Origin of the sequence: Antrihabitans spumae (assembly GCF_043944905.1) — a bacterium.
GTDB lineage: Bacteria > Actinomycetota > Actinomycetes > Mycobacteriales > Mycobacteriaceae > Antrihabitans > Antrihabitans spumae.
In genome coordinates this window covers 1-57671 of sequence record NZ_JBIMSN010000154.1, presented here as the reverse complement: position 1 = coordinate 57671, position 57671 = coordinate 1, and the positions used below count along the sequence as shown (strand labels likewise).

54 protein-coding genes and 1 riboswitch (1 of these 55 running past the window's edge) are annotated in these 57671 nt (G+C 64.0%); of the genes, 31 read left to right on the top strand and 23 right to left on the bottom strand.

The window, feature by feature from the left end; all coding sequences use genetic code 11:
* Both ACHIRB_RS29015 and ACHIRB_RS29010 read right to left on the bottom strand, forming a co-directional pair.
* Nucleotides 1–1660, bottom strand: the 5' portion of a protein-coding gene (locus tag ACHIRB_RS29015) for a bifunctional lysylphosphatidylglycerol flippase/synthetase MprF (RefSeq protein ID WP_395124434.1). Its footprint begins 836 nt before the window's first position; the window shows 1660 of its 2496 coding nt (coding positions 1–1660); its start codon is at nt 1658–1660; the stop codon falls past the left edge of the window.
* A gap of 110 nt (nt 1661–1770) precedes the next feature.
* Nucleotides 1771–3072, bottom strand: coding sequence for an alpha/beta hydrolase-fold protein (locus ACHIRB_RS29010; protein ID WP_395115540.1), 1302 nt, complete (start codon nt 3070–3072; stop codon nt 1771–1773).
* Nucleotides 3073–3222: 150 nt separating this feature from the next.
* Between ACHIRB_RS29010 and ACHIRB_RS29005 the strand changes: the two genes are divergently transcribed.
* The 5 genes from ACHIRB_RS29005 to ACHIRB_RS28985 all read left to right on the top strand — a co-directional run bounded on the left by ACHIRB_RS29005 (nt 3223) and on the right by ACHIRB_RS28985 (nt 8589).
* Nucleotides 3223–3639 carry a BlaI/MecI/CopY family transcriptional regulator gene (locus ACHIRB_RS29005; RefSeq protein WP_395115539.1) on the top strand — a complete coding sequence of 139 codons (417 nt, stop codon included), beginning with the start codon at nt 3223–3225 and terminating at the stop codon, nt 3637–3639.
* Between the two features lie 51 nt (nt 3640–3690).
* Complete coding sequence (locus tag ACHIRB_RS29000) at nt 3691–4638, top strand: M56 family metallopeptidase (RefSeq protein ID WP_395115538.1); 948 nt, start codon at nt 3691–3693, stop codon at nt 4636–4638.
* Nucleotides 4639–4940: 302 nt separating this feature from the next.
* Nucleotides 4941–6419 (top strand): DEAD/DEAH box helicase, encoded by a 1479-nt coding sequence (locus tag ACHIRB_RS28995; protein WP_395115619.1) that lies wholly within the window; start codon nt 4941–4943, stop codon nt 6417–6419.
* Nucleotides 6420–6431: 12 nt separating this feature from the next.
* Complete coding sequence (locus ACHIRB_RS28990; RefSeq protein ID WP_395115537.1) at nt 6432–7712, top strand: DEAD/DEAH box helicase; 1281 nt, start codon at nt 6432–6434, stop codon at nt 7710–7712.
* A 4-nt stretch (nt 7713–7716) separates the two neighbouring features.
* On the top strand, nt 7717–8589 hold the full coding sequence (locus ACHIRB_RS28985) for a DMT family transporter (RefSeq protein WP_395115536.1): 873 nt from the start codon (nt 7717–7719) through the stop codon (nt 8587–8589).
* Here the strand turns inward: ACHIRB_RS28985 and ACHIRB_RS28980 are convergent.
* Nucleotides 8586–10010, bottom strand: a complete 1425-nt coding sequence (locus ACHIRB_RS28980; protein WP_395115535.1) for a hypothetical protein — start codon at nt 10008–10010, stop codon at nt 8586–8588. The genes ACHIRB_RS28985 and ACHIRB_RS28980 overlap by 4 nt on opposite strands.
* A gap of 266 nt (nt 10011–10276) precedes the next feature.
* Between ACHIRB_RS28980 and ACHIRB_RS28975 the strand changes: the two genes are divergently transcribed.
* The 8 genes from ACHIRB_RS28975 to ACHIRB_RS28940 all read left to right on the top strand — a co-directional run bounded on the left by ACHIRB_RS28975 (nt 10277) and on the right by ACHIRB_RS28940 (nt 20861).
* Entirely contained in the window at nt 10277–10510 is a 234-nt protein-coding gene (locus tag ACHIRB_RS28975) for a hypothetical protein (protein WP_395115534.1), read from the top strand.
* 95 nt (nt 10511–10605) lie between these two features.
* Nucleotides 10606–11628: an alpha/beta hydrolase gene (locus tag ACHIRB_RS28970; RefSeq protein ID WP_395115533.1), complete on the top strand. Its 1023-nt coding sequence runs from the start codon at nt 10606–10608 to the stop codon at nt 11626–11628.
* Between the two features lie 50 nt (nt 11629–11678).
* Nucleotides 11679–13115: a GuaB1 family IMP dehydrogenase-related protein gene (locus ACHIRB_RS28965; protein ID WP_395115532.1), complete on the top strand. Its 1437-nt coding sequence runs from the start codon at nt 11679–11681 to the stop codon at nt 13113–13115.
* A gap of 246 nt (nt 13116–13361) precedes the next feature.
* Nucleotides 13362–14732 (top strand): hemolysin family protein, encoded by a 1371-nt coding sequence (locus ACHIRB_RS28960; protein WP_395124401.1) that lies wholly within the window; start codon nt 13362–13364, stop codon nt 14730–14732.
* Complete coding sequence (locus tag ACHIRB_RS28955) at nt 14725–15810, top strand: hemolysin family protein (protein ID WP_395115530.1); 1086 nt, start codon at nt 14725–14727, stop codon at nt 15808–15810. Before ACHIRB_RS28960 ends, ACHIRB_RS28955 begins: the two co-directional genes overlap by 8 nt.
* A 3-nt stretch (nt 15811–15813) precedes the next feature.
* A complete protein-coding gene (locus tag ACHIRB_RS28950; RefSeq protein WP_395124400.1) occupies nt 15814–16671 on the top strand; it encodes a 3-methyladenine DNA glycosylase in 858 nt (285 codons plus the stop codon).
* A 181-nt stretch (nt 16672–16852) separates the two neighbouring features.
* Complete coding sequence (locus ACHIRB_RS28945) at nt 16853–19027, top strand: malate synthase G (RefSeq protein WP_395115528.1); 2175 nt, start codon at nt 16853–16855, stop codon at nt 19025–19027.
* Between the two features lie 142 nt (nt 19028–19169).
* Nucleotides 19170–20861: a VWA domain-containing protein gene (locus tag ACHIRB_RS28940; protein WP_395124399.1), complete on the top strand. Its 1692-nt coding sequence runs from the start codon at nt 19170–19172 to the stop codon at nt 20859–20861.
* A 6-nt stretch (nt 20862–20867) separates the two neighbouring features.
* On the opposite strand, the gene gcvP is transcribed toward ACHIRB_RS28940, so the two are convergent.
* The 11 genes from gcvP to ACHIRB_RS28885 form a co-directional block, all read right to left on the bottom strand.
* A complete protein-coding gene (gene gcvP, locus ACHIRB_RS28935) occupies nt 20868–23663 on the bottom strand; it encodes an aminomethyl-transferring glycine dehydrogenase (protein ID WP_395115526.1) in 2796 nt (931 codons plus the stop codon).
* A gap of 134 nt (nt 23664–23797) precedes the next feature.
* Nucleotides 23798–23900, bottom strand: a riboswitch (glycine riboswitch).
* A gap of 13 nt (nt 23901–23913) precedes the next feature.
* Nucleotides 23914–24480, bottom strand: coding sequence for a MerR family transcriptional regulator (locus tag ACHIRB_RS28930; RefSeq protein ID WP_395127817.1), 567 nt, complete (start codon nt 24478–24480; stop codon nt 23914–23916).
* Nucleotides 24481–24620: 140 nt separating this feature from the next.
* Entirely contained in the window at nt 24621–25094 is a 474-nt protein-coding gene (locus ACHIRB_RS28925) for a bifunctional nuclease family protein (RefSeq protein ID WP_395115525.1), read from the bottom strand.
* Nucleotides 25095–25172: 78 nt separating this feature from the next.
* Nucleotides 25173–25907, bottom strand: coding sequence for a transcriptional regulator FtsR (ftsR, locus tag ACHIRB_RS28920; protein WP_395115524.1), 735 nt, complete (start codon nt 25905–25907; stop codon nt 25173–25175).
* On the bottom strand, nt 25904–26368 hold the full coding sequence (garA, locus tag ACHIRB_RS28915; protein WP_199702226.1) for a glycogen accumulation regulator GarA: 465 nt from the start codon (nt 26366–26368) through the stop codon (nt 25904–25906). The genes ftsR and garA overlap by 4 nt, the downstream gene beginning before the upstream one ends.
* Before the next feature lie 114 nt (nt 26369–26482).
* Nucleotides 26483–26887 carry a glycine cleavage system protein GcvH gene (gene gcvH, locus ACHIRB_RS28910; RefSeq protein ID WP_199702229.1) on the bottom strand — a complete coding sequence of 135 codons (405 nt, stop codon included), beginning with the start codon at nt 26885–26887 and terminating at the stop codon, nt 26483–26485.
* Nucleotides 26888–26905: 18 nt separating this feature from the next.
* Nucleotides 26906–27649 (bottom strand): DUF881 domain-containing protein, encoded by a 744-nt coding sequence (locus ACHIRB_RS28905; protein WP_395115618.1) that lies wholly within the window; start codon nt 27647–27649, stop codon nt 26906–26908.
* Between the two features lie 5 nt (nt 27650–27654).
* The gene (locus ACHIRB_RS28900; RefSeq protein WP_395115523.1) at nt 27655–28005 is read right to left on the bottom strand and encodes a small basic family protein; all 351 of its coding nucleotides are present in this window, start codon (nt 28003–28005) and stop codon (nt 27655–27657) included.
* The gene (locus tag ACHIRB_RS28895; protein WP_395115522.1) at nt 28002–28787 is read right to left on the bottom strand and encodes a DUF881 domain-containing protein; all 786 of its coding nucleotides are present in this window, start codon (nt 28785–28787) and stop codon (nt 28002–28004) included. Before ACHIRB_RS28895 ends, ACHIRB_RS28900 begins: the two co-directional genes overlap by 4 nt.
* A gap of 10 nt (nt 28788–28797) precedes the next feature.
* Nucleotides 28798–29391 carry a CDP-alcohol phosphatidyltransferase family protein gene (locus ACHIRB_RS28890; RefSeq protein ID WP_395115521.1) on the bottom strand — a complete coding sequence of 198 codons (594 nt, stop codon included), beginning with the start codon at nt 29389–29391 and terminating at the stop codon, nt 28798–28800.
* Nucleotides 29392–29447: 56 nt separating this feature from the next.
* Complete coding sequence (locus ACHIRB_RS28885; RefSeq protein ID WP_395115520.1) at nt 29448–30101, bottom strand: NUDIX hydrolase; 654 nt, start codon at nt 30099–30101, stop codon at nt 29448–29450.
* Between the two features lie 116 nt (nt 30102–30217).
* Here ACHIRB_RS28885 and ACHIRB_RS28880 point away from each other — a divergent pair, with 116 nt between their 5' ends.
* On the top strand, nt 30218–31603 hold the full coding sequence (locus ACHIRB_RS28880; protein WP_395115617.1) for a DUF2252 domain-containing protein: 1386 nt from the start codon (nt 30218–30220) through the stop codon (nt 31601–31603).
* Here ACHIRB_RS28880 and ACHIRB_RS28875 read toward each other — a convergent pair.
* Nucleotides 31591–32049: an ATP-binding protein gene (locus ACHIRB_RS28875; RefSeq protein WP_395115519.1), complete on the bottom strand. Its 459-nt coding sequence runs from the start codon at nt 32047–32049 to the stop codon at nt 31591–31593. The two genes, ACHIRB_RS28880 and ACHIRB_RS28875, sit on opposite strands and share 13 nt — an antisense overlap.
* Before the next feature lie 77 nt (nt 32050–32126).
* Nucleotides 32127–32504: an STAS domain-containing protein gene (locus tag ACHIRB_RS28870; RefSeq protein WP_395115518.1), complete on the bottom strand. Its 378-nt coding sequence runs from the start codon at nt 32502–32504 to the stop codon at nt 32127–32129.
* A 325-nt stretch (nt 32505–32829) separates the two neighbouring features.
* Between ACHIRB_RS28870 and ACHIRB_RS28865 the strand changes: the two genes are divergently transcribed.
* Entirely contained in the window at nt 32830–33435 is a 606-nt protein-coding gene (locus ACHIRB_RS28865) for a DUF998 domain-containing protein (RefSeq protein WP_395115517.1), read from the top strand.
* On the opposite strand, the gene ACHIRB_RS28860 is transcribed toward ACHIRB_RS28865, so the two are convergent.
* Nucleotides 33422–34042 (bottom strand): nucleotidyltransferase family protein, encoded by a 621-nt coding sequence (locus tag ACHIRB_RS28860; RefSeq protein ID WP_395124398.1) that lies wholly within the window; start codon nt 34040–34042, stop codon nt 33422–33424. The two genes, ACHIRB_RS28865 and ACHIRB_RS28860, sit on opposite strands and share 14 nt — an antisense overlap.
* Nucleotides 34039–35136, bottom strand: coding sequence for an XdhC family protein (locus ACHIRB_RS28855; protein ID WP_395115515.1), 1098 nt, complete (start codon nt 35134–35136; stop codon nt 34039–34041). The genes ACHIRB_RS28860 and ACHIRB_RS28855 overlap by 4 nt, the downstream gene beginning before the upstream one ends.
* A 135-nt stretch (nt 35137–35271) precedes the next feature.
* Here ACHIRB_RS28855 and uraH point away from each other — a divergent pair, with 135 nt between their 5' ends.
* From uraH to ACHIRB_RS28815, 8 genes are all read left to right on the top strand, one after another.
* Nucleotides 35272–35598, top strand: coding sequence for a hydroxyisourate hydrolase (gene uraH / locus ACHIRB_RS28850; RefSeq protein WP_395115514.1), 327 nt, complete (start codon nt 35272–35274; stop codon nt 35596–35598).
* A gap of 16 nt (nt 35599–35614) precedes the next feature.
* Nucleotides 35615–36538: a factor-independent urate hydroxylase gene (gene pucL / locus ACHIRB_RS28845; RefSeq protein WP_395115513.1), complete on the top strand. Its 924-nt coding sequence runs from the start codon at nt 35615–35617 to the stop codon at nt 36536–36538.
* Between the two features lie 19 nt (nt 36539–36557).
* Nucleotides 36558–37382 (top strand): FAD binding domain-containing protein, encoded by an 825-nt coding sequence (locus ACHIRB_RS28840; protein WP_395115512.1) that lies wholly within the window; start codon nt 36558–36560, stop codon nt 37380–37382.
* A complete protein-coding gene (locus ACHIRB_RS28835; protein WP_395127815.1) occupies nt 37379–40114 on the top strand; it encodes a molybdopterin-dependent oxidoreductase in 2736 nt (911 codons plus the stop codon). Before ACHIRB_RS28840 ends, ACHIRB_RS28835 begins: the two co-directional genes overlap by 4 nt.
* Nucleotides 40111–41523 (top strand): amidohydrolase family protein, encoded by a 1413-nt coding sequence (locus tag ACHIRB_RS28830; protein ID WP_395124397.1) that lies wholly within the window; start codon nt 40111–40113, stop codon nt 41521–41523. The genes ACHIRB_RS28835 and ACHIRB_RS28830 overlap by 4 nt, the downstream gene beginning before the upstream one ends.
* 2 nt (nt 41524–41525) lie before the next feature.
* Nucleotides 41526–42491 carry a putative antibiotic biosynthesis monooxygenase gene (locus ACHIRB_RS28825; protein WP_395124396.1) on the top strand — a complete coding sequence of 322 codons (966 nt, stop codon included), beginning with the start codon at nt 41526–41528 and terminating at the stop codon, nt 42489–42491.
* A gap of 114 nt (nt 42492–42605) precedes the next feature.
* Nucleotides 42606–43340 (top strand): L,D-transpeptidase, encoded by a 735-nt coding sequence (locus ACHIRB_RS28820; RefSeq protein WP_395124395.1) that lies wholly within the window; start codon nt 42606–42608, stop codon nt 43338–43340.
* A gap of 65 nt (nt 43341–43405) precedes the next feature.
* Nucleotides 43406–44650, top strand: a complete 1245-nt coding sequence (locus ACHIRB_RS28815) for an MFS transporter (RefSeq protein WP_395124394.1) — start codon at nt 43406–43408, stop codon at nt 44648–44650.
* Nucleotides 44651–44652: 2 nt separating this feature from the next.
* Here ACHIRB_RS28815 and ACHIRB_RS28810 read toward each other — a convergent pair whose 3' ends face one another.
* Both ACHIRB_RS28810 and ACHIRB_RS28805 read right to left on the bottom strand, forming a co-directional pair.
* A complete protein-coding gene (locus tag ACHIRB_RS28810) occupies nt 44653–45480 on the bottom strand; it encodes an adenylate/guanylate cyclase domain-containing protein (protein ID WP_395124393.1) in 828 nt (275 codons plus the stop codon).
* Between the two features lie 17 nt (nt 45481–45497).
* A complete protein-coding gene (locus tag ACHIRB_RS28805) occupies nt 45498–47126 on the bottom strand; it encodes a D-alanyl-D-alanine carboxypeptidase/D-alanyl-D-alanine-endopeptidase (protein WP_395124392.1) in 1629 nt (542 codons plus the stop codon).
* A 165-nt stretch (nt 47127–47291) separates the two neighbouring features.
* Between ACHIRB_RS28805 and ACHIRB_RS28800 the strand changes: the two genes are divergently transcribed.
* The gene (locus ACHIRB_RS28800; protein ID WP_395124391.1) at nt 47292–48137 is read left to right on the top strand and encodes a DMT family transporter; all 846 of its coding nucleotides are present in this window, start codon (nt 47292–47294) and stop codon (nt 48135–48137) included.
* On the opposite strand, the gene ACHIRB_RS28795 is transcribed toward ACHIRB_RS28800, so the two are convergent.
* Both ACHIRB_RS28795 and ACHIRB_RS28790 read right to left on the bottom strand, forming a co-directional pair.
* Nucleotides 48104–49225, bottom strand: coding sequence for a glycosyltransferase (locus tag ACHIRB_RS28795; RefSeq protein WP_395124390.1), 1122 nt, complete (start codon nt 49223–49225; stop codon nt 48104–48106). The two genes, ACHIRB_RS28800 and ACHIRB_RS28795, sit on opposite strands and share 34 nt — an antisense overlap.
* Complete coding sequence (locus ACHIRB_RS28790) at nt 49222–49980, bottom strand: DUF2334 domain-containing protein (RefSeq protein ID WP_395124389.1); 759 nt, start codon at nt 49978–49980, stop codon at nt 49222–49224. Before ACHIRB_RS28790 ends, ACHIRB_RS28795 begins: the two co-directional genes overlap by 4 nt.
* Before the next feature lie 113 nt (nt 49981–50093).
* Between ACHIRB_RS28790 and ACHIRB_RS28785 the strand changes: the two genes are divergently transcribed.
* Together ACHIRB_RS28785 and ACHIRB_RS28780 are read left to right on the top strand one after the other, a co-directional pair.
* Nucleotides 50094–50807 (top strand): hypothetical protein, encoded by a 714-nt coding sequence (locus ACHIRB_RS28785; RefSeq protein ID WP_395124388.1) that lies wholly within the window; start codon nt 50094–50096, stop codon nt 50805–50807.
* Nucleotides 50804–51388, top strand: coding sequence for a 1-acyl-sn-glycerol-3-phosphate acyltransferase (locus ACHIRB_RS28780; protein WP_395115500.1), 585 nt, complete (start codon nt 50804–50806; stop codon nt 51386–51388). The genes ACHIRB_RS28785 and ACHIRB_RS28780 overlap by 4 nt, the downstream gene beginning before the upstream one ends.
* A 9-nt stretch (nt 51389–51397) precedes the next feature.
* Here the strand turns inward: ACHIRB_RS28780 and ACHIRB_RS28775 are convergent, their stop codons facing one another.
* Nucleotides 51398–51601 (bottom strand): hypothetical protein, encoded by a 204-nt coding sequence (locus ACHIRB_RS28775; RefSeq protein ID WP_395124387.1) that lies wholly within the window; start codon nt 51599–51601, stop codon nt 51398–51400.
* A gap of 132 nt (nt 51602–51733) precedes the next feature.
* Between ACHIRB_RS28775 and ACHIRB_RS28770 the strand changes: the two genes are divergently transcribed.
* The 5 genes from ACHIRB_RS28770 (at nt 51734) to ACHIRB_RS28750 (ending at nt 57420) form a co-directional block, all read left to right on the top strand.
* A complete protein-coding gene (locus ACHIRB_RS28770; RefSeq protein WP_395124386.1) occupies nt 51734–52246 on the top strand; it encodes a GtrA family protein in 513 nt (170 codons plus the stop codon).
* Nucleotides 52239–54455, top strand: a complete 2217-nt coding sequence (locus ACHIRB_RS28765; protein WP_395124385.1) for a hypothetical protein — start codon at nt 52239–52241, stop codon at nt 54453–54455. Before ACHIRB_RS28770 ends, ACHIRB_RS28765 begins: the two co-directional genes overlap by 8 nt.
* Nucleotides 54456–54665: 210 nt before the next feature.
* A complete protein-coding gene (locus tag ACHIRB_RS28760) occupies nt 54666–55643 on the top strand; it encodes a glycosyltransferase (RefSeq protein WP_395124433.1) in 978 nt (325 codons plus the stop codon).
* On the top strand, nt 55639–56778 hold the full coding sequence (gene rffA, locus ACHIRB_RS28755) for a dTDP-4-amino-4,6-dideoxygalactose transaminase (RefSeq protein WP_395127818.1): 1140 nt from the start codon (nt 55639–55641) through the stop codon (nt 56776–56778). Before ACHIRB_RS28760 ends, rffA begins: the two co-directional genes overlap by 5 nt.
* Before the next feature lie 138 nt (nt 56779–56916).
* On the top strand, nt 56917–57420 hold the full coding sequence (locus tag ACHIRB_RS28750) for a L,D-transpeptidase (RefSeq protein WP_395124384.1): 504 nt from the start codon (nt 56917–56919) through the stop codon (nt 57418–57420).
* The last annotated feature ends 251 nt before the right edge of the window (nt 57421–57671 follow it).

Sequence of the window (57671 nt, the reverse complement as noted above, 5' to 3'; positions counted from 1 at the left end):
TCGACGACGCGAACTCGGCGAAGGCGACGACATTGTCACGCAAGCGGTCTCGCGGCCCCACCGGATCGCCCGTTGTGATCGCGACCCCACCGACGACGCGGTAGGCCACGAAACTGGCGCCGTCGGCGGCGAACCAGTACCTGTTGCCTCGCCACGTCGTCATCCACGACAGAGCGGTACCACCGCTGCGCCGCAACAACTCTCGGGCGCGTCCGGTCGCGTCCGTCTCGGCGCCGTAGGCGGGGACGAGGAACGTTCCGAGTACGAGCACCGAGGCGACCAGCCAGAAGGCAACGCCGGTCCACTCGTAGAGGAACGTCGCAACAGCACCGTCCGGAAGGAACCGCGGATCGAGCCACTGCAGGTAGACGGGCGGAATCAACCGTTCGGGGAAATCCGCGAGCAGACCGCTCAGCGTCGGTGTGTGATCGAACGCGTTGCGTGCGGCGAGTCCGCCGAGCACGTAGATCGCGGCGAGACCGGCCGTGAGCGCGGCCATGACGGCAGCCAGCCGGGTATACGTACCGCGTGGTGCACGAACGTCGAAGAAGCGGCGCGTTGCGACGAGAACGACGAGGACCGCCAACGGGGTCAGGAACGGCACAATGGTCCGGTAGGCGGTCGCTGATTCGAAATCGTAGAAGACCCAATCGGATTCGTCGGCACCGACGAACCTGTTGACGTAGTTCAGCAGCGACATCGCAAGCAACAGAACCTGACCGGCGACGGCGGCAAACCAGGCGAAGCGCCTCCCCCGACGCAGTCCGTCACTGACGACAAGCAGGAACAACGACGGCATCAGCGACAGAATTGTTGGTCCGACACCGCCGAGTCGCAGCTCGAGTTCCCCGCGCCTGCAGTCGAGCGAGCCGGGTGTGGCGTCGCAGATATCGCGGACTTCTTCGGTGGTGTACGCAATGCCTCTGAACAATTCTCGCAGCACGGCAAAAGGTCCGATTGCGTTGGGCGACAGCGCAGCCAACGCAGGTCCGAGTGCACTCGCGGCGACGATGATCGCAACGAGCACCCGGCCTTCACGGCGAGTTCCTGTCGTCACCTTCCCGCGCGAGGACCTACCGACGATCCATGGACCGAGCACAAGCCCGACGAAGGCAGCCGCCAGCCTGATCACGTCCTGCAGGTGACCGCCGAACAGGAAGAGGGTCAGCAGCAGAGCGATCAGACCTACACGAATACGCCTGCGCCACAGGGTGTCCATCCGCGAACTCGCGACCATCGCGACACCGACGATCCAGGTGGTCGGCCCGAGAGCCGTACCGACGTGCAGGCGGAAGCCCCAGCTCTCGTCGAACAACTTGGCCGCCACCGCCAGCCCGAGTCCGAGCAGTGCGCCGAGAATCTGTGTCGACACCGCGGCGATCGCGAACCGTGTGGACCCGATCTTTCGTTCGATGGGTGCGGCGACGAAGAAGATCAGAACGGTCGCCCCGAGATAGCCGAAAAGTGTTGGTGCCCAGAGACCCGCGCTGAGCGGTGTCCAGATCCGCCAGTGCTCGAATGGAACGATGCCGACAGCGAAATGACGAACGACGTACTCCGACTGCCGCCACACGCTGCCGGTGACGAGTGCAAGCACCCACAGCAGCACGAGTGCACCCATGCTGACGGGGGCACCACGCGCGCCGAAACGCATCGTCATGACGATCGGCTGCCAGTATCGGTTCGCCGATTCCAGTGCCGCGCGCGACATATCGCGCAGGGTGCGTCTGGGATCGGCAGCTTCGGCCGGTTCGGTCGGTGTTGTCGCGCTCATGATGCGGTCAGCCCCAATCGGTGTGCCAGCCAACCCAGCTGAGTCCGAAGTCCCGGCTGCCACACCGCCCAACTGTGCCCGCCGGGCAGTTCGACGTACAGGACGTCCATCCCGGCTGCTTTTGCCTTGTCGTACATCGCCTGCTGTCCTGATCTGAAATCTTTGTCGTCGCTGCCGACCACGAAAACCCCCGCGGAGTTCGGGTACGTGCGCGATGCCATCAGATTTGCCGGGTTGACCTTGTCGTATGCCGATTCGTCGCCACCGAAGGCTGCATCGACGGTGCGCTGTCGATCGCCGAGTGTCGGCTCAGTCTGACCCGACATGTCGATAAATGTCGGATAAACGTCTGGGTAGTTTGTCGCCATTTGCAACGCGCAGGTTCCGCCGTAGGAAAGACCGGCGATTGCCCATGCCCTCGGGTCCGGATTCACCTGCAGGTTCGCCTTCGTCCACGCCGGTACGTCGACCCCGAGGTAGGACCCCGCGTTGCCGAGTTTCGAGTCCATACACAGTGGATTGGCGAGTTCGCTGCCGAGTCCGTCCGCGATCACGACGATCGGTGCGAGTCCACCGTGCTCTTTCGCGAAGTCGTCCATCGTCACGGCGAGCTTGCCTGCGGAAAACCAGTCCCTCGGGTCGCCTGGTTGGCCTGTGAGCAGCACCAGCACGGGCAACAGTGGCCGCGGATCGACAAAGTACGCCGGCGGGAGATAGAGCTGAGCATCGCGGGCGGCAAACCCCGACTTCGCACCCGGGATGGCCGCGGAGGTGACCCTGCCTGCGCTCGGTAGATTCTGCGGCGCCTTCCAGACCGAGTCGAGCGGCGTCCCGTCGACGGTCCGCCCGGTCGGGCCTGGCAAATTTGCGAAGTCGATGCGATTCGAGTCGGGAAGACCGAGCGCGTCGGCAATCGTCGGGTACTGCCCGTACACCCGATTGATCTGGACGCCTGCCGTGACGACGAGAGCCACGGCTGCGAGGACAGTCACGATGCGGCCGATCCAGCGGGTCGATCGCCGCATACGCGGCACGAGGAGAACGAGGCCGGCTACGCCGATCCCGATCCAGGCGTAGACTCCGTCTACGATCGGATCCGGGAACGGATGCCACACCTTTTCGACGACGATGTAGAGGACGACCGTCAACACGAGAGCCGCCGTCGTTCCGATGGGCACTGCGCGCCTCGAGTGCGTTCGTCCGCCGAAGAGCAACCAGCAGGCGCCGAGCGCGCCGAGCGCGGTGAGTACCAACGGCAAGGCTCCCGTAACCAACGACAACTGCTCGAGCCGTTCCAACCCTGCCCCCTCGTAAAAGGTTCTTCGGGCCACCCGCTGGAGCCCGTGATCGACGCCGTGACGCAAGTATGAGGAATACCACATCCAGCGCTTTCTACGTACGACGGTGTGTAGTACGCATTTGTGTCGGAGTCGCCGTACACTTTTCGGATGGCTGTACTCGGTGAGCTCGAACGGGCTGTTATGGATCATCTGTGGTCGACGAGCGAACCGCAGACGGTACGTCAGGTACACGAGGCGCTCGCTGCAAAACGTGAACTCGCGTACACAACGGTGATGACGGTGCTACAGCGTCTCGCGAAGAAGGATCTCGTGACCCAGGAGCGCGACGACCGCGCGCACCGGTACGCACCCGTATCGGGGCGTGACGAATTGGTGGCGAGCCTGATGGTCGACGCACTGCAACAGGCGGAATCGAGTGGCCGAGCGGCAGCGCTCGTACATTTCGTCGGTCAGGTCGGCGCTGACGAGGCCGCTGCATTGCGCGAGGCTCTTGCCGAACTCGAAAAGTCCGAAGCAGCGAAGGCCCCGCCGAACATCGACAAGAGCAGCAGTCATGCGCCGTGAACCTGCTGATTCCTCGAATCCGGGAGACTTCGTAGGGAACACTGTCACCCGATGAACATCGCCGCGCCGGTTTTCGGCCTCCTTGCACTGTTGCTGGCAGGTCCCGCACCGGCGTTGCTCGCTCGCGCAACATGGCCTTACCGGGCGCCGCGGGCAGCGCTCGTGCTCTGGCAGGCGATCGGTCTCGGCGCAGTACTTTCGGCATTCGGGTCCGGCTTGGCAATTGCTAGCGAACTCCTCGTGCCCGGCGCGAACGGCCGTCCGACCACATCACCGACCAAAGAGATCGACGCGCTCGGCCTCCCACTCTGGACGATCTACGTCGTCGTATTCGCCCTCACCCTGCTCGTCGGCGCTCGTCTCATCTACGCGGTTCTGCGGGTCGGGGTGCTCACCCGGCGCCGACGTGCCAGGCATCGCATGCTTGTAGACCTACTCGACCGCAGCGCGAACGACTCGACCCGCGTGCACTCCGCCGACATCCGCGTCCTCGAAGCCACCGAACCCATCGCCTACTGCCTGCCGGGCCTCCGCCGACGAGTTGTGTTGAGCGAAGGCACATTCGCCAGCCTCGACGAGTCCGAGCTCAAGGCTGTGCTCACCCACGAACGGTCGCATCTGCGCGCGCGTCACGATCTGGTTCTCGAAGCCTTCACGGCAGTGCACGAGGCTTTTCCCCGGTTCGTGCGCAGCGGGTCGGCGCTCGGATCGGTGACGTTGCTCGTCGAGCTTCTCGCCGACGACTCCGCCGTGAAGGTCACCGGTCCGACTCCCCTCGCGCGCGCGTTGGTCGCCTGCGCCGGGTCAGCAGCCCCCGACGGTGCGCTTGCAGCAGGCGGACCCCACACACTCATACGCGTGCAGCGGCTCAGCGGCCCAGCCGGTGATGTGCGAATTGCGTTGGCCGCCTACACCGCTTCGGCAGCCATTCTGGTGATCCCGACCATCGCCGTAGCCGTGCCATGGCTGGTCGAGATCAAACGGTTGTTCACCGCCTGACCTGCCGGAGTAGTCCACGTCACGTTCGCGGAATCGTTATCGACGGGTGGAATCGCGTACACTCGATAACGGCCGCCAGAGTGGCCGATTGAATCAAGTGGCGCATCGCCCGATCCTCTGCAAAGCGGAAACCGGTGAGCCGTGCCCTGGCTCGTCCCTTTGTGCGTGCTGCATCGACAGCTACCGCTCCGCGACGTGCCCTATGTCCGGAGAGGTTTTACTGCGTGTCCAACGCTGCCCTGAATGACCCTGCCCAAAATATTGTTGCCGCCGATGACGTCGCTTCGAGCGACGCCGTCGCGCTGACGTTCGCCCAGCTCGGCCTTCCCGAGCCTGTTGTCGCCGCACTTGCGCGCAACTCCATCACCGTTCCTTCGCCGATCCAGGCGAAGGCACTTCCCGACGCGATCGCCGGTATCAACGTCCTCGGCCGCGCACAGACCGGTTCCGGCAAGACCCTCGCGTTCGGTCTGCCGATGCTTGCGCGACTTGCTCGCCACACCGACCGTCCGGCCGCCAAGCGACCGCGTGCACTGGTACTCGTCCCGACCCGCGAGCTCGCGTTCCAGGTCGTAGATTCCTTGTCTCCCTACGCAACTGCGCTCGGCCTTACCGTGCGTGCAGCTGTCGGCGGCACACCGTTCAACAAGCAGGTCGACCAGTTGCGCCGCGGCGTCGACATCCTTGTCGCAACGCCTGGCCGCCTCGGCGACCACATGCGTCAGAACACCTGCGTGCTCGACTCGATCGAAATCACCGCGCTCGACGAAGCCGACCAGATGGCCGACATGGGCTTCCTGCCCGAGGTTCGCGAGATCCTCGGCCAGACCCGCTCCGACGGTCAGCGCCTGCTGTTCTCGGCGACGCTCGACCGTGAGGTCCAGTCGCTCGTTCGCCAGTTCCTGCCCGACCACGTGCAGCATTCGACCGAAGACGGCCGCGCGAGTGTCGACACGATGGACCACTACGTCCTGCTCGTCGATCGTGGCAACAAGGACAAGGTCCTGGCCGAGATCGGCGCCCGCTCGGGCCGCACGATCATGTTCGCCCGCACCAAGCTCGGCTGCGAGGGCATCACGGATCGACTTCGTGCACTTGGCATTCCGGCCGAGGCGCTGCACGGCGGCAAGGCACAGAACCAGCGGACCCGCGTCCTCGAGCGCTTCAAGAACGGCCGCACCCCCGTACTCGTCGCAACCGATGTCGCAGCCCGCGGCATCCACGTCGACGGCATCGACCTCGTCGTCCACGTCGATCCCCCGGCCGACCACAAGGACTACCTGCACCGCGCCGGTCGCACGGCACGCGCAGGCGAGAAGGGCACCGTCGTCGCGATCGTGCTTCCGAACCAGCGAAACATGATGCGCAAGTTGACGTCCATGGCCGGCGTCAAGGCGCAGCTCGTTCCCGTCGCACCGGGTTCGACCGAATTGGCCTCGATCACCGGAGCACAGCAGCCGAGTGGCGAGCCGATTCCGGAGCCAACCGTCCGCGGTGGCCGTCGCGAAGGTGGCTACGACAGCCGCTCCCGCGGACCGCGCCGCGAAAGCACCGGATACCGGGGCGACCGCACGACCGATCGTGGTCCGCGTCGCGAGTACTCGCCGCGCCGCGAGGCCGCTCCCCACGCACCGGCCGCACCGCATGCACCCCATGCACCGCGTCGCGATCCGGCTCGTGCGGATGCACCTCGTACCGGTTCGACGTCGGGCGGCTTCCGTGGTCGTGCCGATTCCGGCTCTTACGGCGGTTTCGAGCGTCGTGATCGGCGCACCGTATAGCGTCTCGACCTGATGGTCACATCAGCTACGTTCTCCGACCTGGGCCTGCCACCTCTTCTGGTGCAGGCCCTGCGTCGTGAGGACCTCCTCGCACCGTTCCCGATTCAGGCTGCGGCCATACCGGATGTGTTGGCAGGCAACGATGTTCTGGGTCGCGCACCCACCGGTTCCGGTAAGACGCTCGCGTTCGGGCTGCCGATGCTCGCCCGCCTTGTCGGCGCGCCGACCAAACCCGGCCGGCCGCGCGGGTTGGTGCTCGTACCGACACGCGAGCTCGCCCAGCAGATCGAACGTGCACTCGACGACGTAGCGATCGCGCTCGGTCTCCGTGTTGCCAGTGTCGTCGGCGGTGTCCCGCTCAAACGCAACGTCGAACGTCTCACGCGTGGTGTCGATCTCCTCGTCGCGACGCCGGGCAGACTCGTCGATCTCGTTGCGCAAGGATCTGCATCGCTCGAGGACGTGGCGATCACCACCATCGACGAGGCCGACCGACTGGCCGACCTCGGCTTTCTGCCCCAGGTAATCGATTTGCTCGATCGCACGCCGAGCGATGGTCAGCGCCTGTTGTTTTCGGCGACGCTCGACAACGACGTCGACGGCCTCGTCCAGCGTTACCTGCGGTCGCCGGTGAGCCATTCGGTCGCGCTCGCGGTCGAGGTTCCGACGATGACCCACCATCTGCTCTACGTCGATCACCACGACAAGCCCGCTGTGATCGCCGAGATCGCTTCGCGCCAAGGCAAAACGATCATGTTCGTGCGGACCAAGTTCGGTGTCGACCGGGTCGTCGACGCGCTGCGAGCGGTCGGCGTCGAGGCCGGTGCCATGCACGGCGGCAAAACTCAGCACCACCGCACTCGGACGCTCGCAGGTTTCGCCGACGGTACGACGCCTGTGCTCGTCACGACCGACGTCGCCGCCCGCGGCATACATGTCGACGGAATCTCGTTGGTCGTGCACGTCGATCCGCCGATCGATCCGAAGGACTACCTGCACCGAGCTGGTCGTACCGCGCGTGCCGGTGAAGCCGGCGTCGTCGTCACGCTCGTCACCGAGGATCAACGCCAGGAAGTCGAGCGGATGACTCGTCAGGCCGATGTGGAGATCGCCGCAATCGATGTCCGCCCCGGCGACCGCGCGATGATCACCATCACCGGTGCGCGCCGACCGAGCGGCAAACGGGTTCCCGTCGCTGCTCCCCCTGCGCCTGCCCCGAAGCCTCGTACGCCCAAACACGAGAACAAGTCGGCACGTCGCGCACATTCACACCGCAGGCGCGGCGCACACTGATCGGGTGTCCGGACTCCCCATAGCGTCGATCGCGTGCGCACTCCTAGCTGCCCTCCTCTTCGCCTGTGCCGCCGTCGCGCAACAAAGTGCCGCAGCAGCTGTGCCCGAAGGCTCCTCGCTCGTCACGGGGATACTGCGCAGCCCACGCTGGTGGGCAGGCCTGATCGGTGACGGCGGTGGTTATGCAATGCAGGTGGCTGCCCTCGCGCTCGGGTCCGTGTTGGTCGTGCAGCCGATCCTGGTCTGCTCGCTTGTGTTCGCGCTGCCGCTTGCCGCGCGCTTCGCCGGCCGGCGAATCAGCGCTCGAACCTGGTTGCTCGCGGGTGCACTTGTCGCAGCGCTCGGGGTGTTTCTCGTTGTCGGCGATCCGACAGAAGGCAACTCGGACGCACCGCTCGGCGATTGGGTGCTGCCGCTGGCGATCCTGATAGGCGTCGTCGTCGCTGCAACTGTCGCGGGCCTGTCGCGCATCGAAGCGCACTGGCGCGCACTACTTCTCGGTGCCGCCAGCGGATTGCTCTACGGTCTTGCGGCAGCCGTGACGAAGTACGTCACCGACCTCTTCTCCGACGGCCTCGGCGCCGTGTTGACCAGCTGGCAGACCTACGCGCTCGTCGCAGCGGGCGCCGCAGGAGTGTTTCTGCAGCAGAAGGCATTTCAGGTTGGTCCGATCTCGGCGTCCCTGCCTGCGGTCACCATCGCCGAACCACTCGGCGCGATCTTCATCGGTATGGCCGTCCTCGACGAACGGCTGCGCACCGGCGATCTCGGGCTCGCGGCGACCATCCTCGCCGTCGTTGTCATGCTGGCGACAGCGCTTGCACTGTCACGGTCGCAGGTGGACGCGGCCGAAGGCGCCGGCTCCGCGAAGAACTAGCCGGGACGCACGGCAACCAGTCCGGTCACCGTGCCCTGCAGGTAATCCCCGGCCGCGCTGATGAGCGCCGACATCTGCAGGGTGTCCCCCGCCAGTGTTCCCGGCAATTCCTCTGTGGCGAGCACAGCACCCGAATTCGGGTCGAGGACGGCGAAGGCGAATCCGTCGAGCGGCGTCGTCACATCGCCTGCACCGGGCAGCGATCGGCGGACGACGGTGTAGAGCAGTCCGTCGGCGATCGACAGGTGCGGCACCGCGGCACTGCGAATCCGGTTGTCCCACAAGACGGAACACTGTCCCGCCGCCGAAACGTCCACGCGCGTCATCCCGCCGGAAAACGGCGCGCTCGACGGCACGGCTGGGCCTGCGCCCTCCGGAACCGTCGGATACGGATAGCCGTACGTACCGGCGACGAATACCGAACCACCTACGCCGACAGGCGAATTTTCGCTACCCGGACCGCCTCGCGCGAGGACGGGCACCGCGCAAACCGGTTCACCCGTACCGGAACGGAACACAAGCAGTTCGACAGCATCCGCGGCGTTGTCGACGATCGTCACGTACTCCGAACCCGTCTGCGGACCGAAATACGTTGGCGTCGAACCGGTTCCCCAACCGAGTTGACCAGGTTTGCGACCGAGGCCGCGGTCGTAGGCTGCTCGCCAGCGAACCTGTGGTCGGCCGGTTTCGTCGGCAACCAGTTCGTAGAGTGCGGCCGTCGTGGCGACTGCGGTGCCGGTCGGTGAGGTCGAGATGCTGTTGCTCACCTGTTCACCGGCAGGCAGGGCGAGCGTGCGCGCTACGCCGGTCGCATCGACGACTCCGACGATCCCACTACCAGTCGCGAACCAGACGTTGCCCCGCCAGTCCGGCGCTAGACCGGTCACGTTGTCGCCGTTGGGTATTGCGCCCGTCAAGTCGATTGCTTCGTCGATCGACAATTGCCGACCGCCGTCGGTCGTCGCGTGGTGTGCGACGCGCACCAGTCTGCGTTCGCCGTCCACCACGACGAGGCGATCGCCGTTGTCGAGGTAGGCGTACACACCTCCGAGCAGGCTGCCCTTCGGCAACGCAATTTGCGCGAGTGGGATCGGCCCGCGTGGATCGATCAGGTACACCGTCGGAATCTGTCCGACGATCGACGTGCAGAGTGCGACCACCAACGAATCCGAGCCCTGCAGGATCGTCGGACACGCTGCGCCGAGCGGCAAGGCCTGCACGGTCACGGGTCCGGAGCCGGGCCCAGCGAGCGGCGTCGCGTCCGAGGAGCCTGCGTCGCCGTGCATGGTCGACGTTCCGATCGGACCGAGATAGGGGTTCGCCGGGGCGAGCGGTCCCCAAGTCGGCGTCGCCGCCGAGGGACCGACGCCGGCCACCAGCGCAACGGCGACGACGGGCAGCAAAACGCGAGTGCACCACACAGCGGCCGAGCCTAGCGATCGGCCGAGAACCCCTGCGCAGCGCCGCTTTTGACAGTCTCCCCACCGGCTTTCGAGGTACCACATGAACCCCAATAGTCACATCCGCACCACCCACCCCATTGGTAACGGAGTGGATACCATTCGGAACCGGTTCGGTCGCTTTGTGGCGCGGGAGTTTTCGTCATGCGAATCTTCGTTCCGCGTCCGTCGGGGATTTGCTCGTCCAACTTGCGTGAACCTTCACGCTGCACCGAATGGAGCTTCACATGTACCGCTCTCGTATTGTCCGCACTCTGATCGTCGCCGGCGCAGGCGTCACGATCGCAGCCTCCACCGCCCTTTTCGCACCAGGTGCCGCCAGCGCAGGCAACGGCAAATGCATCCAGCAAGAAGGCGCGACCGCATGCATGGTCTTCGAAAACGAGCCGGCGCCCGAGCCCCCGCCTGCCACGCTGTGCCTCGGATCCCTGTGCTTGCCCGTCCCGCTCGGCAGCAGCTAGCCAGTCTCGAATTTCGACGGAGGTGGGTGTGTGCGCACGACGTGCACACACCACAACCTTCGAGCGACGCCGCTGTTGGAGAGGGTGCTGTAACCATGTTCGCTTTTCGTAAGTCCGCGCGACGGCTGACCGCGGCAACGATCGTCACGTCGGCGCTCGCCGCAACCGCGTTCGCGACAGCCGCTCCCGCCGCCGCCGAACCCGGCGCCGAGCCCGCGTCGCTCGAACAGACCGAAGTTCTGAGCGACCGCCGTCTCAACCTCTACGTGTACTCCGGTGCGATGGACCGCATGATCAAAGTGCAGGTGATCAAGCCGGCAGACACCAGTGCACCGCGGCCCGTGCTGTATCTCCTGAACGGCGCTGGCGGCGGCATGGACGGCGCCAACTGGGACTCGCAGACCGATCTGGACGGCTTCTTCGCCGACAAGAACGTCAACGTCGTCATTCCCAACGGTGGTGCATTCAGCTACTACACCGACTGGCAGCGGCCGGACCCCGTGCTCGGTCGCCCCATGTGGACAACGTTTCTCACGCAGGAGTTGCCTCCGATCGTCGACGCCGCACTTGGTACGACCGGGGTGAACGCGATCGCGGGTGTGTCGATGGCAGGCAGCTCCGCCCTCGCTCTCGCGCAAGCCGCGCCCGACCTCTACAAGGCGGTCGGCGCCTACAGCGGCTGCGCCGAAACGAGCACTCCGATCGGACGTCAATTCGTACGACTGGTCGTCGAGGGACGTGGGCGAGCGAACACCGCAAACATGTGGGGACCCGGCGACGACCCTGCGTGGGCCGCAGCCGACCCATTCGTCAACGCGGAGAAACTACGTGGCAAGCATCTCTACATTTCTTCGGGCACCGGACTCCCCGGCATCCACGAGACTCTGGAGAACGAACGGTTGAAGGACAACCCCATGATGCTTGCCAACCAGGCGGTGACCGGCGGCATCATCGAGGCAGCGACCTTCGGCTGCACACAGCATCTCGCCATGCGCCTCGGCGAACTCCAGATTCCAGCGACCTTCGACTTCCGCCCGACCGGCACTCATTCGTGGGGCTACTGGGAAGACGATCTACACAATTCGTGGCCGGGCTTCGCAACTGCTATCGGGCTCTGACCGAACTCGCCGACCCCTCACGATCACCTGGTCCCGCGTAGCATCCAAACGTGCAGTTCCTACCAGGCCACACGCCGCCATACGACCTGACGTACGACGACGTCTTCCTCGTCCCGAACCAGACGGACGTCACGTCGCGCTTCGACGTCGACCTCTCCTCCGCCGACGGTTCGGGTACGACGATCCCGATCGTCGTCGCAAACATGACGGCGGTCGCGGGCAAGCGGATGGCCGAAACAGTCGCTCGCCGAGGCGGTCTGGTCGTACTCCCCCAGGATCTGCCGACGGCGGCGGTCGCGTCGACCGTTGCCTTCGTCAAGAGCAGGCACCTGGTCGCGGACACACCGGTCGTGCTCGGACCCGACGATTCGGTTTCCGATGCTGTCGCGTTGTTGCACAAGCGCGCACACGGTGCGGCGATCGTCGTCGTCGACGGTAGACCGACCGGCGTCGTCACCGAAGCGGCATGTACGGACGTCGATCGGTTCGCTCGCCTACGGTCCGTCGCTGCAACGGATTTCGTGTCCGTGCCCGTCTCGACGTCGCCGCGTGAGGTGTTCGAACTGCTCGAGTCCAAACATCTCGGCGTCGCCGTCCTCACCCATCCCGACGGGACGCTCGCAGGTGTGCTCACCCGCACTGGCGCGGTCCGTGCCGGGATCTACCGACCTGCGGTCGATGCGGACGGCAAGCTTCGGATCGCCGCGGCGGTCGGGATCAACGGCGACGTCGCGGCCAAGGCGGAGGCACTCGTCGACGCCGGTGCGGATCTGCTTGTGATCGACACTGCGCACGGACATCAGAACAAGATGCTGGAAACCTTGCGTGCGGTGCGAAAGCTCGATCTCGGCGTACCGCTCGTCGCAGGCAACGTCGTATCCGCCTCTGGCACACGAGACCTCGCCGAGGCAGGCGCCGACATCATCAAGGTCGGCGTCGGTCCTGGCGCAATGTGTACGACCAGGATGATGACAGGCGTCGGTCGTCCGCAATTCTCGGCGGTATCCGAATGTGCCGCGGCTGCAGACGAACTCGGCGTCCACGTCTGGGCCGACGGCGGTGTTCGCCACCCCCGCGACGTCGCGTTGGCAATTGCGGCCGGCGCCGCCAACGTCATGATCGGCTCGTGGTTCGCAGGTACCTACGAATCGCCCGGCGACCTCCGCATCGACCGCGCGGGCAACGCGTACAAGGAAAGCTTCGGCATGGCGTCCAAACGAGCGGTCGCCGCACGCACGGCAACCGACAGCGGTTTCGATCGCGCACGCAAGGGTTTGTTCGAGGAAGGGATCTCCAGTTCGAGTATGCGACTCGACCCGGAACGCCCTGGTGTCGAAGATCTCATCGACCACATCTGCGCAGGCGTTCGCAGCACCTGTACCTACGCGGGGGCCCGCACGCTGGGTGAACTACACGACAAAGCCGTTCTCGGAGTGCAATCACCCGCAGGCTTCGCCGAAGGGCGGCCGTTGCCGTCGGGCTGGTAACCCACAGTTACGTCCACACGCGCACAGCCCGGTAGGATGGTGCACTCGAGTTGGTCGAACGAAAGGAACCAGGTGCCTGAGGCACCCGAATGCAGCAGCGCCACACCCGTAACGGGCGAGCGCAGCGCGGATTCCACATCAGGTGAGTCGGCTTCCGAGAGTTCTACTTCGGAGGGGTCCTCTACCGAGCCGGGAGAGAAACCCGGCGCCCCCTGTTCACTCGATGTCCGACGGCGGCGATAGCCGATGGCCATTGCAATCACCATCCTGAGCTTGCTCGGCTTTGTCGCGTTGACAGCCGGAACAGCGCTCTTCGTCGCAGCCGAGTTCTCGCTCACTGCGCTGGAACGTAGCACCGTCGATTCGCACGCCCGCGACGGTGACCGCCGTGCCAGGCAGGTGCAGAAGGCTCATCGAACCCTCTCGTTCCAGCTGTCCGGAGCGCAACTCGGCATCACGATCACAACGTTGATCACGGGCTATATCGCCGAGCCCGTGCTCGCTCGCCTCATAACGCCGCTGCTCTCACGCGTCGGCCTTCCCGACGTCGCGGCGTCCGGCATATCCCTCGCCTTGGCGCTGATTCTTGCGACCTCGCTGTCGATGGTCTACGGGGAACTCGTTCCGAAGAACATCGCGATCTCGCGTCCGCTGCCCACTGCCCGGTACACAGCGGGTCCACACGCCGCGTTTTCCACAATCTTCAAATGGGCGATCAACGGACTCAACGGCGCGGCCAACTGGATCGTCCGCCGACTCGGTATCGAACCTGCCGAGGAGTTGCGATCGGCGCGCTCGCCGCAGGAACTCGGATCGCTTGTTCGCACGTCGGCGCAGCGCGGCGCGCTCGATCAACGCACGGCCCTGCTGGTCGACCGATCGCTGCAGTTCGGCGAACGTAGCGCTGAGGAACTGATGACGCCGCGGGTCAAGATCGAAACCCTCGACACCACGGCGACCGTCGCGGATCTCATCGCGGCCGCATCGCGCACAGGCTTCTCGCGATTCCCGATCGTCGACGGCGATCTGGACAACACGATCGGCTTCGTGCACTTCAAGCAGGCGTTCACCATTCCTGCCGCACGGCGAAAGAAGACTCAGCTTTCGACTATCGCGCGCACCGTCCCGATCGTGCCGTCCAGCCTCGACGGCGACGAAGTTCTCGAGCGGGTTCGAGCGGACGGCATGCAGGTCGCGCTTGTCGTCGACGAATACGGCGGCACCGCAGGCGTTGTCACCCTCGAGGACCTGATCGAGGAAATCCTCGGCGACGTTCGTGACGAACACGATCAATCCGACCTCGACGTCAAACGAGTCGGCGCCAGCTGGAGTTGCTCCGGGTTGCTGCGTATCGACGAGATCTCCAGCGCGACGGGATACCGAGCACCTGAAGGGGAATACGACACGTTGGCCGGACTCGTACTCACTGAACTCGGACGAATTCCGACGGCGGGCGACGAAGCGGTCTTACCGTTGCACGGTATCGACGAATACGACCCCGACCACGGCGGGTGGATCGCTCGCGTCGAGCGGATGGACGGCCGCCGTATCGACCGAGTGTTGTTGACACCGGTACCGGTCGAGGTCCTGGCGTCGAAGCGGAGCCACGATGAATGACTACATAGGCGTCAGCCTCACCGTACTCTTGCTGCTCGGCAACGCCTTTTTCGTCGGTGCCGAATTTGCCCTGATCTCCGCACGCCGAGACCGCTTGGAAGCCCTTGTGGCGCAGGGCAAACGCGGCGCCAAAACAGTCATCAAAGCGGGTGAGAACCTGTCGTTGATGTTGGCTGCCGCACAGCTCGGCATCACGATCTGCTCGATTCTGCTCGGTCGCGTTGCCGAGCCTGCGATTGCGCACCTGATCGAAGTTCCGCTGGCCGCGGTCAACGTGCCGCCGGGTCTACTACACCCGATCGCGTTCACGCTCGCGCTCTCGCTTGTCGTCGTCCTGCACATCCTGCTCGGCGAAATGGTCCCGAAGAACATTGCGATCGCAGGCCCGGAACGGACCGCATTGCTGCTGGTTCCGGTGCATCTGGCGTGGCTGCGGATCGCCCGACCACTCATCGCGTCGTACAACTTCTTTGCGAACCTGACATTGAAGATGCTGCGAATCGAGCCGAAGGACGAGCTGGACGCCACCGTCTCCGCGATCGAACTCGCCGAAGTCATCGGCGAATCGCGGTCCGAGGGCCTCCTCGACGCCGAGGAACACCGCAGACTCACGCAGGCGTTGGAAACCGCGGACCGCACGGTCGCCGACGTCGTCATACCGCTCGACAAGGCGCGCTGTGTGCCGTTGATCGGTGGTGGAACGAAGCTCGGCCTCGTCGAGCAGGCTGTCATCGAGACCGGCTACTCGCGTTATCCGGTGCGAGCCAACGACGGTTCGCTCGCCGGCTACATCCATCTCAAGGACGTGCTCGACGAGATCATGGACGACAGGGTCGGTCCAGACACGATCATTCCTCGGACCGGGATTCGCGCGCTGCCGACCGTCACCGTCACCACGCCGCTCTACGAGGCGCTCGGCAGACTGAGGCGCGCCAGCAGCCATCTCGGTCGGGCCGTCGACCTGCACGGGAACACGGTGGGAATCGTTGCGCTGGAGGATCTTGTCGAAGAGTTCGTCGGCACGGTCCGCGACAGCACACACAAGATCACCGATGTCGTTCCGGGGCGCCAGACGTAGCCGATGGAGGCACTGACCGAGGAAGACTGGACGACACGTCGTGATCGGCACGCCGCTCGGGTCGCGGCGTTGATCGACGGTCCTGACGCTGTATCCGGTGGCGGTCGCCGATCCGATCCTGTCGTCGACTTCCTGTTCACCTACTACCCACAACGTCCTGCGCAGTTGCGGCGCTGGCATCCGGGTTTCGGCGTCGAGCTGTGCGGTCCGTCGGCGCTCGAGTACTCGACCCTGAAGGGGTATCGACCGACCGCAGCGGGCGCGACCGCCGATCACGCGTACCTCGAGAAGCGACGTTCGACGGTCGAGTTCGTCGCAGCATTGTTGTCTGCGACGGCGGCCCGATCCGCAAACCTCGGCTGCTTCGGGCTGCACGAGTGGGCGATGGTCTATCGCGGTGGACCGGAGGCGTTGCGGCACAGTGTTTCGCTACGGCTTGGCCACGAAGGTACGGATGCCGTGGTCGAGTCGATGAACCTGCGGTGCACCCACTACGACGCGTTTCGCTTCTTCACGCCCGCCGCCGAGCCCCGCAACGTCGAGCCGCTCACCCGCAGCCACCAGATCGAACGCGAACAGCCCGGTTGCCTGCACGCATCGATGGATCTCTACAAGTGGTGTTACAAGTTGTCGCCGCTGCTCGACTCCGATCTCGAGCTCGATTGTTTCGAACTCGCCCTCGCTGCACGCGAACTCGACATGCGGGCAAGTCCGTACGACCTGTCGTCCTATGGCTACGCACCGGTGCCGATAGAAACCGCCGCAGGCCGAGCGGAATACGTTCGAGGGCAAGCCGCCCTGGCCGAGCGGTCGGTCGAGGTGCGCGCGCGCCTGCTGGCCCGGATACGCGAGTGGGTGTGACGCTCAGCGCCCACTGACCGAGTTTTGGGACGGGATCCCGTCCCAAAAGGTCACGAATGGGCGCTGAGCGTCATTGCATCCAATAGCCGGAATACCACGAGGGGGTATCGGGGTTGACTTGATGCCAGATACCGCCAGGTAACATCAGGGGTCCCGAAACCAGCAAAGAGTGAGGCAGTTCATGACTGAGCGCGTTCAGGTCGGTGGTCTACAGGTCGCAAAGGTCCTGCACGACTTCGTTACGAGCGAGGCCATCCCCGGGACCGGAATCGATCCCGACGCCTTCTGGACCGGCGCAGAGCGGCTTATCGACGACCTCGCACCCCGCAACCGTGAACTGCTCGCGAAGCGTGACGAGATCCAGGGCAAGCTCGATGCCTGGCACAGCGAACACCCCGGAACCGGCTACGACCGCGCCGCCTACAAGGCGTTCCTGCAGGAAATCGGCTATCTCCTGCCCGAGCCCGCCGCATTCAAGATCAGCACGTCCAACGTCGACGACGAGATCACCAAGACCGCCGGACCGCAACTCGTCGTCCCGGTTCTCAACGCACGGTTCGCGATCAACGCCGCCAACGCGCGCTGGGGATCGCTCTACGACGCGCTCTACGGTACCGATGCCATCTCCGAATCCGACGGTGCGGAAAAAGGCAAGGGTTACAACAAGATTCGCGGCAACAAGGTCATCGCCTTCGCTCGCGACTTCCTCGACGAATCGGCGCCGCTGGTGTCGGGCTCACATGTCGGGTCGACGTCGTACACGATTTCCGACGGCAAGTTGCTCGTCACACTCGACGACGGCAGCATCACCGGACTCAAGGACGGGTCCGCACTCGTCGGTTACCTGGGCAGTCCGGTGTCCCCGACGTCGATCTTGTTGAAGCACAACGGTCTTCACATCGAGATCCAGATCGATCCAGAGTCGCCGATCGGCCAGACCGATCCCGCGGGTATCAAGGACCTCGTGCTGGAATCTGCGGTCACCACGATCATGGACTTCGAAGATTCCGTCGCAGCCGTCGACGCCGACGACAAGGTGGTCGGCTACCGCAACTGGCTCGGGCTGATGAAGGGCGATCTGTCCGAAGAGGTCGTCAAGGGCGACAAGACCTTCACCCGCGTGATGAATCCCGACCGGGTCTACACCGCCATTGCGGGCGGAGAGCTTGTGCTGCACGGCCGTTCGTTGCTGTTCGTCCGCAACGTCGGTCACCTGATGACAAGCGACGCCATTCTCGACTCCGAGGGCAACGAGGTGCCGGAAGGCATCCTCGACGGGCTGTTCACCTCGCTTCTCGGGGTCCACAGTCTCAATGGGGACACCAAGCTGAAGAACAGCCGCACCGGCTCGCTCTACATCGTGAAGCCCAAGATGCACGGACCCGAAGAGGTCGCGTTCACGAACGAACTGTTCGGCCGCGTCGAAGAGGTTCTCGGACTTCCGAAGAACACCCTCAAGGTCGGCATCATGGACGAGGAACGTCGTACGACGGTCAACCTGTCGGCATGCATCGAGGCCGCCGAAGAGCGCGTTGTGTTCATCAACACGGGCTTCCTCGACCGCACCGGCGACGAGATCCACACGTCGATGGAAGCCGGCGCCGTCGTGCGCAAGGCAGACATGAAGAAGCAGAAGTGGATCTCCTCCTACGAGGACTTCAACGTCGACACCGGCCTGGCCGACGGATTGGAAGGCAAGGCCCAGATCGGCAAGGGTATGTGGGCGATGCCGGATCTCATGGCCGACATGCTCGAGCAGAAGATCGCACACCCGATGGCGGGCGCGAACACAGCTTGGGTGCCCTCCCCGACAGCTGCGACCCTGCACGCGCTGCACTACCACAAGGTCAACGTCTTCGACCGGCAGGACGAGATCGCCAAGTCGAGGCGCGCGAGCGTCGACGACATCCTGACGATTCCTCTTGCGGCCGATACCAATTGGTCGGACGAGGACAAGCAGAACGAACTCGACAACAACTCGCAGTCGATCCTCGGTTACGTGGTGCGCTGGATCGATCACGGCGTCGGCTGCTCGAAGGTGCCCGACATCAACGACGTCGCACTGATGGAGGACCGCGCGACCCTGCGCATCTCCAGCCAGCTGGTCGCCAACTGGTTGCGGCACGGCATCGTGTCCGAAGACGACGTCGTTGCCAGCCTCGAGCGGATGGCGCCGGTCGTCGACAGGCAGAACGCGAGCGATCCGACCTATCGCCCCCTGGCTCCGGACTTCGACACGAACATCGCGTTCCAGGCCGCGAAGGAACTCATCCTGGAAGGCACCAAACAGCCGAACGGCTACACGGAGCCGATCCTGCATCGCCGCCGCAGAGAATACAAAGCAGCGAACGCCTAGAGGCGGCCAGGCGCTCGTGCGCGGTTGACGGGTCTACAGACCCTTCAACCGCGCACGAGCGCGAAGCGCATATCCTGACGAGCGTGCACCATGGACTCGAGGAGTACTCCCTGACCGGCCGCTACCGAACGACGTCGTGGGCATGACCGAAGACACAGGTAGCCACCGCGGCGACAATCAGCGGCGTGGCATCAGCAAGGGCCCGATCATCGCCGTGGTCGCGATCGTCGTTGTCATCGCGCTGGTCGTCGGCTGGTTCAAACTGCGCGACGCGATCGACGATCGCAACAATGCGGCCGCGGAGTCCTGCGTCGAGGGAAACACGACGCTCGACGTCACCGCGGATCCCGACCTCGCGGCACAGATCAAGGTCCTCGCCGACCGCTACAACGCGACCGAGCCTGTCGTTCGTGACCATTGCGTCAGCGTCGCGGTCAACAGTCGACCGACCCAAGCTGTCCAGACATCCCTTGCCGCTACCGCTCCATGGGACGCTGCGGCACTCGGACCGCAACCCGCGCTGTGGATTCCGCAATCGACGCGTGCGGTCAGTCAGATTCCGGCGAACATAGTCGACGGCGATCCGAGATCCATTGCGTTCAGCCAAGTGGTCCTTGCGATGCCGACCGCACTCGCTATTGCACTGCGATCGGGCAACATCGGCTGGCAGGATCTGCCGCGAGTGCAGACGGATCCGAATTCGCTTGCCGCGCTTGGACTGCCGACCTGGGGCAGCTTGCGGATGGCGATGCCGACCGCACCCGACTCCGATTCGACCCTCATTGCCGCAGAAGCAGTCGGCGCCGCCGCGGCGGGTTCACGCTTCGGCCCACTCAGCGAAGACCCGGTGCGCGCCGGCCAAGCTGTGGGTGCAATCTCGGCACTCGCCGGTGCAGCCCCAAAGATTCCGACCGCGGCCGACGCCTTTGCCGCTATCCTCGCACCGCCCGATGCGGCGATCGCACCGGCGCACGCCGTCGCGACCACCGAACAGCGGCTCGCGACGCTGAGCAACGATGTGCTGACCGGGTACGCGCCGTCGGGTTCGACTGTCGTCGTAGATTTCCCGGCAACATTGCTGTCCGGTCCGTGGGTCGACGAGACGCAAAACCTCGCCGCTACGATGTTCGTCGACTACCTCGTTCAGTGGGAGCAGATGAAGGTTCTACAGGAAGCCGGCTTTCAGGTCGGCGATGTCGAGCAATCGCTGCAGCCTGCACCGGCGCAGGTACTCGATCGCGTTGCCGAACTCGTAGCCAATCCGATGCTCGGCACCACTACCACTGCCCTGCTGGATGTTTCGACGTCCATGAGCACGCGTTTGCAGTCCGTTGTCGACACACTGAAGAGCTACGTCGCCGCTGCTTCGGAGCAGTCCAGCTTCGGTATCTGGACTTACAGCAGAGACCTCGACGTGAACAAGCCATACAAGATCGACGCACGAACCGAACCGCTCGTCCCCGAGCGCAAGAAGGTCGTCGATACCGCGCTGAACGATGTTCGAGCGTCGACATCGGCGACGGACCAGGCCTACCCGACCCTGGTCGATGCCTACACTGCTGCAGTCGCAGGCTATGTGCCCGGCCGCACCAATTCGATCGTGCTTATCACGGACGGTCCGGAGGACGACTCTGCGCTGACCGGGCAGCAGTTGCTCGACGCCATCGCGGCCGCCACCGATCCAGCGAGGCCGATCCGGGTCGACGTCGTCGTGCTCGGCGACGGATCGGCAGGCCAGACACTGCAATCCCTCACCGACCGAACCGGCGGATCGTTCACACGGATACCGCCGGCCGACCTCGGACCGACATTGACGACGGTCCTCGGCAACTGACGGCGACTAGCTGCTGAACGCTTCGATCGGCGGGCACGAGCACACGAGGTTTCGGTCACCGTGTGCGCCATCGATACGACGCACGGATGGCCAGACCTTAGGCCGCGCCTTGCCACGCGGGTAGACGGCGATTTCGCGCGAGTACGGGTGGTTCCATTCCGCGACCAGGCATTCGGCGGTGTGGGGTGCGCCGCGCAGTGGGTTGTCTTCGACGGGCCAATCCCCTGCGCCGACCTTGTCGATCTCGCCGCGAATCGCGATCATCGCTTCGCAGAATTCGTCGATCTCGTCGAGGTTCTCGCTTTCGGTCGGCTCGACCATCAGCGTTCCTGCGACAGGGAAGCTCATCGTCGGCGCGTGGAAGCCGTAGTCCGCCAATCGCTTTGCGACGTCGTCGACTGTCACGCCGGTGCGCTTGGTGATCTCGCGCAGATCGAGGATGCATTCGTGCGCGACCATGCCGTTGACACCGGTGTAGAGCACGGGGAAATGCTCGTCGAGGCGCCGCGCGATGTAGTTGGCGGACGCGATGGCCGTCAGCGACGCCTGCCGCAGACCTGCCGCACCCATCATGCGGATGTACGCCCACGTGATCGGCAGAATAGAGGCGCTGCCGTACGGTGCCGCAGAAACGGCTGAGCCGCTACCCAACTCGGGCGCGAGAGGGTGTCCCGGCAGGAACTCGGCCAAGTGTGCGCGCACGCCGACCGGGCCGACGCCCGGTCCGCCACCACCGTGTGGGATGCAGAAGGTCTTGTGCAGGTTGAGGTGGCTGACGTCGCCGCCGAATTTACCCGGACGGGCAAGTCCGACAAGGGCATTGAGATTGGCACCATCGACGTAGACCTGACCGCCCGCGTCGTGCACCGCTGCGCACAACTCGCTGATCTCGTGCTCGTAGACACCGTGTGTGGACGGGTAGGTGATCATGATCGCCGCCAAGCGTTCGGCGTGATCATCGATCTTGGCTTTCAGATCATCGAGGTCGACGTCACCGTTCGGTCGACAGGCGACCACTTCGACCCGAAGCCCAGCCATCACAGCGGACGCGGCGTTGGTGCCGTGCGCGCTCGACGGAATGAGGCAGGTGTCGCGATGATCGTCGCCGCGACTGAGGTGGTACTGCCGAATCGCAAGCAGCCCAGCGTATTCGCCCTGGCTACCCGCGTTCGGCTGCAGGCTCACCGCGTCGTAACCGGTGATCGCAGCCAGCCAACCCTCGAGATCTTTGATCACACTAAGAATTGCGGCAGCATCCTCCACCGGCGCAAACGGATGCAGTTTGGAGAACTCCGGCCAGGTGATCGCTTCCATCTCCGCCGTGGCGTTCAGTTTCATCGTGCACGATCCGAGCGGAATCATGCTGCGGTCCAATGCAATATCTTTGTCGGACAACGCGCGCAGGTAGCGCAGCATCGCGGTCTCCGTGCGATGCCGGGTGAACGCGGGGTGCGTGAGGTACTCGGAGGTGCGGTCGGCGATGTCGACCCGAACCGGCTCCTGCGCAGTGATGTCGAGCGCAGCAAGTACGGCGTCGATGTGTGCGTCGGTCGTCGCTTCGTCGCCGGCAATGCTCACGTGATCCGAATCGATCAGACGCAGATTGATCCCGGCGGCGCGAGCAGACGCGACAACACCTTCGGCCCGGCCTGGCACCTTTGCCAGAACGGTGTCGAAGAACCGATCGTGAACCAGCGCGGACCCCAGCGCAGCGGCCAGCCGCTCGGCATGCCCGTGCACCCGTTCCGCAATCCCCTTCAATCCGTCGGCGCCGTGGTAACTGGCGTACATGGCGGCGAGGATCGCGAGGAGTACCTGCGCGGTACAGATGTTGGACGTCGCCTTTTCACGACGAATGTGCTGCTCACGAGTCTGCAGCGCGAGGCGATATGCGAGGTCACCGTCTGCGTCGACGGACACTCCGACGAGTCGTCCCGGCAACTGTCGCGCCAGCTTGGAGTGGACCGCGAGGTAGCCGGCATGCGGTCCACCGAAGCCCATCGGAACGCCGAAACGCTGCGTCGTACCGAAGCAGGCGTCGGCCCCGATTTCACCGGGTGGGGTGATCAACGTCAGCGCAAGCAGATCGGCGCCGATCGCGACGAGCGCACCACGCCCGTGCGCTGCGGCGATCATGTCGGTCCAGTCGACGACCCGACCCGACGCACCGGGCAACTGCGCTGCGACACCGAAGAATTCGCCGTCTGGCAGTCCTTGCGTCAGATCAGCCGAGACCACTTCGATTCCGAGCGGCTCGGCGCGGGTCTCGATGACGGCGAGCGTCTGCGGGAAGAGGTCTGCATCGACGACGAAGCGCGGGGACTTCGACTTGCTCGCCCGGCGCAGCAGCGTCATCGCTTCTGCGGCAGCTGTTGCCTCGTCGAGCATCGAGGAGTTGGCGACGTCCATCGCCGTCAGGTCGGAGACCATGGTCTGAAAGTTGAGGAGGGCTTCGAGGCGGCCCTGACTGATTTCGGGCTGGTACGGCGTATAGGCGGTGTACCAGGCCGGGTTTTCGAGTATGCCGCGGACCAGAACGGGTGGCGTGAGCGTGTCGTAGTAGCCGAGCCCGATCATCGACGTGGCGACCGTTGTCGTCGCTGCGAGTTTCGCCAGCTCGGCAAGCGTCTCGTGCTCGGACAGCGCCGGTGGGAGTACATCCAGCCCGGAACTGTCCAAGATGCTTGCGGGAACTGCCTTCTCCGCGATTTCGTCGAGTGTGGCGACGCCGATCACGTCGAGCATGCGCGCGAGATCTGCTGTGTCAGGGCCGATATGACGGTCGACGAAAGAACGTGTCACGACTACTCCAGGGTAGAGGGGTGTTAGCCCTCCCCCTCTGTCGTGGCGCCTGAGAGATTCAGCTCACACACCGCGCAGGCGGCGTAAGCCTTTCCCCGTGGGCGGGTGGTTTCCCACCGCTTTCCAGAGACGTCTAAGCCCGCGCGGTCCGGTTGCCTGAGAGATTGACGGGGAGGTGCTGCTCCTTCGGCGTTCGGTTACCTGGCTCGATAACCGACACTCTCCCGCGCGGCGATGACGTGGGTTCATCTTAACCGGTTTTGCGACTGACCCTGTTCTTGCGTCGGTACGCGAGTTCGTCCTCGGGCCGAACTTCGGCTTCGCCGCCGTCGGCACGCTCTGCCGGGAAGTTGGCGATCGTGCCGGTCAGCTCACGCATCGCGCCGCTGACTGCGATTCCGAACACACCCTGGCCGCCCTGCAGCAGGTCGACGACCTCCTCTGCCGAGGTGCACTCGTACACGGTAGTGCCGTCGGAGAACAGCGTGATCTTCGCGAGGTCGTGCACACCGCGGTCGCGAAGGTGATCGACGGCGACGCGAATGTTCTGCAAGGAGATTCCGGTGTCGAGCAGACGCTTGACGATCTTGAGAACAAGGATGTCCTTGAACGAGTACAAGCGCTGACTTCCCGAACCAGCGGCGCCCCGAATGGACGGCACGACCAGCGAGGTCCGAGCCCAGTAGTCGAGCTGGCGATAGGTGATTCCCGCGATCTGGCACGCGCTCGGAACCCGATACCCGACCAGATCGTCCAGTACGGAGTCGTCGGGGAAAAGGCCGGGTTGTATGTCCTGCCCCTTCAGGTGATCTCCCACTGACACTCCCTCTTGGATCTTGGTCCAGTAACTGTTCAGCGTACGCCCGAAACGCTATGGGGCAGAGGTCAATGAATCAACGCGACGCGCCAATACCTAAACCTAAACTTGAGGGTGAGACTCATTCGTTATGAACAACCTCACCCGTCGGTGGCCTTGAAGTCGTCCGGTGAGACGGATTCGAGGAACTCCTTGAACTTCTCGACCTCGTCCTCACGCTCGTCCGGCATAACCAGCCCAGCCTCCGCGAGTACCGGCTCCTCTGCATAGATCGGGACACCGGCCCGCAGCGCGATCGCGACGGAATCGGACGGTCGCGCGGACACCCGCAGGTCCTGATCGAAGACAAGGTCGGCATAAAACGTGCCCTCTTGCAGGTCGACGATCCTGACTTCCTTCAATGTGCGACCGAGTGCCGTGATCAGGTTCTTGATCAGATCGTGTGTGAGTGGTCGCGCCGGCTCGACGCCCTGTTGCTCGAGGACGATCGCAGTCGCTTCTGCCTGCCCGATCCAGATCGGTAGATAACGATCACCGTCGGCCTCGCGAAGGAGGAGGACGGGTTGATTCTGTGGCTGCTCGACACGGATACCGATCACTCGCATCTCGCTCATTGCGTCCGCCTCCCAGCTCGAAGCCCTTACAAAGAGTCTATGCGAGTTAGTGATCCGACGCCCAAGGGGCGAAACGGCTCAATGATCGATGGCGCCGCGCACCGCGGCTTTCACCAGACAAGTGTGCAGCGTCAGGGATAACGCCGCCAACTCGCGGACTACCTCCTCGGCGCGATCACGTGCGCCTGCATCGCGACCCTTCGCGATCGGACCTGCGATTTGTGCAATGAGGCCCGCTTCGCGATCGGCGGCCAACTTGAACGCCCGCAGGTGCCTGGCCTCCAGACCGAACTCCGACATCGACTTGGCCGTCACAGCCAGCATCACGGCGACGTCGTCGAAGAACCCAGCGGGACCTGGGGTGACAAGGCCTGCGCGGATGAGTTCGGTCAAGAACTTGTCGTCGATGTCCGCACGCTCGAGGAGATCCTCGCGGCTGATCCGGACATCGCGATCGGCCTGAAATTCGTCTGGCGACACCTCGCCGGGCACAACACCCAATCGACGTGGCCGCGACGCCGGACGATCTGCACCCAGCGTCGCAACTCCACTGTCGATGGCCTCGAGTTGTTCTTTGATCACCTTCAGCGGCAGGTACTGATCACGCTGCGCGGTGAGAACGAACTTGAGGCGCTCGCAGTCCAGAATCGAAAACCGCCGGTAACCCGACGGAGTCCGTTCTGGACTGATCAAGCCTTCCGATTCGAGGAATCGGATCTTCGAAATGGTGATGTCGGGGAAGTCGGGGCGTAGCTGATCGAGAACGGACCCGATCGACATTCCGCCCTGCGCGCGTTCCCCGACAGCCGTCATTTAGCCGAATCGCCCTGCGAACGCGGACCCGTGAGGAACACGAGCCGGAACTTTCCGATCTGCACCTCGTCGCCGTTTGCAAGCACGGCAGAATCGACCGGCTCACGGTTGACGTACGTGCCGTTGAGGCTGCCGACATCGACGACCTGGAACTCGTCGTCTTCCTGACGGAACTCGGCGTGCCGACGGCTGACCGTGACGTCGTCGAGGAAAATGTCGCTGTCCGGGTGCCGGCCCGCCGAGGTCGTCGGCTGATCGAGCAAGAACCTCGAGCCTGCATTCGGGCCGCGCTTCACGACTAGCAGAGCCGACCCGACGGGTAGGCCCTCGACTCCCGAAACCGGCGCCTCACCGGTTTGCACCGCCGAAGTATCGACTTCGTTCAGGAAATCTGCGCGGAAGACCGATGTGGTCTCCGCAGCGCTCTCTCCATATGCCGAGTCATTGTCGTTCTCGCTCACCGTTTCTCCTCCTCAGTGGGCACGTAGCCCCGACTGTCGGCACACACGTTTCCCATGACCGTACCCTGCCGATCGTAGTGCGTGTGGGCAGACCGCCGAGGTCGCGTAGCCGATTCAGTCGCCGACAACAGCAAGGTAGCCTTCTGCGTCCAGCGTGTCCTTCAATGCAATGTCCAAAGTCTTCTCGTCGGCGACTTCCAACTCCGCCAACCAGCCGTCTCCGTATGGGTCCGAGTTCACCGTTTCCGGTGCGGACTCCAAATCTTCGTTCACGGCAACAACTTTCGCCGTCATCGGCGCGAAGATGTCGGAAACGCTCTTGGTCGACTCGATCTCGCCGAACGAATCGCCGCCGACGACCTCGTCGTCGATGGCAGGCAGCTGAACGAATACGACGTCACCCAATTGTGACTGGGCGTAGTCGGTGATGCCGATGCGGACGGTCGTCGGGCCGGTTCGTTTGACCCATTCGTGTTCTTCGGTATAGCGCAGATCTGCTGGGGTCTCGGAATCGCTCACCGTGTGAGTTCCTTTCGCTTAGTTTCCGGGCTGAGAGTATTGGCGCGGCTTCGGTTCGCGCAACGCGGTGACAGTCACCTCGTCGGACTGCCGGACCTGGAGCTTTCCGCCGTTGCGCGACACCGTATCTGCGACGCCCCCCGGGATGTTCACTGCGGCCGCCAACGTCGGTGCATCTCCGATTGCAATCAAATTGTAGGGCGCTGACAGCGCTCGACCGTCGACGACGATGTTTCCCGGCGTGCCCGATACCCATGTGTCGATGCCGACCCGGATCAGAACACCGGCGCTGTCGCCTAGCTGCAGGGCCTCTGCGCCTGCGCCACGCAACTCCTGAACGGTCGCGAGAAGAACGTCGGCATCGACGCGTCCCTGCGGATCGTCGATGCGAAGCTCGAGCCCCGGCCCGACAGCCCCGACCGTACCGACAGCGATCGTCAGCGCTCGCAATCGTGCCCTCGCCTCTTCCAACGCAGCGCTCGAGCCGCTGTTCTGCACGGCATCGACCGTCCGTTGCAGTTCGGCGATCTCCTGTCGCAGTGACGCTTCGCGGCGGTTCAGCGTGTCGAGGACGACGAGCAGATCTGCTGGGCGTGCCGAATCGAGCGAGTCGCCCGATCCGGTCCCACGTACCTTCGTCGCAATCGCGACACCGAGGGCAGCAACGAGCAGGACCGCCAGGATCGAGAACACGAGCTGCGTGCGACGTGGACGCGGGGGGTCACGGAACTCGTGTTTACCCGGTTCCACCTGCTCCGACATCGCGCTCACGCCCCCAGCAGATGCCGACGAAGGGCGGCCGCGTTGCCGAAGATACGAATGCCGAGCACGACGATGATCGCGGTGGACAGCTGTGTGCCGACCCCGAGTTGATCACCGAGCCACACGATGAAGGCTGCCACCGCCACGTTGAAGACGAACGACACGACGAACACCTTCGAATCGAAGATCTCGTCGAAGTAGGCCCGCATTCCACCGAACACGGTGTCGAGCGCGGCAACCACCGCGATAGGCAGGTAGGGCGCGGCACCGTCCGGAACCTCCGGGCTTGTGGCGACCCCGATGCCGATGCCGACAACGAGGGCGACGAGTCCGGCAAACGCGAACTTTCCCTTCATCCCCCACCCTCTCGTGCCGACCGGACCTCGGGCAGCGTCGCCGCAGGCAACTCCAGGTCGTCGGCAACCCCGATGTCGAACCCGACGCCGTAGAGCTGCGAAAGTCCCGACATTCGGAGGTACGCGTCACTGACGACGAACCCCGTCTGCAGCTTGCTCGGCGGACCGATCGCCGATATTCGGTACGGCGACGACACAGCGACGTTGTCGACGAGTATCGCGCCACCTGCCTGCCGAACAGCCACCGCCGGGCCGATGCGTTTGTCATCGATCGATATCGCTTCGGCGCCACTGGCCCACAACGCGTTCACAACCGCACGCAGATCACGATCCAGCACGATCGACCGGCCTTCCGAACCGCCGTCGGCCAGCGTGATCGTCACACCCGGACCCTGCACGGCGCTCGCGGCGCTCGCGGCTTCGAGGTCGTCGATCCGATCCAGCAGCGGTGCACCTTCCGCGGTGCCTGCCAGCGCGGCCGCCCGTGCCGAATCCGCCTGCACCGCAAGCTCGTCCCGCTCGGCTGCCAGTATCGAGCCACGATCTCTTGATTCGTACACCTGAGACAGGATCTGGTCACGGTCGGCGTCGCGGCCCGAATGATCCACGTTCTTTGCGACCGCGACCCCCAGTACGAGCCCGATCACAGCGAGCCCGCCGACCAACCAGGCACCCGCAGCGAACTTGGCGCGACGTCCAGGTCGGAGTTCTGCGTTGTCGGCGGCGATCGCATATCCGGGGTCGACGTGGTCGGTCAGCAGCGATCGCAGCAACGAATTCATGCAGGCAAATTCATGATGCAGGGATTGCGCGCGCTACCGCGACGGCCTTCCAGACGTAGAGCCCACCGGTCCACACGTATACCGCGGTACCCCAGACCAGGAACGCGTACCCGAATGCGCCGGCAGCGCCCGCGCCGACCCAATCGATCTGCGCTGCAAGGATCCACGGGAAAGCCGACATCAGAGCGAACGTCGCGGCTTTACCGAGATAGATGACCTCCGGGGGCGGGAGACCGCGCTTCTTGTACACCGACAACGTCAAAGCAAGGATTGCGTCGCGACCGATGAGGATTACCGCGACCCACCACGGGATGATGCCCCTGATCACGAACCCGATCAGCGTCGCGAGCGTGTACAGGCGATCCACGAGCGGATCGAGGAGGGCACCGAGACGCGACGACTGGTCGAGCAACCGGGCAAGCTTGCCGTCGAGCCAATCGGTGACGCCGCTGAGCACAAGCAGGGCGAATGCCCACCAGTCGGCCTCGAGGACGAGCAGTAGATAGAGGAAAACCGGGACGCCGAGCAACCTGATCATGCTGAGAACGTTCGGAACGGTGAAGATTCGGTCCGACACAACCCGCTCGTCGAGAGGCCCGCTCATGCGGCCGACCGAATATCCAGAAAACTCATGTGTGAGTCCTTACCCCATTCATGGCGCTAACGCCACGCGAACACGGGTTGCTCGAGGTGATCCACTCGCGTCGGGCGCCCATGCAACACAACCTCGCGGAACTGATAGATGATCGCGCCGGTCGGCGCGTGTATCAGCGATCCGGCATACGGCCACTGCACGACGGGTCGGTCGGATTCGGGGATGGTGACGAACCGGGGTTCGACGTCGAGCTCGGCCATCGTCGGGGTCAGAACGATCGCGACCTCGTCCGGGTTCGCGATCGTGGCATCCAGCAGATCACCGACCCAGACCACGAACGGTGAGATCACATAGCCGGACCTCGTCACGTAGTCGTCGAGGCGGCCGAGCACCGCTGCTTCGTCGACCTCGATGCCGAGTTCTTCGTGCAGCTCCCGCAGGGCCCCTTGCGCTGCACTTTCACCGCTGTCGACGCGGCCGCCGGGCAAGGCGAACTGGCCGGGATGTGCGCGCATCCGGTCCGGGCGCACCGTCAGCAGGAACGCGGTCACCCCGTCCCTTCGGCGCCCGACCGCGATAGCCACCGCAGCGCGCTGAGGGCTAGCAGACGTCTCACCGACCGCATCGCGTACATCCTCGCCGGCAGCGCGCGGCTCGAACGCCGCAAGGGCCGCCTCGATCCGCTCGCGGGTGACCCCCTCGACGTCGTCGCTGTTCATCGCCTCGACACTAGGCCAACCGGACCCGACACACTGTTACCGACACCGGACCCCAATACGGGCTGCGGCGATAGGATTCACACTCGCGTCGGGTCGAGTGACGCCGAAGGGAGCACATCGTGGCGAAAGATGCGGACAAGGTGGACTTGCGATCGTTCACACCGGCCAACGAGGTCTACGACCGAGGCCGCGCGCTGGCCGAGTCGGTACCCACGTCGGCGCATGACCACGAGCCTGCGCATCCGCACCGCCCGAGCGTGCTCGCCTACATCGACAAGAGCAACGAGGGCAGATTGGAACACCTGCTTCCGCTGCGAATCGGTCGCATGATCGCGTCACCGTTCGCGTTCTTCCGCGGCGCAGCGGGTCTGATGGCCGCGGACCTTGCCGACTCCCCCGCCAACGGGGTGAACGCCCAGCTGTGCGGCGATGCGCACGCCGCCAACTTCGGCCTGTACGGCTCCCCCGCAGGCGAAATCATCATGGACATCAACGATTTCGACGAGACCATCCCGGGCCCGTGGGAATGGGACGTCAAGCGCCTCGCCGCGAGTCTCGTGCTCGCGGGCCGCGAGGGCGGCGTGCCGAGCAAGGGATGCATCGACGCGGCAGAGGACGCGGTCAAGTCTTATCGCCGCACGATCCGGGATCTCGCCGACGCGCCGTTCCTCAAGTCCTGGACGGCGCTGCCCGACGCATCGGTCCTCGACGCTGCCAAGGCCGACGAACTGATCGACGATTTCGCCAGGGCAGCAACGAAGGCTCGGACGAATACCAGCGACAAGGTCGTTGCGAAGTGGACGACGCAACTCGACGACCACGAAACAGGTGTGAGACGTCACCGCTTCATCGACGACCCGCCGATTCTCACCCACATCGAACCGGCAGAGGTCGAGGCCATCACCGACGGCCTCGAGTCCTACGTCGACACCCTCAGGGAAACCCGCAAGAATCTGATCACCAGGTTCGCGGTGCGGGACGTCGCATTCCGCATCGTCGGAACCGGAAGTGTCGGCTTGCGGAGCTATGTCGCGCTACTACACGGCAACCGCGGCGAATCGCTTGTGCTGCAACTGAAAGAAGCGAGAGCGTCTGCGCTGTCGCCCTATCTGCCTGCCGCGACGGTCAAACACGAAGGTAAACGCATCGTGCAGGGCGCGAGGCTCGTACAGTCCGGTCCCGACATTCTCTTCGGCTGGACCACCATCGGCGAACGACCGTACATGGTCCGACAGTTCAGAAATATGAAGGGCGATATCGATCCGACGGTGCTGGAGCGTAACCACCTGGACGACTACGGTCGCCTGGCGGGAGCGCTGCTCGCTCGGGCCCACACTCGGTCTCTCGATCCGCGGCTGTTGGCAGGCTACTTCGACGGCGACAAGGATGTGCACAAGTCGATCGGCCGATTTGCGGTTCGGTATGCCGATCAGACGATCAGCGACCACGCCGAACTCGTCGAGGCTGTCGACTCAGGACGGATGCAGGCTCAACTCGCGTGACGGCGCGTGTCGTGCAGGTGTTCTGCGGCACGATTGTTCGACCGTGTGCTCCAGGAAAGCGACACGATGGTCCCCAATACACCCTTCTCGATTTCGGCGTGTTCGGCGAGCGCGTTCATCAGCGGAATTCCGCGCCCGCGTAGGTGCATCGGATCCGGGAGCGGTGCCCGCCAATGGCCGTGATCGGCAATCGTCACGAGCAAGCGGTCGTTCGCCGCGTCGTAGCTGGCGACGAGGTCGAAAGTGCCAGGCATCGCGTAGTCGAAATACGCATGCTCGACCGCGTTCGCAAGTGCTTCGTTGACGGCAAGTGTCAGCGCACTCGACCGATCGGCATCGAGTCGGAAGTTCTCGTCCAGCCACGTGTGGAAATTGCCACGAACCGCGACAGCGGACGAGGGTTCGGCGGCAAAACCCTCACATCGCAAAGGTTGTATGTCCGTCATGCGCTGCTGCCTCCTGATGTGCTCGCGCGTACCCCCTTCGGATACCTATGCGAGTCACATACCCACTTTTTCGCCGGCTATGCAGCAGTGAGATCCGCGAGCGCCGATTCCAGAGTCGGATAGATCGTCACGAGCTGGTCGACGCCGACCAACTTCATGGGTCGCCCGGTTGCCGGACCCTCTGCGACGACTGCGAACCGAGCCGAGGCCATCACCTGTTCGTGCGCCGCGATCAGCACCGTCATGCCCGCCGACGCGAGGAAAAGGACGTCCGTCAGATCGACGATCACAGCCTCCGGCTCGTTGGACATCGCGGTGAGGATGGATTCCGAAAGCTGAGGTGCCGTAACGAGATCGACGGTTCCGGATACCTCGAGGACGACGGTCGAACCGTGCCAGCTCACACCGACTTCGAAGGCGTCCGGACCCATGGACAAATACGACTGCTCAGGCACACTTTTTCCGTCGACCACTGTCTACCTCGCATCTGCACAATGAACATGATCGTGGAGGCGCCAGTATTGGGACAGGCGACAACTCCACCCGAGGCTGCTGTCTCAACCCTGCCCGACGAGCCTACGAGACGTTGCCCACATCTGCCAACGCGGCTCGACCTGAACCCGGTTCGGCGGGTGTGTCGAGATTCCACGACGCGCTTCGAGGTATCGATGTCCAACCCCGACCCCGAACCTGCGAGAGGCACGTCATGACATCGACACGCACACCCACCGAGCTCGGCGCAGCAGCGCACACTCCGATCGGCGTCCGCAGACTTCTGCTGTGCGGAATCGTCGCCGGTCCTGTGTTCGCGATCGTCGCCGAACACAGATCCTCACTCGGGACGGCTTCGACCTGAGTCGCCACCCGATCAGTCTGCTGAGCAACGGCACGTTGGGCTGGCTGCAGATCCTCAACTTCACGCTGACCGGCATCGCACTGATTGCGTTCGCCGTTGGGGTACGACGCGCCATCGAGGGTGAACGCTCAGGCAAGTGGGGTCCGCGCCTGCTGTTCGTCTTCGGCAGCGGGTTCGTCGTCGGCGGGCTCTTTCGCGCGGATCCGGAGCACGGCTTCCCGATCGGCACACCCGACGGTCCGCCCGCCGAGGTGAGCTGGCACGGCATCGTGCACGGCATCGGTCCGGCTGTGGCATTCACTGCGTTCTACATCGTCTGCTTCGTGTTCGCTAAGCGGTTCTGGGCGGAAGGTTCACGTGTGTTCGCGGTTGTGAGCGGCGTCGTCGGTGCCGGACTTCTTGTGTTGCTCGCCAACCCGTCCACGGATGGCATCGGCGTGCGGATGGCGATCGGCGTCGCTGTCGCGTTCGCATGGACGTCGGCACTCGGTGTCCGCCTGCTGCGATCGACGCCGGTCACTGCCGCCTGAGAGTCCCGTGCACGAAGTGGGCAAGATCCGCGGCGTAGTCGACGTCGCGACCGGTAGCGAGATCGGAGCACTCGAGCAGGGTGAGCGCTTGATGATCGTTCAGGAAGCTTCGGGCGCCTGTTCGAGGGTCACTGTCCGACAAACTCGCAAGCAACGTCGGCCACCACGTTCTCCCGACGAGGACGGGGTGGCCGATCGCGTCGTCGAACATCGCTCGGACGAGCGCATCAGGGCGGGCCACAGCGACGAACCTCGCGACGAGGTCAGCGCCGACATCGGGAAGGTCGACCAGATGAATCAACACAGCAGAAGCGTTGGTGTCGGTCAGCGATGTCAGACCGACCCGAAGCGACTCGCCTATTCCCCGCTCCCAGTCGGCGGCGTGGACCGCAGAAGCGTCGAACGGCACCAACGCCGACACCTCGTCGGCTTGCGCACCGACGACAACATGGACCGGTCGGCATCCGCCGCCGCGGAGCACGTCGACGGCTCGAGCGACGAGCGAACGATTCTCCATCAGAGCCAAGGCCTTCGGACCCCCGAATCGGGATCCGCTCCCGGCTGCGAGGAGCAACCCGGCGCATCGGCCGTCGAAGTGCTCGGTCACGTGTCGCCGACAGCGAGTGCCTCGGTCGGATGGATCGGCATCGAACCGTGTGACAGTGCGGTACCCGAACGCTGCTCGCGGGCAGCAACGATTTCGGCCGCGATGGAGATCGCAGTTTCGGCGGGCGTTCGGCCACCGAGGTCGAGTCCGATCGGCGCACGAAGCCGAAGTAGTGCCTCCGGCGACACACCGTGTGCCCGCAACTGGCGCTCCTGCTCGGCGCAGGTGGCACGTGAGCCCATCGCACCGATGTACCCGAACGGCAGCCCGAGTGCCTTCACCAGCAGCGGAACGCTGAACTTGAGATCGTGGGTAAGCACACAGAGCACCGTCGATCGGTCCACGGTGATCCGGTCGAGGTAGCGATGCGGCCAGTCGACGATCACGTCGTCGACATCGGGAAACCGAGCCCGGGTCGCGAATGCGGCGCGAGCATCGCACAGTGTGACCCTGTACCCCAACAGCTTTCCCACCGCAGCGAGCGGTCGCGCGCCGTCGATCGCCCCACAGACGATCAGCAGCGGCGGTGGCGCGAAACAGTGCACGAATACGGTCACGTCGCCCGTGTCGCCTGCGACGGTGACCAGACCGGTGTCGGTCGGCAAATCCGCGATCACGGCATCGAAAATCGGTCGAGCCGCCACGGTCGACCCGTCCAGGCAGCCGTCCCACGCCGACCGCGCCCCGACCACGGCGCTATCTCCAGCAACGACGGTGAGCAGTAAGGCCCGCCGATGGGAAGCGATAGCGCTCGTCAGAACAGCCAATTGTGTTGCGAGACCGGCGGAATAGGTGACGAGCACGTCCATGGTGCCGCCGCAGGTCAGACCGACGGAGAAGGGGTCGGCGGGATCCGCGGCGCTGAAGGTGCGGCGTCGGGACTCCCCCGAAGCGAGGACCTCGGCGGCTGTGTCGAGGATCGACGCCTCGACGCAGCCACCCGAAATACCTCCGACGATCACGCCGTCGTCGGCAACCGCCATCGCGGTACCAACCAGATTCGGTGCGCTACCCGACGTACCGACGATCACGGCGAGCGCGAACGCCCGGTCGGCGTCCGTCCACTCGACGAGCTGTCGAAGTATGTCGCGCATAGCAGTCAACTTTAGGTCTGCGCGGGTCTTTCGGCAGCGCATCGAACAACAGCGTTTGCGCAACTCGGCTACCGGCACGACACTCGACGTCAGTGCACGGTCAGCACCTGACTGCTTCGACGAACAGGAGGTCCCATGAGGGGCACGCTCGGTACCCACGTTCTCGATGCCGCGACAGGGTCACCCGCAGCCGGTGTGCCCGTTGTTCTGCAGGCGCAGGACGGTTCGCAATTGGCCTCCGCGCAAACCGATTCCGACGGTCGTATCGTCGAGCTCTACGCCCGGTTGGAGGTAGGGATCTACCGTCTGACCTTCGACACCGGACGATACTTCGCGTCGACCGGAACCAAGGGCTTCTATCCCGAGATTTCGATAACGTTCGACGTGATGGACGCTGACCGGCATCATCACGTTCCTGTGCTGCTGTCGCCCTACGCCTACTCCACCTATCTGGGTAGCTGAACGAGGAGGTACGCCGATGTCCGACCTGAACGGCAAGATCGTGCTCGGCGCCGACCAATACGGCAAGGCGGAGAGCCGTATCGTCCGAATCTATCGCGACTCCCCCCGCCACGAGATCAAGGATGTCAACGTATCCACCTGCCTGCGTGGAGATTTCGCCGCCGCCTACACCGACGGTGACCAAAGCAACGTGTTGCCGACCGACTCGCAGAAGCAGACGGCGTACGCCTTTGCGAAGCAGTACGGCATACCGACTATCGAGGAGTACGGAATCCGTCTCGCCGAGCATTTCGTCGACGAGATCGAACCCGTCCACCTCGCGCGAATCGAAATCGACGAATACCTCTGGGAGCGCGCGAGCGCCGACGGCGCTCCACACGACCACACGTGGATCCGTAAAGGTCAGGAAATCCGCACGGCGACAATCACTGTCGAAGGAGCAGGCGCCGACCGCAAGGTGTGGGTCGTCGGCGGGTTGAAGGATCTGATCGTTCTCAAGTCGACCGGATCGGAATTCGCAGGCTTCCTCGTCGACGACTACACGGTGCTCGAACCGACGAACGATCGCATGATGGCCACGTCGATAGTTGCCAAATGGCGCTTCGTCGGCACCGACGCCGACTGGGACGATGTCTACTCGCAGGTGAAGCAACTGCTGATCGAACAGTTCGCCGTCGTGCAGTCACGTGCGTTGCAGCAAACGCTCTTTCGGATGGGCGAGGCTGTGCTGGAACACTTCGGATCGATCGCCGAAATCAGACTGTCCGCACCGAATCGGCATCATTTCGTCCACAACTTGGCGCCGTTCGGACTCGACAATCCGAACGAGGTGTTCAACGTCTCCGATCGTCCGTACGGCCTGATCCAGGCCGTGGTGACCCGCGACGACGCTCCACCCGCCGGACCGGCATGGGAACAGCAATTCGGTTGGCTCGCGTAGTGAACGAATCAGGTGCGCAATGGATCTGAACGAAATAGTCGATATCGCTGTTGTGGGTACGCGCAACGATCTCGCGCAACTCGGCACGTCCGACGCCGTCATCGCAGGGGGAACGTGGTTGTTTTCCGAGCCACAGCCCGGTATCCGACGCCTCTTCGACATCACGGGCCTCGGCTGGGAACCGGTCACTGTCGAAACATCGGGACTGGAACTTGCTGCGACGTGCACGGTCGAGCGAGTTTCCGCGCTGTCTCGCGAACTGCCGCCCGACTGGGCCGCGGCACCGCTGCTGAACCAGTGCTGCACCGCCCTGCTCGCGTCGTACAAGATCTGGGGCAGCGCAACCGTCGGCGGCAATCTTTGTCTGTCTTTCCCTGCGGGAGCGATGATCTCACTGGCTACGGCGTTGGATGCAACCGTGACCATATGGCGGGCGGACGGCTCCGATCGGTCGGTCGCAATCACCGAATTCGTCACCGGCGCTGCGACAAACGTGCTCGAGACGGGCGACGTCGTCCGGTCCGTGTTTCTGCCTGCGGCAGCGCTGCGCGCTCGTACGGCCTTTCGCAAGATCGCATTGGCACCGCTCGGCCGGTCGGGCGCGGTGTTGGTCGGACGGCTGGACCTCCCAACCGATGGTGGCGCGTTCGCGCTGGCGGTCACCGGCGGCACGATACGACCTCTGAGCCTGCGCTTCGACGCGGTTCCGACCGCGGATGCGCTCGACGCCGCGCTCGACGACATCCCCGATGACGTGTGGCACGACGACGCCCACGGTGCACCGGATTGGCGAAAGGCCGTGTCGCGAGTGCTCGCACACGAAATCCGGCAGGAGCTCGCATGAAGCTCGAGATCAACGGCCACGAGTACGACGCCACCGCGCGACCGGGTCAATGCCTGCGCACCTTTCTTCGCGAGCAGGCGCACTTCGAGGTCAAGAAGGGTTGCGACTCCGGCGATTGTGGTGCGTGCTCGGTACTTCTCGACGGCACACCGATCCATTCCTGCGTCACCCCTGCCTATCGCGCCGAGGGTAGATCTGTCTCGACGGTGGCCGGACTCGGTACCCCGGACGATCTCCATGCACTGCAACGCCGTTTCGTCGAGGCAGCAGGTTTTCAGTGCGGGTTCTGCACCGCGGGGATGATCGTGACGGCATCGACGTTCGGGCCTGAATACCACCGAGAACGATCCGAGCGACTCAAAGGAAATCTGTGTCGCTGCACCGGCTATCGTGCGATCGACGATGCGTTGAGCGGAGTCGGCAACGTCGAACGACCCACAACGGGCCTGGCATCGGGACGTTCACTACCTGCTCCTGCCGGACCGGCGATCGTCACCGGGACCGAGCGGTACACACTCGACGTCACCGTCGCGGGCACGACGCACATCGCAGTCGTTCAGAGCCCGCACGCGCACGCCCGAATCATCGGAATCGATTCCACTGCAGCAGAATCGATGCCGGGAGTGGTGGCGGTCCTCACCAACGACGACAGTCCGGCGGTGCTGTATTCGACCGGCAGACACCAGCACCGCACCGACGATCCCGACGACACCGTTCTGCTCGACACGGTAGTGCGGTTCCGCGGACAGCGGGTCGCCGCAGTCGTCGCCGAGTCGGTGGCACAGGCCGAAGCAGCCTGTCGCACAATCACTGTCGACTACGAGGTCCTGCCGGCCCTCTTCGACCCCGAGGCCGCCACTGCACCCGATGCACCGCTCGTCCATTCCGACAAGGTCGCCGAAACGTCACGTATCGCGGATCCGAGCCGCAACCTCGTCGCCGAATTGCACGGCGCCACGGGTGATGTGGACGCTGCCGTAGCCGAGACTCAGGCAGGCGGGGGCGTCGTCGTGCAAGGGCGCTGGCGAACGCAGCGGGTCCAGCACGTGCATCTGGAAACGCACTGCTCGATCGGCTGGCTCGACGACGACGGTCGCCTCGTCATCCGGACGAGTTCGCAGGTGCCGTATCTGGTGCGCGACGAGTTGTGCCACGTATTCGGTCTCGAGCGCGACAAAGTACGTGTCTTCACCGGTCGGGTCGGCGGTGGCTTCGGCGGCAAACAGGAGATGCTGACCGAGGACCTGGTCGCTGCTGCCGTGTTACGAACGGGTCGTCCTGTGCAGTACGAGTTCTCGCGATCCGACGAGTTCACTCTGGCACCGTGCCGGCATCCCTTCCGTGTCGACGTCGTCGCAGCCGCCACGGCCGACGGCGCACTGACCGCCCTCGCTGTCGACGTCCTCACCGACACAGGCGCGTACGGCAATCACGGACCCGGCGTCATGTTCCACAGTTGCGGTGAATCGATCGCGGTCTATCGCTGTGCGAACAAGCGAGTCGATGCGATGTCCGTCTACACGAACAACATTCCGTCCGGCGCGTTTCGCGGCTACGGACTCGGGCAGGTGAGCTTCGCAGTCGAGTCCGCGCTCGACGAGCTTGCGGCGCGCCTCGATATCGACCCCTTCGAGTTTCGGCGCCGCAACGTCATCGAACCCGGCGATCCGTTCGTCGAAGCACATCCGGTCGAACCCGACTTGCAATACGGCAGTTACGGTCTCGATCAGTGCCTCGATCTCGCGGAGGCGGCGTTGCGCAACGGAAACGGCAGCGCCGCGCCCGACGGTGAGCACTGGGCAACCGGTGAGGGCATGGCGGTTGCGATGATCGCGACGATTCCACCGCGTGGCCACTTCTCGCAGACCTCGGTGACACTCGACGAATCCGGCTGCTACACCGTCTGTGTCGGCACATCCGAGTTCGGCAACGGGACCACCACCGTGCACCGCCAGATCGTGGCCACCATCGTGCGGACGACGGTCGACAACGTAAGTACCCGCCAATCCGATACGGACTCGGCGGTTTTCGACACCGGCGCCTTCGGGTCGGCTGGAACCACCGTCGCGGGGAAGGCGGTAGCGAAGGCCGCCGAACTGTTGCGCGAGCAGGTCGTGGCGACTGCAGCAACTCTCACCGGGGTATCCGCGGAACACTGCGAGATCGGTCCCGATGGGGTCGGGTGCAGCGGTCGGCTGGTCACCTTCGCGGAACTCGTCGCCGCCAACGACGGACCCTTCACTGCTCGCGGTGACCACGACGGCTTACCGCGATCGGTTGCCTTCAACGTGCAAGCTTTTCGGGTCGCGGTCGACCGCCGGACCGGCGAGGTGCGGATCCTGCAGTCCGTGCACGCTGCCGATGCTGGTTACGTCGTGAACCCCGAGCAGTGTCGCGGGCAGGTCGAAGGCGGTGTCGCACAAGGTATCGGATCGGGGCTCTACGAGGACATGATCGACGACGGCAACGGGACGATCACCGCTAGTGCGTTGCGCAACTACCACATTCCGCAACTGGCGGATGTACCGCGAACCGAGGTCTATTTCGCGGACACACACGACTCGCTGGGCCCACTCGGTGCAAAGTCGATGAGCGAATCCCCCTACAACCCCGTCGCGCCCGCACTTGCCAACGCAATTGCCCGTGCGACGGGGGCGCGGGTGCATCAGTTGCCGATGAATGCGATCCGAGTCTGGCGCGCTATGGCAAATTGTGGTCTGCTCATGAAGTGAGCCAGGTGCATTTCGGACATATCTTCCACGTGGCGGGAAGCGGTACCGTCGCCGACGCCGCGGCGTCGTTGGTTTCGATCGAGGACGGCGCGCTGGTGATCGGCGACGACGGTCGAATCATATTCTGCGGCAACAGAGTCGATCACGACGGCGCGCTACCGAGTGGTGCCGATCCGACCGTGTTCGATCATCGCCCCGGTTTTCTGCTTCCGGGTTTCGTAGATACACATATTCACTTTCCGCAAACCTTCGCAGGCGATGCCTACGGCGGCGGGCAACTGCTCGAGTGGCTCACCCTCTGCATCTTCCCGTCGGAGTCGCGGTTCGCCGATCCCGAGTACGCCGAGCGCGCGGCCGTGGAGTTCTGCACCAGGCGAATCGCTGCCGGGACTACGGCGGCAATGGTGTTCGGCTCGGCATTCCCGCACGCTCAGGATGCGCTCTTCGCGACGACCAAACGCGCAGGACTGCGGATTGTCAGCGGCCGTGGGATACAGACCGTCGGTGGCGACACGGCGCAACCGTTGCTGACGTCGGAGGAAGACGCCATCCGGCTGACGACCGAAGAGATCGAGAAGTGGCACGGAGCCGACACAGGAGATGTGGCAACCGCATTGCTGCACGTGGCGATCGTGCCGCGGTTCTCCCTGTCGGTCACCACCGAAACGCTGAGAAACCTTGGTGAACTGTACGATTCGGTGCGCGAACGGGGCGTCTACTTCCACAGCCACCTCAACGAGAACGCCAGGCCCGGCACCGGCGAGGTCGACACGACCAAGCAGGTCTATCAGGTCGACTCCTACCTCGATACCTACGACGGCAAGTTTCTGCCGGGATCCACGGTCGGCGGCAAGAGTCTGCTCGGCAAGCGCAGCATCCTTGCCCACTGCGTGCACTGCCAGGATTCCGAACTGGAACGGATGGCCGAGACGGGCACCTCGATCGCGCATTGTCCGGTCTCGCAACAGTTTCTGGGATCCGGGACCATGCCATGGAAGCGCACGATCGCAGCCGGCGTCAACGTTGCTGCGGGGACCGACTTCGGCGGAGGCGACGAATGGCTGATCTCGAAGGTGCTGTCGGATGCATTCAAAGTGCACATCTCCGAACCGGGTGACGCGGGCGTCTCCATGCACCCTGCCGAAATGCTGTTCACCGGAACACTCGCGGGTGCGCGAGCTCTCGACATGGAGGACCGCTTCGGAAACTTCGATCTCGGCAAGGAAGCGGACTTCATCGTCGTCGAACCGAGCAGGCACCCCCCGCTCGACGCCGCGCTGAAGTACGGAATCCGCTCGGACGACGCACAATTGGCGCGCGAGCAGACATTGTTCGTACTGCTGATGGGTATCCGCGAGCCTGCTGTGACCGAGGTCTACGTGCGGGGCCGTCGCGCAGAACTGAGTTAGTTGTGGCCGCCACAGGACCGACCAGCCCGATCGCAACGGCCATCACGGTCTTCCACCGCACCGACGACCCGGCATTCGACACGTGGCTCGGTGAGTTGGCCGCGAGCGCGAATGCCTCGGACGGCTCGGCCGGGACCACACAGTCGTTGCGCGACGGCGAACTCGACTGGGCCTTCGCGGCGGCGTTCGACTCCGAAAAACAGCTGCACACCTGGTTGGACTCGCGCGATCGGAGGCGGGTGCTCGACGGCGGTGAGGCGCAGGGATTTCGACGCAAGACCTCGGATCTGATCGTCGTCGAAGGCAGCTTGCCCGCCGCAGGCACCAGCGTCTTTCGGCACAGCGTGTCGGCAGGCAAAGAAGCCGAGTTCGCGCAGAGTCAGGTCGGGCTCTATCCGACGACCGCGGCCTTCTCCGGCTTCGACGGGACCCTGGTTTTTCCGCCGGACGTCACAGGGCGTTGGCTGTCGATGGTTCGTTTCCGAACGGGTGCGCACCTCGACAGGTGGCTCACCTCGCGTGAGCGGGAAGAGGCGTTGCCCGAGTTGCGTGCCAATCTCACCGAAGACTTCTCCCAGATCGCACACACCACAGCTTTCGGTTCGACCATGCGTATCGAAAACGGTGAAACCAAGGTCACGCCGAACTGGAAAGCGGCGATGATCGTGCTGTTGGTGCTGTATCCGACGGTGATGGTGCTTTCCCGTTTCCTCGGACCGACCCTCGACCGGATGGGCGCCGAACCCTGGCTTGCGTTGTGGCTGAGTCAGATCTGCAGTGTCGGCGTCATGACCTACTTCTTGATGCCGTGGGTCTCCAAACCGTTTGCTCGCTGGCTCGATCCGATCGACGGCGCAGGCCGTCCGGTCAGCGTGATCGGCGCAGCGGTCGTCATCGGTGTCTACATCGTCACGTTGACGTTGTTCGCCAGTGTCAAGTGGTTGCAGTTCTGGGACTACAACAACTAGTCGAGTACCGCTCTGAGCTGGGTAAATAGTTGGTCTCGAGCCTAGCCCCAGCGATCTTGCTGTGCTCTTATTAAATGAGCGGTTGGGGTCGCGTCAAGAGGGGCGAAACGGACCATGCGCAAGCCGATTGCACGTGTCGTTCTGGTCGTACTTTTCGCTGCAGCACCCATGTTCGGGGTGTCGGCGACGGCTCAGGCGGGCACACACGGCCCACCGCTACTCGACCCGCCGAACGGCGAGGTCGTCGGAATCGCACAACCGGTCACCGTCCGATTTCCCACGGAGATTTCCGATCGCACCGCCGCCGAGCGCTCGATCACGATCACTACGTCCACGCCTGTGGCTGGCCAGTTCCGTTGGCTCGACGACTCTGTTGTGCAGTGGAGTCCTGCCGAATTCTGGCCCGCGTACACCGACGTCACGGTCGACGCCGTCGGTTTCAGGACACAGTTTCAGGTCGGTAGTGCACTGGTAGCGGTCGCAAACCGTTCGACGCACGAGTTCACCGTCAGCATCGACGGCGAAGTAGTGCAGTGGATGCCGGCCTCCTTGGGCAAACCCGGCTACGAGACACCCGCCGGGACATTTCCGGTGATCGAGAAGTTCCGCGACATCGTGATGGATTCGTCGACGTACGGGGTACCGATCACCTCCAAGGAGGGGTACAAACTCGACGTCGAGTACGCGGTCCGCATCACGTGGGGTGGCATCTTCGTTCACGCCGCACCGTGGTCGGCAGATTCGCAGGGGTACGCGAACGTCAGCCATGGCTGCATCAACCTGAGCACCGGCAACGCGGCCTGGTTCTACAACAACGCCAAACGGGGCGATCCGGTCATCGTGCGGTGACGGCGTCGGCGTAGCGATCGAGCGCATGGAAGAGATTCGCGGCGCCTCGTGTTGGTCCACTAGTGATGACCACAATGCGAGCTCGACAAATCCCGCGTGCCATCGGCTTCTGGATCGTCGCGACCGCCTTCTTCGTGCTGATGTGCGGCGCGGCGGCACCGTCACCCCTGTATTCGGTCTACCAGGAGCAATGGGGCTTTTCGTCGATCACACTCACCGTGATCTTCGCTGTGTATGTCGTCGCGCTGCTGGCGTCGTTGCTGACGGTCGGCGCACTGTCCGATCACATCGGCCGCAAGCCTGTTCTCGCGGCTTCCCTGGTGACCTTGGCGGTCGCCATGGTCGTCTTCGTCCTCGCCGACAGCGTCCCGTGGCTGATCGCGGCGCGGATCCTCCAGGGACTTGCGACCGGCGCTGCGACCGGCGCGTTCACCGCAACGGTCATCGACCTCCAACCCAACGAATCACGCGGTCCTTTGCTCAACAGCATTGCGCCGACCGCAGGTCTCGCCACCGGCGCGCTGGGAGCCGGGCTGCTCGTGCAATTCGCGCCTGCGCCGATGACACTGGTCTACGTCGTATTGGCAATTGCCTATCTGGCCTTCGCCGCATTGGTAGTCGCCATGCCCGAACCCACACCGGCCGACGGATTCGCCTCACGCGCACACCTGTTCGCGGCCCTGCGCCCGAAAGTGGCAGTCCCACCGGCAATTCGGCGCACGTTCACCACGATCGTGCCGTGCTTGATCGCATCGTGGTCGCTAGGCGGCCTGTATCTGTCGCTCAGCCCGTCCATCACGGCAAGCGTCTTCGACGTCCGTAATCACGTGATCGGCGGCGCCGAGATCTTCACCCTGTTCGGCGCCGGTGCGTTCGGCGCCTATGTGGCCCGCAACACTGCGCCGCGGATTGTCATGGTCGGCGGATCCGTCACGCGCGCAGCAGGAGTCGGCATCACCGTCACGTCGCTTCTCGTCGAATCGATTGCCGTGTTCTTCGTCGGAGCCGCAGTATCCGGCTTCGGTTTCGGTACCGCATTCCTCGGCGCAATGAAGACCCTCGGCGCACTGACACTCCCGCACGAGCGAGGCCAGGTGTTCGCGACTGTGTTCGCGGTCAGCTACACCGCCTTCAGCGTGCCTGCGGTGATCGCTGGGTTCGCCATCGGATCGGCCGGCTTGCTGACCACGGCCGAGGTGTACTCAGCCGCTGTCATCGCGTTCGCATTGCTTGCGGCACTGGCATTTACACTGCTGGCGCGGCGCGAAGCACAAGCTCTCGCACGCGAAGAATGCTTGGCTGCGGCCTAGCGTCAGGCACGCAGCACGCGGTCGGGCCGAGCGTGGCCCAGTTCCAGTGGATAGATCTTGTGAACGCCGCGAAAACCTTTCAATTCGACGTTGCGTTCCGGACCGAACGTCAGGTCCGGGCTGTCGACCGCATCCCGCACGGCAGCACTGACCAGCACTTCGCCACCCGCCGCTTCAGCTGCGACGCGAGCGGCCATCGCGACGTTTCTGCCGAACAGATCGTCGCCCCTCCGCACCGCGTCGCCGCGGTGGATTCCGATGCGGACCCGAACTCGTGCCCGTTCGGTCCACGCCGCTCCGACGAGTGCTCGTTGCACGTCGATACCGCACCGCACGGCTTGTTCGGGATGCCCGAACGCGACCATAAATCCATCGCCCTGACTTTTCACAACCTGGCCCTCGTGCAACTGCACGCAGTCTCGAACAACGTTGTCGTGTCGGCCGAGCAGCTTCACCCATGCCTGATCGCCGAAGTGTTCGTTCAATGCCGTCGAGCGTTCGATGTCGGAGAAGAAGATGGTGACCGTGCCGTCACGCGCTGCCAGTCGAGCGAGGTCGGGTTGCTCGACCTGTGCCCACCCAGCGAGTTCTTCGATCGAGTTGCGTAGTGCTCCCCCGATCCCTTTCTCCCGCATCAGGTTCGCCGTCTCCCACACGGCCTTCACAGCGCCCTTGCTACTCGAGATCCACGTCCGCTCCCTACCAGCAAGTTGCCGGCGCAAATCCCGGATTCGATGCTGATTGCGAATCTGCAGCGCGGTGAGCGCGACGAGACCCAACGTCTCGACCACGACGATTCCGCCGAGCACAAATTCCAGCACGGGCGTCATGCTGCCAGACGACCGGCCTAGTTCGACAACCCCTGTTGGAACGCGGCTGCAACCTCTGCCACGTCGGCACCGGCTTGGACGAGTCCGTCGTAGAGCTGCGGGTACGTCGCACCACCCATTGCCAGGTCGAAGGCAAGAACGGTGCCGTCGTCGAGCGTCAGGTACCCGGCCAAGCTTTGGACGTTGGTCAGCAGCCGACCGGTGGACGGATTCAACGCCACTCCCGTGCCTGCCTTGGCTGCGACCTTGCCCGCCGCCGGAGTACCTGCCCCGTACGGCGCGAGCGACCCCGACTCCGCCAGGACCGGTTGGCCCGCGACGATTGCGTCACCCCATGGCTGCTTCCTCGCCCATTCCATCCATTTGGTCAGCTGCCGCGGCGTTGCCGATGCTGGGTCGCCACCTTGGCCATCGGTGACGAACACAGCGTCCTTGTTCAACCCCGCCTTTTCGACCAAACCGTAGATCGTCTCGATCCCGGCAAGACAATCCGTCTTGCCTGCCTTGACGGCAAGCATGCAGAGAAACGCGTTCGCGCCTGCGTTGTAACTGGTTTCGAGAATCATCGCTCCCATCGCAGCTACCGGCGGAGACTCGATCGAAGCAACTGTGCGATCGTCGGTGAAGGTGCCGCTCGCGGGCAGGATCGACTCGTTGTTCGCAGCACGAGCCGGCGCGGCGACTGTGACGCCTGCTCGTCCGAGCGCCTCGATGAAAAGGATGCGCGCCCAGTCCGCAGGGTCCGGCACGTTGTACACGCTCAGTTGCGATTTGCCCGCCGCGATCGTGCCGGAGACGAGCAGCTTCGTCGGATCGGCGGGGTCGGGTTCGATGCTCAGTGCCGTGTCGCCGTCACCTGCGACGGTCTGTACCTGCGAGACAACGGTGTACGCGCCGGTCTGGGGCGACGACACGATGGTCGCCGTCCCATCGACCGCCGCTGCCGTCACCATCACGTCGAGGATGTTGTCGTTGACGAAGATCGGCGTGACAGGTCCATCGTTGGATTGGTAGGTGTCCCACAATCTGGTGTCGATCACGACGTCTCCGTCGATACGCGTCACGCCTTTGGCAGCGACCTGACGAGCAAGTTCGGTCACGCCGGCGAGGGGGTCACCCACGTCGGTCGACGGCCGCGCGTTGGGAGCGAGGTTGCCGTACTGATGGTCGACGGTGTCGCTGTAGAAAGTGTGATCCATCTTGCCGTCGAGGCCGCCGCGCCCGCCGAGTGCAAGATCACCCGATGCGACCAGCACCAGGTTGCCTGGAACGACTCCTGCATCCGGCGGCGCAGTCGTATAGACGGGCGTCGTGAACCGGGTGTCCGCGCCGACCGTGTCGTAGACGGAGGCAACCGTAAAATTCTTTGCCGTCGACCCCGTGTAGATCATTTCGTCGGGTCGATTGGCGAGCAGCACCTCCCCTGTGTCCGCGTTCGACACGTAGTAGATCCAGCGCGCGGTGCCATATTCGGGCTTTTCCATGACTTTCTTCGCGGCGTCAGGCAACGTACCGATCTCGGCGGAGCTGCCCGCGGGCGCAACCGAATCGTCGCTGGAACCGTTGTCGGAACTCGAACACGCGGAGGCAAGTACAAGCACTGTCGCTACGACGGCACCGACCTTGACCGAACCAGAACCAGGCACGAAAACTCCTCTGCGGGTGACGGAGCGCTGACCCCCACGCAGAGATCGTTGCACGCATGATCGGTGAGGAGAAGACACAGCTGGAAGCAACCTGTCGTTCAACTCGATCGATCAGCATGTACCCATGTCTGCCGTCGGAGTCACACTCGCGATCCTGGCAGCACTTTGTTCGCCGTTTCCGCTGCGCTGCAACAATCGACCGCGCGAACCGCTGCGCTCGCCAGGCCGACGACGGAGCGGCTGCTGCCGGCAATCGGGCTGCTCGCCACCTTGATTCGCAGTCCGCGCTGGCTGATCGGGCTTGCCGCCAACGTCGTTGGCTTCGGATTACATGCCTGCGCACTACATTTCGGTTCCATTCAAGTTGTCCAAGCCGTGTTGGTCGTGCAGTTGCTCTTCGCATTGCCGCTGTCCGCCCTGCGTCGACGGCAGCGTCCGCTACGACGCGACTGGCTCGGCACAGTTCTGGTGTGCACGGGACTGGTCGCTGTCGTATCGCAATGCCCGCCGCGCGGAGCCGTCCGCTCCGACCAACTTGGTGTCGCACTGGCGGTCGCCGGCGGTGCCGTCGCTTTGCTCGTCGTTGCCGCACGTCGGGTGGGCGAGCGCGCGCAGGCGAGGTCCGCGTTGATCGGCATCGCGGCCGGATTCTGCTTCTGCACGACGGCCGTGCTCGTCGTGTCGGCCACTGCCCAACTTCCACAGTTGAGCTGGGCACTTCCGGGTATGGCCGTGTCGACGGTCGTCGGCGGCATACTTGCTCAAGAGGCCTTCGCGAGCGGGTCGCTGCCGACAGCATTGACGTCGATGACGACAACCGATCCGATCCTCAGCTATGTCGCGGGCACCACGTTGTTCGTCGTTGTCGCACATCCTGATCCGATCGTCCTGATCGGAGCAGCCGTACTCGTGATCGCCGGGGTTGCGATGCTCGCGAATTCGCCCACCCTGCACGACGACGACCCGCAAGTACTCCCTCAGCCCACCGACGCCTTGGTACGGCAGCTGTAGCTTTCGTAGAGATCCAGTAGTCCGGCGACCGTAGCCGACCACGGAAATCTTTCTGCGGCAACCCTTGCCGCACTCCGGCGCTGTCGCGCCGGCACCGAAAGCAGTGCCTGCACTCCCCCGGCGAGCCCCGTCGGCGTTCCGTCCGTGACGACGCCCGACCCGTGTGCCCCGAGCGATTCGTGTGCCGCCCCGTCGCGCGGAACGACGACCGACGTTCCGCAGGCGAGCGCCTCGAGGGCAGCAAGCCCGAAAGTCTCTACCGGAGAAGGGCATAGAGCGATGTCGGCGGTGGCAACAAGGTTTGCAAGTTCACAGCGATCCGACACATGGCCGACGAACCGCACAGGTAGTCGCGCAGCCTGTCGTTCGATTTGCCCACGTAAGGGTCCGTCGCCGAGGATCGTCAGTTCTGCGTTCACGCCGTCGGCCACCAACAGTCGCACCGCCGCCACCGACCGATCGACGCGTTTCTCCTTCGACAACCTGCTGACGGTGACGAGGCGCACCACGTCGTCGCCCGGAGTCCGTGTGCGCGTCAGCGGACGAAACTGCTCCAGATCGCAACCGAGCGGGATCTTGCGAACATTGTCTGCGCCGATTCTGGCGAACTCCGCAGCCGCGAAATCGGATGTGACAACGATGTTTTCCGCTCGCTGGCTCAGCATGCCGTTCGCAGCGTTCGCAAGGGCGACCAACGGAAATCCGCGGGGCACGCGGGACCTAAGTATCGCGTCGATGCGCTCGTGTGAGAAGAGCACAAGCGGAACGTTGTTGCGGCGCGCCCACGGCGACAGCCATCGAACACTGAGTTTGTCACTCACCTCGAGCACGTCCGGCTCCAACGAGTCGAGTAGCACACAGGTCCGATTCGCTGTCAGCATGTGATAGCTGTTCGAGCCGAACAACTTCGGGCTGGGCAGCGTGACCCGTCGGCCTGCCGATGTCGATTCGTCGGTGTCGGATGTCCCCGGCACGATCAAAACCCTGTCGTGACCAGCTTTTCCGTAGCCACGTCCGATTTCGTCTACACACGTGCGCAGCCCTCCCGACGCCGGCGTGTAGAAGTTGGCGATCTGGACGATCCTCAACGCCCGACCACCTCTGCGTAGGTCGTTGCGATTGCGCCTGCAGCTACGACGGCTTCGATTGCGCGCAGGGACGCGTCGCGCAAACCAGGTCGATGCAGATCGTCGGGATGCAGAGCGATTCGAACGAGTCCCCCACCGTGTGCCCGTTTACGCGCGAGACCGACGACCAGCGCTGCCGCGGCACGTTCACTCCAACCGCCGCCAGGTCGGTGTGACAGTGCGAAACCAAGGCGAAGGCGATTCGTACGCAGGTTCGTGACACCGAAATGACTTGTCGTGTGCGTGAATCCGGCTCGGGCCAGGGCGCGGTTCGCGGCGGGCGACGCGAGCCATCCCGGCGGGGTGAATCCCCGCGTCGCCAGTCCGAGGTCGGCGAGAACCTGTGTGCCCGCCGCAATGCGTTCCGCTGCTTGCTGTTCGTTCAATGCTGCGAACTCCGCCGCGCCGCGGGCAACCACTCTGCCGATGACACGTCGATACGACGGACCCTCCGGCCCTGCAACATGGGACCAGCCGTGCAGGACGATCTCGTCACCGATGTTCCGCCGCGCGCGGAGCACCTCTGCGTAGTCGGGCGCGTCGCTCAGTGCCGCACCGCGCCATGGCCCGGGAATCACCAACAACGACAGAGGAATACCAAGTGCTTCGGCGTCGGCGCACCAACGAGCGGTCTCGTCGGCCGTCGCGGGCGCGACGTCGTGCACACTCACCACCAGCTGCGAGCAGCCGTGAACCATGTTCGTTCTCCCCTGCACGTCGTCACGATCGACCGCGACGGTAACCCGGTGACGTTGACGCCCGCTGAACGGCAAGATGCCAACCAGCTACATACACCCGCCGTTCATCACTCGTTGTTAGCTTTCGCGACATGTCAGATATGTCCTCGGAGACCGACATCGCGAAGTTCGGCAGCAGGCTCACCTTCATGGCGAGCCACCTTGCATTCGGGTTTTCGTGCGGAGCGCTGGCGTCACTCGTCATCGGCGGTCCGCACGTCTTCCCACGGTCGGTGTCGATCGGTCTGCTCGTCGGTGGACTGGTCGCGGGATGCCTGCTGCTTTTTGTTGCGCTGCAACCCGACCACCCGACCGACCCAGCCGCTGTGCCGAGGCCGATCTCGTCGATCGTCACAGACAAGCAGTGTGCACAGGCCGACGCCGAGGGGCGACTCGCACTTGCCCGAGTGACCGACGTTGTTTTCGACTACCACAGCGAGAGCACCGGCCCCAGGTACAAGGTCTCCTATGTCGTGTCGCCCCGAGACGGAACGCCCTATGCCACAACGGAGTCCGTGGCGATCGACCCGGTGCTTGCGAAGACTGTCGAGGTCGATGCGATCGTCGTCGTCGCGATGGAGCTTACGGTCGGCGGGCACGTCGGACTTGTGCGTGCACCAGACGAGTACTGGAAGACCCTTGCTGCCACGGATACGACCGTGCGCACCACGCAACCGATGCCACCACAACCACGACCTGCGACGCCAACACTGCTGACTCGCCGACTGATCTTCGCGACCGCAGCGCCACTGCTCCTCGGGGCCGCCATCGCAACGCTCCCGTTGTTGCTACGGTTCGCGGCATGACTCGTCGCTTTCTCGTGCGTAGAACCCTTGCTCGAACCGCCCTGCGGCTGAGCCGCTGGAAGGTAGCAGGCGAGTTGCCACCCAAAGCCATCCTCGTCGGCGCGCCGCACACCTCGAACTGGGACTGGGTCGCGACGATTCTGATGAGTTGGAGCCAGAGTGTGCAGCCGATGATTCTGGTCAAGAAAGAATTCTTCAAAGCACCGTTCGGTCCCCTGCTGCGCGCCACCGGCGGCATCCCGCTCGATCGCAAAAACCCTGGCGAAACCATCCGGGAGTTGCTGGCACGCGCAGAAGGTAGCGAGCATTTCCTACTCGCGATCGCGGCAGAGGGCACTCGAGGCAAGGGCGACTACTGGAAATCCGGCTTCTACCGAATCTCGCAGCAAACCGGAATTCCAATTCTCTTCGGCTTCATCGACGGACCGAGCAAAACCGTCGGTTCAGGTCCTACTTTTGTGCCGACGGGTGACGTCAAAGCCGATATGGATGTCGTCCGCGCCTTCTACGCCGACAAACGCGGCATCAACCCGGAGCTGGGCACCGAGCCGAGGCTGCGAGAAGAAGGCGCGTCGGAGTAGGCCTCCTGCTCAGGAGGGAAAGGCGCACATAGGCCCGATCGCAAGGAAGCTCTGTATCTCGCAGATCAGCACCTGAATGGTTCTGGACGCGCCTTGCGCCGAACCGCTGTCTGCTGAACCGCTGTCGAGAGGTGCAGCCGTCGCCGATGCAGCGGTCAACGGCAGAGCAAGCACCAGGGCGAACATTGCGGTGGCAGCGGTTCGTTTGAACATAAGAACTCCGATCGAAGGCACGGCGCTGGATAGACGTTCGTGCCTGACACGGCACGTTTCGAACGTATTGCTCCCCGCCAGTCGCTGCGAGCCCCCAATTCTGTCGCCAGCACGACCGGGGTACCTGGCACAATGCGAAACGTGAGCGACGACGACCCCGGCGTGCCGACGGGTAGCGGTGCAGCAACCCCGCCTCCCGGGCTTCTCTCACGGGTCGTGCGCAGTCAATCTGTCGCTTATGTCGTTGTCGGGTGCGTGAACACCGCAATCGGCTTCGGACTCTTCGTCCTGTGGATGACCGTTCTCGGCGACGACGACCTCTACGCGGTTGCTGTCGCAGCCGCGTACTCCATGAGCATCGTCATCGCGTTCGTCCTGCACCGAACGCTTGTCTTCCGTGTTCGCGGACATCTGTTGCGCGATTTCGTCGGCTTCGTCGGCGTCAACGCCGGTGGTTTCGTGTTGAATCTGGCTCTGATGGCACTGGCTGTCAGCATTTTCCGTTTTGCCCCGATTCCGTCACAGTTCGTCGTGACTGGCATCGTCGCGGCAACGAGTTACTTCGGCCATCGCCACGTTTCGTTCCGGCGGGCACCTGCACCGCCCGGCGACGCCGAGGTTGTACTGTCACGAACTCGTGGGTGACGAAACGCGGGAATCCAGAAAAACCGTGCTGCTGTGGGCGGGCGCAGCAGTCGTCGGAGTCGTCGCAGGCTACATCGCGGTACTGCTCGTCAACGTGCGACATTTTTATACCGACGACACCGAATCGCAGTACGTCCCGCTGTGGATCACCATCGGTCAGCACCTGCGCAACGGTGAGTTCCCCGGTCTGGTCACCGACGAATGGATGACCGGCAACTACTCGGTCGAGGGCCAGGGCAGCCTGCTCAATCCGCCGCAGATGCTCGTCAGTCTGATCGCACCGTCGTTCGACAACCTGCTTGTGCTCGCGACCCTGGTCAAGCTTGCCTACTCGATCGTCCTCGTCCTCGGCGTCTTCCGTGTCTGTCGCGCCTACGGCGCCCTGGCCCCGTGGGCTGCGGTCGCAGGTGTCGCATTCACGTTCTCCGGCTGGGTCCTGTTCCTGGACCAAGCGACCTGGGTTCTCGCACTTGCGGGCACGGCCTGGCTGACGCACGCGTGGGCGTCCGGCATTCGCTACGCACGTGGGCGCGGCGGACCGATCCCGGTGTTCGTATTCATCTTCTTCGCCATAACCGTCGGCTACATGTGGCCGGGCATCGAGACCGCGATGATGATCTGCGCGGTCGCGCTCGGCGAGTTGATCTATCAGCGCAATTGGCTCGCACCCGTTCGCCTTCTTGCCGTTGCAGGGTTCGCCGGTCTCGCCGGACTGATGACGTACCTGCCGAGCTTCCTCTCGTCGCATGTCACGTGGCGAGACGCCGATGTGGTCATCAAGAACGACGGGTTCATGACCATCCCGTGGTCGGAATCGCTCAACTCGAGCCTCCCGACGACGCTGCCATCGTTCAATTCGTGGTTCGGGCTCATCCAGCCGTTCCCGATCGTCTACATCGCCTGGTTCCTCATCCCGGGACTCGCGTTCATCGACTGGAAGGCCGCGTCTCGGTCGGCGCGCAACGTCAGCGGTGCGGCGATCTTCGCGCTCGCCGCGCTCATGTGGATCGCAGGACCAGCGGTCATCGGTCCGCTGCGCTGGCCGGCGCGCGTGATGCCGATGCTCGCTTTGGGCCTGCTCGTCCTGGTGTGTGTGTTGTTCAGCAAGCACGGGACGTTGAAGTCGTGGCGGACTCGCGTCGGTGTCTCGGTATTCCTGCTGCTTCTCCTGCTGATGAGGACGATTTCGTCGGCGCCGAGCGGAAAGCTGAAAACACACGTTGCCGCAGCAGTGGTCGTGGGTCTGATGGGTGCGCTCGTCCTGCTCGTCGCTGCGAAACGCAACCAGGCGACGGCGTGCGCGTTGCTCATCGCCTCGGTTGTGCCGATCGCGTACTACCAGGTCGATCAGGTGCCGCATCACCCGATGTCGTGGAACCTGCCCGAGAAGCGCAAGCAGGCTCAGGACGTTTTCCCCGACTTCGACGGACTCACCCTCCAACTGGCCGATAGCCAGCTGTTCCCGATCCCGGAGAAGTTCCTCGGCGGCGTCTACAGCTCGCTCGTCGTCGGCTACTACGCCAAAGACCTCGACCTGAACTACGTCAACGGGTACACGCCCATCGGCCACTACTGGTTCTCGCAGCACTTGTGCATGCGCTGGGACGGCAGTGTGTGCCCGGATGCCAGACGGCGGGTCTTCGAGAAGGAGCCGACTACAGGCAAGACCCTGGCCGATCTTATGAAGGTCGACCGCGTCGTCCTCCAGGCCGCGATGTATCCGAACGCAGACTCCGAGCCCGCGCCAGACGGCTGGAAATGGGTGCAGTATCCGGGCCATGAGCGCTGGATCTACGTGCTCGAACGAGAAGGTGGACCGATCTCGACCGTCAACGGTCGCGTCGTAGCCACCGACAACGTGACGGCGACGTCGGTCTCCGAGTCCGACGACAGCTCGAAGGTCACGGTGACGTCGGCGCAGGGTGGCCGCGTCGTCTTCGCGCGGCTCGCATGGCCGGGCTATCACGTCACCCTGAACGGCGAGGACATCGGCTACGACACGGTTATGGACACCTTCCTCAGCGTCGACATCCCCGCTGGCACTACCGACGCCGACCTCGAGGTGACCTGGAGTCCACCTGGCTGGCAGCTCGGCTCTGCGACTGCCGTCCTCGGGCTCGCAGGGGTCGCTGTCCTGCAGTTGCTCTACGTTCGCGGGCGTCGGCGACCGGTCGACGAGGCCGTACCCGAGCCCGTCAGCGCCTCGTGACGCGTGCCACGTTGTCGTTATCTGCGTGTTATCGTCCCTGTTGCATTGCTTCCTGCAGCGTCGCCGTCGACGTGCGAAGAATGCCCATATGAAGATCCACCACTGAGAAGGTCGCCTCCAACGATGCCGCAGTTGTCCGCCGCGCGTACGGATCGCTCCGATACGCACACCGAGCACCGCACGCAACCGGTGCCGTCGGCGAACGAGCGGATCCACACGGTTTCGGTGGTGGTTCCGGTGTACCGGGGCGAACTCACGATCGCGAATCTCGTTGCCGAACTCGCTCGATACGCGACGCCGTCGAAGTCGCCGAGGGGCGCGCTTTTCGCGATCGAGGAGATCGTCCTCGTCCACGACAACGGCCCCGATCGGTCCGACGTCGTCCTCGCTGAATTGGCCGAGTCCAACGAGAACGTCAAGGTCGTCTGGCTGAGCAGAAACTTCGGACAGGACGCCGCCACCATCGCAGGGATGGCCGCGTCCAGGGGCGATTGGGTTGCGACGCTCGACGAGGACGGTCAGCACGATCCCGACTACATCGGGCACTTTCTCGACGAGGCACTGTCGCAGCGTGCCGATCTGGTCTATTCGCGGCCGACCAACACCCGCCCGCACGGATTCGTCCGCAACGTCGCGTCGATGGGATCGAAGTTCGTTCTGACGTCGCTCTTCCGTTTCCCGTCGGGAACCCATTTCGAAAGTTACCGACTGATTCGCGGGGACATCAGCCGCAAGTTGTCCGAGGTCGCCGCCGCCGGGGTGTACCTCGACGTCGCGTTGACGTGGGTCGTCGGGCGTACCGCCACCGCACCCATCGAACTACGTTCGGAGGGCCGCGAGGAGTCGGGGTACACCTACCGCAGCCTGTTCTCGCTGTTCTGGAAGATGGTCCTCTGCAGCGGAACCCGCGGCCTGCGCATCGTGAGCGTGCTCGGCGCCGTGTTGGGCTTGGCTGGCATCGTCCTTGCCGGAGTCGTCGTAGTACAGACGATCGACGGCACTACGGACCCAGACGGCTGGGCGTCGATCATCGTCGCCATTCTGCTGTGCTCGGGGGCGATTCTGTTTTCGCTTGGAATGATCGCCGAGTACCTCGGCGTGGCACTGCACGTTTTGGCTGGCAGACCGCTATTTTTGACGGTGGATTCCCCGACTCCGCGTCCCGACGGAGAGGACAAAAGCCATTAACACCGATGCGATTCCGTTCAACAAGCCCTTCCGCGCGCCTGGCGAACTCGACAACCTCGGCGAGGTGCTTGCGTCCTCCCACGTCCATGGCGACGGCCGGTTCACGAACGCTGCGACGGCCAAACTGAAGCAGATCACTCAAGCCCCGCACGCGCTTCTGACAACGTCGTGCACACATGCTCTCGAGCTCGGTGGGCTGCTCCTCGAGCTTCAGCCCGGTGACGAAGTGATCCTGCCCAGCTTCACCTTTCCCTCCCCCGCGTCGTCGGTCGCTCTGCGCGGCGCGACGTGTGTTTTCGTCGACATCGACGATTCGACCGGCAACATCGATCCGGCCGCGGTTGCCGAGGCGATCACCGAGAAGACCAAGGCCGTCGTCGTCATGCATTACGGCGGCGTTGCAGCCGACATGGGTCCGCTGCTCGACCTCGCCGCCGAGCATTGCTTCGCCATCGTCGAAGACAACGCGCACGGACTAGGCGGCAGCTGGCAGGGCCGCCCGCTCGGCACCATCGGAACGATCGGCGCTTTGAGCTTCCACGACACGAAGAACGTCCATGCTGGCGAGGGTGGTGCGCTCCTCCTCTCCGACGACATTCTGATGATGCGTGCGGAGATCATGCGGGAAAAAGGCACCGACAGGGCTCGGTTCCTGCGCGGCGAGGTCGACAAGTACGGCTGGCAGGATATCGGATCGAGTTATCTACCAAGCGAATTGAACGCCGCCGTGCTCGATGCGCAGCTCGCGTCGTTCGACGTCATCCAAGCGGGCAGGCACCGCGTCTGGGATTCCTACGCACGGGAGCTCCCGGAGTGGGCACAGCGAAACAGTGTGCGGCAGATGAGCGTTCCGGCTGATCGGGAGCACACAGCGCACCTCTTCTACCTTCGGATGCCGACCGAAGAGACCCGCGACAGCTTCATCGGCCACATGCGTCAACGCGGTATCGCAACCCCGTTCCACTACGTGCCGCTCGGCACCAGCCCCGCCGGATCGAAGATGGGTAGAACCCCGAAACCGTGCGTTCGTAGCGCCGAATTCTCGGAGACCGTTGTCCGGCTACCGATCTGGCCCGCCATGACCGACGACCACATTGCCCGGGTACTGGACGGGGTCACCGCCTTCGTTGCATAACTCGTTAGCCGGACAAAACGGTCCCAATATGATCACTAAAGCATTTACGCGGTTCCCTTTTCATACGGAATCGTGTTCCTATCACTCAGGCAAATGAGCATTAAAGTGTTGCCGGCAACGGCAGAAGGGCGGATTTATATGAGGAGCCAGCGTTTACGTAAGTACGCGGCAGGATTCGGCGTACTCGTCGCCGTAGCGACAGCGGGACTCTTCACGACGGCCACCGCAACGGCCGAGCCGCTCTGGCCGGGCGGACCCGACTTCGGTACGCCGGCGGTCATTCCACCGCCGCCCGCGCCGTGCGACGCAGCCGGAGCGCGCGCCTGCCTGCGCCTGTCGACCAACGAAGCATGGCTGATGGACAACGGCCGCACCGTGTTCGGGCCGACCCCGATCTCCCACGGCCAGCCGGGCTACGAGACGAACGTCGGAGTCTTCGACGTCGACTTCAAGAAGCCTTACCACTGGTCCACAATGCACCACGCCGACATGTACTACGCGATCTTCTTCGACGGTGACATCGCGTTCCACGTCGGACCGGTCGACCTCAAGTCCCACGGCTGCATCCGTATGACCGAGCCGGGCGCGAAGGCGTTCTACGAACACCTCAACCCAGGCGACATCGTTCAGGTCATCAGGTGACCTGACTCCCCAGAGGTAGCCGATACGGGCGCGGATCTTCGGATCCGCGCCCGTTTTCGCGTGAGGCCGCTCCGCGGCTCGTGAGTCTTTTCGGAGGTCGGGCGCTCCGGAAAGACTCACGACTTCGGTCCTGGAACTTGGCATTTCGGCCGACCTTCTGACGGGACTTGCGAACGACATCGCCGACCGTTTCTGTCGGTGGGGTCCGATAGTGTCGAATGTATGTACTGCTTATCTGCTTAAGTGGACCT

Bases quoted from the DNA above. Each gene is read 5' to 3' on its own strand.
- ACHIRB_RS29005 (WP_395115539.1), top strand. From the start codon at position 3,223: ATGGCTGTACTCGGTGAGCTCGAACGGGCTGTTATGGATCATCTGTGG.
- ACHIRB_RS29000 (WP_395115538.1), top strand. From the start codon at position 3,691: ATGAACATCGCCGCGCCGGTTTTCGGCCTCCTTGCACTGTTGCTGGCA.
- ACHIRB_RS28990 (WP_395115537.1), top strand. From the start codon at position 6,432: ATGGTCACATCAGCTACGTTCTCCGACCTGGGCCTGCCACCTCTTCTG.
- ACHIRB_RS28975 (WP_395115534.1), top strand. From the start codon at position 10,277: ATGTACCGCTCTCGTATTGTCCGCACTCTGATCGTCGCCGGCGCAGGC.
- ACHIRB_RS28970 (WP_395115533.1), top strand. From the start codon at position 10,606: ATGTTCGCTTTTCGTAAGTCCGCGCGACGGCTGACCGCGGCAACGATC.
- ACHIRB_RS28960 (WP_395124401.1), top strand. From the start codon at position 13,362: ATGGCCATTGCAATCACCATCCTGAGCTTGCTCGGCTTTGTCGCGTTG.
- ACHIRB_RS28955 (WP_395115530.1), top strand. From the start codon at position 14,725: ATGAATGACTACATAGGCGTCAGCCTCACCGTACTCTTGCTGCTCGGC.
- ACHIRB_RS28950 (WP_395124400.1), top strand. From the start codon at position 15,814: ATGGAGGCACTGACCGAGGAAGACTGGACGACACGTCGTGATCGGCAC.
- ACHIRB_RS28945 (WP_395115528.1), top strand. From the start codon at position 16,853: ATGACTGAGCGCGTTCAGGTCGGTGGTCTACAGGTCGCAAAGGTCCTG.
- ACHIRB_RS28940 (WP_395124399.1), top strand. From the start codon at position 19,170: ATGACCGAAGACACAGGTAGCCACCGCGGCGACAATCAGCGGCGTGGC.
- ACHIRB_RS28925 (WP_395115525.1), bottom strand. From the start codon at position 25,094: ATGAGCGAGATGCGAGTGATCGGTATCCGTGTCGAGCAGCCACAGAAT.
- ftsR (WP_395115524.1), bottom strand. From the start codon at position 25,907: ATGACGGCTGTCGGGGAACGCGCGCAGGGCGGAATGTCGATCGGGTCC.
- ACHIRB_RS28905 (WP_395115618.1), bottom strand. From the start codon at position 27,649: ATGTCGGAGCAGGTGGAACCGGGTAAACACGAGTTCCGTGACCCCCCG.
- ACHIRB_RS28900 (WP_395115523.1), bottom strand. From the start codon at position 28,005: ATGAAGGGAAAGTTCGCGTTTGCCGGACTCGTCGCCCTCGTTGTCGGC.
- ACHIRB_RS28895 (WP_395115522.1), bottom strand. From the start codon at position 28,787: ATGAATTCGTTGCTGCGATCGCTGCTGACCGACCACGTCGACCCCGGA.
- ACHIRB_RS28890 (WP_395115521.1), bottom strand. From the start codon at position 29,391: ATGAGCGGGCCTCTCGACGAGCGGGTTGTGTCGGACCGAATCTTCACC.
- ACHIRB_RS28885 (WP_395115520.1), bottom strand. From the start codon at position 30,101: ATGAACAGCGACGACGTCGAGGGGGTCACCCGCGAGCGGATCGAGGCG.
- ACHIRB_RS28875 (WP_395115519.1), bottom strand. From the start codon at position 32,049: ATGACGGACATACAACCTTTGCGATGTGAGGGTTTTGCCGCCGAACCC.
- ACHIRB_RS28855 (WP_395115515.1), bottom strand. From the start codon at position 35,136: ATGCGCGACATACTTCGACAGCTCGTCGAGTGGACGGACGCCGACCGG.
- uraH (WP_395115514.1), top strand. From the start codon at position 35,272: ATGAGGGGCACGCTCGGTACCCACGTTCTCGATGCCGCGACAGGGTCA.
- pucL (WP_395115513.1), top strand. From the start codon at position 35,615: ATGTCCGACCTGAACGGCAAGATCGTGCTCGGCGCCGACCAATACGGC.
- ACHIRB_RS28840 (WP_395115512.1), top strand. From the start codon at position 36,558: ATGGATCTGAACGAAATAGTCGATATCGCTGTTGTGGGTACGCGCAAC.
- ACHIRB_RS28835 (WP_395127815.1), top strand. From the start codon at position 37,379: ATGAAGCTCGAGATCAACGGCCACGAGTACGACGCCACCGCGCGACCG.
- ACHIRB_RS28820 (WP_395124395.1), top strand. From the start codon at position 42,606: ATGCGCAAGCCGATTGCACGTGTCGTTCTGGTCGTACTTTTCGCTGCA.
- ACHIRB_RS28815 (WP_395124394.1), top strand. From the start codon at position 43,406: ATGACCACAATGCGAGCTCGACAAATCCCGCGTGCCATCGGCTTCTGG.
- ACHIRB_RS28810 (WP_395124393.1), bottom strand. From the start codon at position 45,480: ATGACGCCCGTGCTGGAATTTGTGCTCGGCGGAATCGTCGTGGTCGAG.
- ACHIRB_RS28785 (WP_395124388.1), top strand. From the start codon at position 50,094: ATGTCAGATATGTCCTCGGAGACCGACATCGCGAAGTTCGGCAGCAGG.
- ACHIRB_RS28780 (WP_395115500.1), top strand. From the start codon at position 50,804: ATGACTCGTCGCTTTCTCGTGCGTAGAACCCTTGCTCGAACCGCCCTG.
- ACHIRB_RS28775 (WP_395124387.1), bottom strand. From the start codon at position 51,601: ATGTTCAAACGAACCGCTGCCACCGCAATGTTCGCCCTGGTGCTTGCT.
- ACHIRB_RS28770 (WP_395124386.1), top strand. From the start codon at position 51,734: ATGCGAAACGTGAGCGACGACGACCCCGGCGTGCCGACGGGTAGCGGT.
- ACHIRB_RS28750 (WP_395124384.1), top strand. From the start codon at position 56,917: ATGAGGAGCCAGCGTTTACGTAAGTACGCGGCAGGATTCGGCGTACTC.